Genomic DNA, 57,671 nt, shown 5'->3' on the forward strand with positions numbered 1-57,671 from the left:
GATTTAAGTTGTTTCTGCGCTATTCAATGCTTACGTGATGTTTCTATATAAAACTAAATATTAATTTAAGCATGGATTGGGTGGCAGAGTTTTCTGCCACCCAATCCATGCTTAAAAGCTATTATTATGTATTTTTCATAAAATTGGGAACTTGTCTAGAACATAGAACCTGTCCTTTTCATTAACTGAAAGTAGAAACAGATAAAGGAGTGAAAAACATGTTCTCTTCTGATTGCGAATTTACTAAAATCGATTGCGAGGCGAAACCAGCTAGTACACTACCTGCCTTCGGTTTTGCTTTCAACGCGTCTGCACCTCAGTTCGCTTCACTATTCACACCATTACTATTACCTAGCGTAAGTCCAAACCCAAATATTACTGTTCCTGTAATAAATGATACAGTAAGTGTTGGAGATGGCATTCGAATTCTACGAGCTGGTATTTATCAAATCAGTTATACATTAACAATTAGTCTTGATAACTCACCTGTTGCACCAGAAGCTGGTCGTTTCTTCTTATCATTGGGTACGCCAGCTAACATTATTCCTGGATCAGGTACAGCAGTTCGTTCTAACGTTATTGGTACTGGTGAAGTAGACGTATCCAGTGGTGTTATTCTTATTAACTTAAATCCTGGTGATTTAATTCAAATTGTACCAGTTGAGTTAATTGGAACTGTAGATATTCGTGCTGCAGCATTAACAGTTGCACAAATTAGCTAGTAAAAAGCGGTATTTCTTCATTAGAAATACCGCTTTTTATATTTATAATAAAAAACACTCACAGTAATATGAGTGTTTCATTCTTCATAATGTTTTATTGTGTTCTTCTTTTTCCCGCAATTACATCCCTTTTTCTTCACAAACCCTTGTTGTTGTAATTGTTCTTGGTATGCCTGTTGTTGTGCTTGGTGTTGTTGCTGTATATGATACCATTGCTGCAGGTCATATGAATTTTGCCTTGGACTATTACTCACAGCAAACATCTCCTCTACTGTCAATTCTGTCTATTCACTATATGAACAACTCTTTATTTCCGTTCCCTCATTCTTTTAAACTCCGCTTTTTCTCGTATTATGAAAATATATTATTCTCCCATAAAATATCCTGTAATCGTTTCAATGATTGCTGCTGCTCCTGCAATAGCTAATAATGCAAGTAACGGCTCTGCAACGATAGGGATCCAATTATATAAAACTAATAAAAAAGCACTAACCCATACACCTGTACACCAATAGCAGCTTAATAATTCGCCAATCCACTTTCTTAATCCTTTACCTTTTACTTTTGTAAAAGTTGATACACTTCCATCCGGCTCTGTAATCTCTACTTCGTCAATAAACGGTCTTCGCAAAAAAGCTGTAATTTTATCATAAACAATTAAACGGGTTAGCCTAAAGGCAGCTAACGCAAAAATAAAAAATAAAAGCCAGCTTGTAAACAGCATGATTCCACCTTCCCTTATCTTCTTTCGCCTATTTAAAAAAAAAGGTCTTGAGATTGTGACCAAATCTCCTCGACTCCAATATCTTATTAATGTAAATACAAACAAGAAGATAAGGAGTGACATTAATGAGTTGTAACGAAAATAAACACCATAGCTCTTCTCATTGTGTAGTTGACGTTGTAAAATTCATCAATGAATTACAAGATTGTTCTACAACAACGTGTGGATCTGGTTGTGAAATTCCATTTTTAGGTGCACACAACACTGCATCAGTAGCAAATACACGCCCTTTTATTTTATACACAAAAGCTGGAGCACCATTTGAAGCATTTGCACCATCTGCAAGCCTTACTAGCTGCCGATCTCCAATTTTCCGTGTGGAAAGCGTAGATGACGATAGCTGTGCTGTACTACGTGTGTTAACTGTAGTATTAGGTGATACTTCCCCTGTACCACCTAATGATGACCCAATTTGTACGTTTTTAGCTGTACCAAATGCAAGACTAGTATCGACATCTACTTGCATTACTGTAGATTTAAGCTGTTTCTGTGCGATTCAGTGCTTACGCGACGTTTCTATCTAATAAATGAAGTAAACTAAAAAACTATTGGGGTGGTAGAAGCTTTCTACCACCTTTACATATTTAAAAACCTGCCATACTAATCGATTGGATATCATCTATAGACAACTTAATATCTCGCATACTATTTGGCGGCATAATAGCTACAATTCCATTACGATACGATATGATTGATCCAACATATGAGACTGTAGCTGTTTTTATTCTGCACCTTATTTTCGGAATATAATGAGGGCGGTTTAATAAAAAATGAATCTTCTCTTCATTATTCATATCCTTAAATGATTTATTATACGGGACAGTTCTCACTGGCTCATGCTGTTCTTTCTGTTCTTGCTGCTCTTGTACTTGTTCCTCTTCTTCTATTTTTTCTTCTACTTGTTGCTCTTCTTGTTGCTCTATTACCTCTTCCACAGCACTACTTACAATATTTTCGTTTCTATTACTTTCCTCTTTTCGATCTTCATTTTCAAAGTTTGTTAAGATAATTCTTTTTATTTTCGGTGCAGCAAGTTCCAAATTTACTTGCGCAATATATAACAACGGTTTTCCAACTGTTGAACTTTTATTTTTATTCTTCACACTCGTCCCTCCCACTTCCATACGTAGCTGAATAAATTGTGTACTATTATAGTTATATTCATAACGTGGTAAGAACTTTCGTTAAAAATTGTTCTTTCTAAGAACAATTAAAAAGGACAATCTCAACATTTAGAGATTGTCCTTTAAAAATTAATATTATATTTATCCTAGGATATGATACCCTGAATCAACGTGAATGTTTTCTCCTGTTACGCCTCGTGCTAAATCACTGAATAAGAATACTGCCGTATCCCCAACTTCTTCTGGAGTTGTTGTACGACGAAGTGGTGCGCGCTCCTCAATTTCTCTTAAAATTGAGTTAAAGTCGCCTACGCCTTTTGCAGATAACGTACGAATTGGTCCTGCAGAAATAGCGTTAACGCGAATGCCGTGTTGGCCTAAATCGTTAGCTAAATATTTTACGCTCGCTTCTAATGAAGCTTTCGCAACACCCATAACGTTATAGTTTTTCACAACGCGCTCGCCGCCAAGGTATGTTAACGTTAAAATATTTCCGCCTTCTGTCATTACTTTCTTCGCTTCTCTTGCTACAGCTGTTAAAGAGAATGCACTAATATTTTGTGCAAGTAAAAATCCATCGCGAGAAGTATCTACAAATTCACCTTTTAAATCATCACGATTTGCAAAAGCAATACAGTGTGCAACACCGTGAATTGTACCAACCTCTTGCTTGATTGTTTCAAAGCAAGCTGTAAGTTCTTCATCATTTGTTACATCACAAGGTAATACAAGTGATTCTTGCCCTTCTAATGTTTCCGCTAATTCACGAACGTTTCTTTCTAAACGTTCTCCTGCATATGTGAATATTAATTTTGCACCTGCATTATGCAAAGAGCGAGCAATTCCCCACGCAATACTTCTTTGGTTCGCAACGCCCATAACAACAAATGTTTTCCCTTGTAATAGTTCCATGATATATCCTCCCAGAATTGCTTATACTTGTTATTAGTACCTGATACTATAATTATAGTACCATAAAACCTCTTAAAGGCAAACAAAAAAGTCATTAACTTAAATTTTGTTAATGACTTTTTGTTTCTATAAAAAACCGCTCTAATCCTTCTTCCCAAGAAGGCATTTGTGAAAAACCATTTAATCGTAGCATGTTATGTTGGAAAACAGAATATTTCGGTCTCGCTGCCGCCGATCCAAATTCTTCGGTTGAAACAGGTAATACATTCACTTTCATATTTGCATCCGAGAATATTTTTTTGGCAAATCCAAACCAAGAACATGAACCTCTATTTGATACATGATACGTACCGTATAAAGAAGTTTGAATGAGCTTATTAATCATCACATTTAAATCCGCCACATAAGTAGGAGAACCAATTTGATCCGCTACAACAGATAATTCTGCTCTTTCTTTTCCTAACCGCATCATCGTTTTCACAAAATTGTTTCCATACTTACCATATAACCACGATGTTCGAACGATAAAATATTTATTATGTAACTCTTTGACAAACTGCTCTCCCGCATACTTAGAAGCCCCGTATACATTTATCGGTGATGGATTATGAAACTCATGATAGCCATCTGGTCTGTCACCTTGAAATACATAATCGGTACTAATATAAACTAATTTCGCCCCTACTAATTGTGAAGCAACCGCTACATTTCGAGCCCCTATTGCATTTATTACATAAGCAAGATCTTGTTCTTTCTCGGCATGATCAACCTTCGTATACGCTGCACAATGAATAATTATGTGTGGCCTTATTTCTTGTACCACTTGCTGCATTCGGGATATATTTGTTATATCTAGTAACTTTTTATCAAATGGATATATGTCATATTCTTCAGGATTTAACTCTTCTTGTAGTTGCTTTCCCAATTGACCATTTGCTCCCGTTATGATAATCCGTTCTTTCATTTATATGCCCCTTATTTTTCTTTTAATGGTTTCCACCATTCTATATGATGTTCATACCATTCCACCGTTTCTTTTAGCCCCTGTTCAAACGTATACTGCGGTTCCCACCCGAGCTCATTCTTCATCTTTTGTGCATCAATCGCATAACGACGATCATGCCCTAAACGGTCTGTAACATACGCAATATCTTCTTTCATTTTTCCTAAGAGAGAAATAATTTGTTCCACAACATCTACATTGGTTTTTTCATTATTTCCACCTATATTATATACTTCTCCTATACGTCCCTTATGCAGAACAACATCAATCGCACTACAATGATCCGTTACATGTAACCAATCTCTTACATTTAATCCATCGCCATATAACGGTAATTTTTTCCCTTCCAGCGCATTCGTAACCATTAATGGAATTAGTTTTTCAGGATATTGATACGGCCCATAGTTATTGGAGCAACGCGTTACTAAAACTGGTAATTGATATGTTTTATAATAAGATAAAGCTATCATGTCGGCGCTCGCTTTACTTGAAGAATATGGACTATTTGGAGCTAATGGAGTTTCCTCGGTAAATCGACCTGTTTTCCCTAAAGAGCCGTACACCTCATCTGTTGATATTTGCAAGAGTTTAATATGTGGATATTTTTTTACTAATTCTAATAATGTGACTGTCCCAATTACATTTGTATCATAAAAAGGGATCGGATTTTCAATACTACGGTCCACATGTGATTCAGCTGCGAAATTTACAATCACATGGACGTCTCGCTCTTTTATGACATGCTCTAGCAGCTCTCCATTTTGAATTTCCCCTTTTACAAAAGAGTAATTCGGATGATCTTGAAGAGACTGTACATTATTTAAGTTTCCACTATATGTTAATGCATCGTAATTAATAATTTTATATGTTTCATAGCTTTGTAACATGTAATGAACAAAGTTACTTCCAATAAATCCAGCCCCACCTGTTACTAATATATTCATAAACAACTCTCCTACTCAAAAGCTATCTTCACATTCCTGAAGCAACGGTAATATTCGATCTTTGTCAGACAAAATAGGACTTGTTACCGGCCATGGAATTGCTAAATCTTTATCTTCCCAAAGTACCCCTGAGTCATGATCGGCACTATAATACTCATCTACTTTATACATAACAATAGTATGCGGCACAAGTGTACAAAAACCATGTGCAAATCCTTTCGGCACTAACAATTGCCGATGATTATCCGCGCTTAAAATATATCCTCTCCACTGTTTAAACGTTGGTGAATCTTTTCGCAAATCAACGATAACGTCATAGATTGCTCCTTGCATAGCTTGAATAAGTTTCGTTTGTGCTTTTGGATTTTTTTGAAAGTGTAATCCCCGAATCGTTCCCGCTTCTGCTGAATAAGAAACATTATCCTGCACAAACGAATACGTAACCCCTAATGCTTCTAGCACCTTCTTATTATAACTTTCAGTAAAAAAGCCACGCTCATCTCCAAATAACCTCGGTTCTAACAATTTTGCGTCGGTAAAGTTTGTTTCTACAACTTTCATATTCTCACCTATTCTCCGTTAAACTGTTTACCAAAGTTTATATCCCGCGCTAACGTATTCGCCCTTTGAAGAGAAACATGAGTTCCCGCATCAGTCCACCAACCACTCATTTCATTATAAGTAAGTAACCCTCGCTTTAAATACCAATTATTGATATCTGTAATTTCAAGTTCTCCCCTTGCGGAAGGTTTTAATTCTTTTATATAAGAAAAGACTTTCGGGTCATACAAATAAATTCCTGTAACTGCATAGGAACTTTTCGGCTCTTTCGGCTTTTCTTCAATTTCAATTATTTTTCGGTTTTGAATATGCGCCACGCCAAATCTCTCCGGATCATCTACAGATTGCAGCAGTACTTTCGCACCTTCTTTTTGAGTTGCAAACTCTTCCACGTACGGACGAATGTCATCTGAAAAGATATTATCCCCTAATATAACTACCATACGATCTTTCCCAACGAAATCTTCACAAAGCCCTAATGCTTGTGCAATTCCGCCAGCCTTATCTTGCACACGATACGTAAAGGACACCCCAAACTCTTGACCGCTTCCTAAAAAACTAACAACATCTCCCATATGCTCTTTACCTGTAATAATCATAATATCTGTAATTTCGCATTGTTTTAGCTTATATACCGCATGATAAATCATTGGATAACGTCCAACAGGAAGCAAATGTTTATTCGTTACTTTCGTTATTGGATATAGCCTCGATCCAGTACCGCCTGCTAAAATAATCCCTTTCACTCTGCATCTCTCCCTTATGATGGAGATAGTATATCTTTATACTGTTCTACAAACACTTTTCGATCTTTCTCATATGTATCCGCATCAAATTCATCTCCGTTATAATGAATACACCATAAATTTGATTGATTTGGGATACCAATTAAATAACCAGCCCTTTGAAACTCTAAAGACTGTGATACATCATAAAAGTGGAACCCTTGAAACAAATCTTCTCGCCACGGAATATCATACTGCGTTGCCATGAATAGGCCATCAATTGCCTGCACCGACATAAAAGATTGGCTTCCATAAAAACCCTGATCTAAATTTAATAATTGATAATTCCGTCTTCTATACTCAATCACTTTCCCTACTAAATTTTTCCCTTCCCACCATATCCCGTTACTCGGTAAAAATTGGGCTCCAGCTACTCCAATTAAGCCAAGCTTTTCATTATCTTTAAAAAGGGAAATAAGTGTATAAAACATCTCTCGATTAATAAGATAAGTATCTTGATGTATATAAACCTTATACTTCGCGGGATATGAAAGTGCTCGGTTATATGCACTTGCCATACTTTTTGCATCTCGTATCGGAAAGATTTGTACGACATAATCAGGGGGAACAAAAAGGTTTCTTATTTGTCTCTCGCATTGTTCAAATAGCTCTTCATTATTTACACAAACAACAACTAATATTGTACGATCCTTCATTTTGTAGCCCCTCTATTCGTCTTGATTTACATCTGACATATAGTTCTCCACAAATATCTTTCTATACTTGTCATAGTTGGTCATATTCACATCAATATGATAGTGAATGCACCACGCATCACGCTGTACAGGAACCCCAACTGTATAGCCAGCTTTTCTAAATTCAAATGACTGAGATACATCATAATAGTCAAACCCATCAAACAAGTCTTCTCGCCACGGAATATCGTATTGCGTTGCCATCAATAAACCGTCGATACATTCCACAGGCATAAATGTTTTTGACTCATGGTACGGCTGTTCTTGAGTTGCCATATAAAATAAATCGTTCATATAACCAATTACTTTCCCAACAACTCCTCTGCCTTCATTCCATATCCCGTTTGGAGGAACATATTGGGCTCCAATCATTCCAATCATTCCAAGATGTTCATGTTCGTTAAATAATTGAAGTAATCCATATAAAAATGCCACATTCATAATGAAAACATCTTGGTGTATATATACTTTATATTTCGCTGGATGCGAAAGCGCTTGATTATATCCGCTCGTCATACTTTTCGCATTCCGAATTGGCATAAATTGTACAATATATCCTGGAGGCACTCCCAATCTCAATATATGCCGCACGCACTGTGCATACATTTTCCGATCATTTATACACGTAACAAATAATATTGTTTTTTCAGCAGCACTCATAACTGCGATTTTTCTGCTTCAATAATATACTGAAATACGACCGTCTCAGCCATGAAGCCACTTCCAAGACGATATTTCTTACAAATTCCATATAACTCCTCAATTAACGGTTCATACATTTTATGATCAATATATACACGATCTACTTTACTAATCGAATATCCTGCTTTTAAAAACATTCGGAGCATTTCATTAAATGTAAAGAAACGAATATGTGTTTTATCTAATAAACCATATTCTGTATACGTCCAATTTCCAGCAAGTAAAGGCGCTAATACTGAAATGTGAGCAACGTTTGGTATACTTGCTAAAATCACACCATTTTCTTTTATATACGGCTTTACTTTTTCTATTGCAGCCCACGGATCAAATAAATGCTCTAATACATCCCCAAATATGACGCAATCAAATTGCTCCTTCTCATATGGCATATCCATTGTTTCTATATCGCCTAAAACAACATGATCTAGTTTTTCTTTTGCTTTTTCTGCTGCCTCTGGGAATGCCTCGATTCCTGATACACGTGTTCCATTTTCTTTAATAGCCGCTCCCAATGCACCACTCGAGCAACCAATATCAAGAACTTCTTTCCATTCCTTTTTTATATGCTTTAATAAATTCGGATTCACTGCATTATAATAATGCCCGGACTTTTCTTCATATAAAGAATTTTTTTGGGGATTCATTTCACACACTCCTTATGCAAATTGAATTTGAAATATAAACTTCATATGAAGTCTATAAATGTAACCATTACACCGATACTTTACTATATAGCCAATCTATTAGAGTTAGAATCGTGATAAGTCATTTCTAAAAAAAACAACCTATAACGATTTATATTGTTTATCAAAAACACCCCGAAAATATTTGCGGTTATATTCAATTGCAGCATTATTTGGAACATAAGCAGCTGCTAATTCGTTGTAATAATAAGCTTTGTCTTGCTCTCCTAACTTGCTATAACAAATACACATTTGTAAATAGGGAAGCCATGTGTAGCTCGCTGGACTATGAAACGGACTCTCCGTCGCCATTGGTACTTCCGTTGCAAGTTTAAACCAAAATATCGCTTCGTTATATTTTTGTTGTTCCATATATATATATCCTATTCTTGTACAATTCTCTCCTCTAGGAACATCATATCGAAACGACTTCACGCAAGATTCAACTGCCTTTTCCCATAATCCAAGCTTTGCATAGCAATCTCCTAACTTGCCACATGCATAAATTTTCTCTTCATACCATCCTTCGTCTTGATTAAGGAATGTTTCATATAGAGTAACTGCATCATCATATTTTTGGTTATCCATAGATTCATTCGCGTAATAAAATAAATCTCTCGGACTCAATTCTTCTCCAGCTGCTACAGCATTTTGAAAAATTTTCAAATTACGATTTGTTACCTTTTTTTCTTTTTTATGTGTAATAGCAACATTACTACTAAAAGTTTCACCAGAAATAGCTAAATACTCATGAACCTTTCCAAACCATTGAAATTGTTTTTCACGCTTTACAAGTCGATTTCTTTTTGTACAATATAAAGGTTTCCCGTTAGAATCCATTGCAAGATGATAAGGCATCGAAACAGCATCAATTTTAGGATCCAATTCTCTTTTTAAGAGTTTCAATGCTTCTTGAGCATCTTCTAATAATACGTCATCTGCATCTAGCCACAATATATATTCTTGCGTTGCTTTTGAAAAAGAAAAATTTCTTGCTGCCGCAAAATCATTAATCCATGGAAAGTCATATATGTTAGAGGTATATTGAGCTACAATTTCTTTCGTTCGATCAATGGAACCTGTATCAACTATAATAATTTCATCAGCAATTTTTTCGACTGCATCTAAACATCGACCTATTGTATCTTCCTCATCTCGAACAATCATACATAAACTAATTGTGATTCCTTGCTTGTTCAACATAATCACCCTCTTCCAAATCAATCATATGTTATACATACAATAAACTTTCCACTTTTTTAACTTACACAAGCAGTTTAAGATTTCTTTTCAATAATTCAAATGTCCGTGTCATTTTCTTCCGGTTTTGCATCTACTATATAATGAACGCTTTATGGAGGTGAATTTATGTCAAATAATAATTATTCAGATGGATTGAATCCCGATGAATCTTTATCAGCTAGTGCATTTGACCCTAATCTTGTAGGACCAACATTACCACCAATACCACCGTTTACCCTTCCTACCGGACCAACTGGGCCGACTGGACCGACTGGACCCCGACTGGGCCAACTGTACCAACTGGACCGACTGGACCGACTGGGCCGACTGGACCAACTGGACCAACTGGACCGACTGGACCGACTGGACCCACCGGACCGACGGGACCGACTGGACCAACTGGACAAACGGGACCACCTGGACCGACTGGACCGACGGGACCGCCTGGACCGACTGGACCGACTGGACCAACTGGAGACACTGGTACGACTGGACCAACTGGGCCAACTGGAGACACTGGTGCGACTGGACCAACTGGGCCAACTGGAGACACTGGTACGACTGGACCGACTGGGCCAACTGGAGACACTGGCGCGACTGGACCAACTGGTGCTACCGGACCGACTGGACCAACTGGGCCAACTGGACCGACTGGACCATCAGGGCTAGGACTTCCAGCAGGATTATATGCATTTAACTCCGGTGGAATTTCTTTGGATCTTGGACTTAATGCTCCAGTACCATTTAATACTGTTGGATCTCAGTTCGGCACAGCAATTTCTCAATTAGATGCCGATACTTTCGTAATTAGTGAAACTGGATTCTATAAAATCACTGTTATCGTATATACTGCAGCCGTAAGTCTATTAGGAGGACTTACAATCCAAGTAAATGGGGTACCTGTACCTGGTACTGGAACGACTTTAATCTCAGTTGGAGCACCTATCGTTGTTCAAGCAATTACGCAAATTACGACAACTCCATCATTAGTTGAAGTAATTGTTACAGGACTTGGATTATCATTAGCTCTTGGTACGAGTGCATCCATTATTATTGAAAAAATCGCTTAATTTTTTCCTTAGCAGTAAAACTGATATCAGTTTTACTGCTTTTTCATTGGTAAATTCAATCATTAAATCCTTCTTTTCTACATAGTCATAATGTTGTATGACATTCTTCAGGAGGCAATTATATGGAAAATAAATCGGCTGTCCAGCTTTATCTTGAGCTATTAAAGAAAACAATTTTATTTGAAATATGGCTAGAATACGAACCATACTTACCTGCTTCTTTACATATATCTAAAGAACTATCATATGAACCAGTTACGGTTCCACTTCCTTTATTTCTTAAGCAGTATATAGAAAATCACAATTTAAAAATCGTTAATCCTAATGTTTCAAACGATGAGCGTCAAGGTGGCAAGGATTGGCCAAGAGCTGCACACAGTATGGTTGGTCGAAAACGTATGAATCAATTACAAGAGGCGATGGAAACTGTAGTCAGGGAAAATATAGAAGGCGATTTTATTGAAACTGGTGTATGGCGCGGAGGATCATGCATTTTTATGAATGGGTTTTTACAAGCAAACAACATTAAGGATCGTACTGTATGGGTTGCCGATTCGTTTGAAGGTCTGCCCGCACCTAACTTAGAACAATATCCGAAAGATTACGGTGATTATTTGCACACATTCGATTACTTACGAGTTTCTTTAGAAACAGTGCAAGAAAACTTTAGAAAATATGATTTATTAAATGATCAGGTGAAATTTTTAAAGGGTTGGTTTAAAGATACATTGCCTTCAGCACCGGTAGAAAAAATTGCAATTGCTCGCCTTGATGGTGATATGTATGAATCAACGATGGATAGTCTTGTAAATTTATACGATAAAGTTTCAACAGGTGGCTTTATTATTATTGATGATTACGGATTAGTAACATGTGCAGAAGCTGTAACAGATTTCAGAAATGAAAGAAATTTAAAAGCTCCTATTACTAAAATTGATGATTTCGGTATTTATTGGCGAAAAGAATAGAATATGATTTTATTTTTTGAGGGGTTCTATTACACTACTTATTCATAAGAACTAATTGTGTAAAGTTCCCCTCACTATAAATGATTAACTTATATATACAATAGAAATCCCCTACTTTACTACAAGGACGGAGTGAATGTATGAACGAAAACGAGAAAAAAATCACATTAATTCCACCCCCAGAACTCGTTCAATATGTAGGTGGTGATTTTGAAGAAGTTGGAAAAGAGTTTATGCAGTATTTTATTGAAATTGGCAATTTAAAATCAAATGAAACAGTGTTAGATGTAGGCTGTGGCATTGGCCGAATGGCGGTTCCATTAATGAATTATTTAAGAGATGAAGGTACTTATTATGGATTTGACTTATTCAATGCGGGAATTACATGGTGCAAAAATAACATTTCTACACGCCGTAACAATTTCCATTTTGAACATGTCGATATATATAATCAATTCTACAATCCCGATGGAAAAGAAGATGCTTCCCAATACAAGTTTCCATATGAAGATGAATCATTTGATTTTATTTTTTTAACGTCAGTATTTACCCATCTCCTTCCGAAAGAATTAGAACATTACGTATGCGAGATTGCACGAGTTCTGAAAAAAGATGGGAGATGTTTTATTACTTTCTTTTTAATTAACCCTGAATCATCCTATTACTTAAATGCAGGACTAAGTACGTTAGGTTTTTATCATCAAATTGACAATTGTTATGTTCTAAATAAAGATATCCCTAATTTCGCAGTTGCCTATCCTGAGGAAGATATTCGTACCCTATTAAATAAGTATGGGCTAGAAGTACAGACTCCCCCCCATTATGGTTCATGGTGTAGTAGAACTGAACACACAAGTTATCAAGATATTATTCTTACACAAAAAATTTCTGAAAGGTAGTTGTATATGAATAATATAAAAAATCCACCTCTTGTTTCCATCCTTATTCCCACCTATAATCGACCACATTATTTTAAAATTGCTTTAGAAAGTGCACTAGCGCAAACGTATTCAAATATTGAAATTATTGTAGGAGACGATAGCACAAATAATGAAACAGAAAAATTAATCTACAGACATTATTTACATAAGCATAAACATATAACGTACATTCGAAATGCCTCTACTCTAGGACAATTTCATAACGCCCTTATGCTCTTAGAAAAATCAAATGGAGAGTACATAAATTTCTTAATGGACGATGATATATTTTATAATAATAAAATCGAAAAAATGATGTTTTATTTCCAACAAGACTTAAATAAAAATCTTGCACTTATCACATCCTATCGCACTTGGATTGATGATAATGGAGATATAATTGAACAACATCCCTCCATGAAAAAATTATATGATGAAGATACTCTACTAAATGGGAAAGATTTTGGAAACCGTATGCTTATGGCAGGACAAAATATTATCGGTGAGCCTACAATCGTACTCTTTAGAAAAAGCCTATTAACGGAACCTTTCGGCACTTTAAATGGCAGAAAATATGGTTGTAGTGTTGATATGGCCTCTTGGATAAGTTTACTTTCAAAAGGTGATGCGATGTATATAACTGAGCCCTTAAGTTCATTCCGTCTTCATACTGGACAGCAAGTACGTCACAAATTCCTTGAGGGCTGTGAAGATTTTTCTCACCTCGTTTTAACCTCGAAAAAGTATGGTTTCTTACAAGACGCCAAATATTATAAAAAAGGTTTGATAAGAGCTTACGGATGGTATAAAAATGCGACCAAATTTTACGATTTATTTCCAAACCTCATTCCAGATAAAAATACACATGCACGACTTTCTTATTGTTTAAATATCATTACAAAAGAGCTCCGTGCAATATAGTCCATCACAAGGGAGGAGCTATTCCTTCCTCGTGATGTATGACTTCCCACAAATAGTGGAATAAATGTATGCATAGTCTGCTTGTATATTATTTTTATCATGACATGATCCATATACTTACTAGGCGATAGAAAGGAATACATACATTGAAAGATCGAAATTCTCAATATCAAATAGACTACGTATTACTATTCATCTTATTTGCCATTGGGACTGTTAGTTGCTTTGCAATTGCAAGTGCACAAGCCTCTTTACCACCATTTTTGCAAAATGTAAATTTTGTATTAAAGCAAATCCAATGGTACTTCATTGGATTTATAGCCATCGGTTTTATTATGATTATCGATTTCGATCGTTATCAAAAAATTGCTTGGTATTTATATAGCTTTGCACTGGTACTACTAATTGGACTAGAACTTCAAGTACCAGGTGCCGTTACAATAAAAGGTGCGACCGCTTGGTACAGGCTTCCAGGCATCGGAAATTTCCAGCCTTCTGAAATTATGAAATTGTTTTTAATTATCGTCACCGGACGAATTATAGCAAATCACAATGAGAAATATTTTTTCCGAACAATACACTGCGATTTTTTATTACTCGGAAAAATATGTGCAACAAGTTTGCCACCCCTACTACTTATTGCAAAGGAACCTGATTTAGGAAACACAATGGTAATTTCAGCTATGCTCGCAGCAATGATACTAGTTTCTGGTATACGTTGGCGTTTTATTTTCGGATTAGTTTCTGGTATTTTTGTAGCTGGCGTTACATTAACGTATATTTTTTTTACTCATACAAAATTCTTTAAAGCATACATTTTACAAGAATATCAACTAAATCGCTTCTACGGCTGGTTAGCGCCATACAAATATGATGCACAAGGCTATCAATTAAGACAAGCTTTCTTAGCTACTGGATCAGGGGAAATGCAAGGAAAAGGTTGGGAAAATGGACAAGTATACTTTCCAGAACCACATACAGATTTTATTTTCACCAATGTCGCTGAGCAATTCGGCTTTTTAGGCGCAAGTGTCATTATTTCACTTTTTTTCCTACTTATTTTCCGCATGATTCATATCGCTTTAGAAAGTAATGACCCTTTCGGTAGTTACATCTGTGCTGGGACAATCGGAATGTTTACTTTTCAAGTATTTCAAAATATCGGGATGACCATCGGATTACTACCTATTACAGGAATTACATTACCCCTTATGAGCTACGGAGGAAGTTCCTTACTCACATACATGATAGCGATTGGATTCGTTTTAAACGTTCGCTCAAGAACGAAAATCTTTATGTTTAAATGACGAGCAAAAACAGTATATTTTTATCTCTATCCTTTTTTAGATATACTAATGAAAAATATGGTGGAGGTTTAAATATGAAATTTGACATTATAGGGGATATTCATGGATGCTTTCAAGAGTTTCAAGATTTAACGACGAAACTCGGATACAACTGGAATAGTAACCTGCCGTTTCACCCTGACCAACGTAGGCTTGCTTTTGTTGGTGATATTACAGATCGCGGCCCTCATTCATTACGTATGATTGAAATTGTATGGGAACTTGTCATAAATAAAAAAGTAGCTTATTACGCTCCGGGAAATCACTGTAATAAACTATACCGTTTTTTCCTTGGGCGTAATGTGACAATCGCTCATGGACTCGAAACAACTGTTGCCGAATATGAAGCACTGCCTTCTCATAAACAAAACATTATAAAAGAAAAATTCATCACACTTTATGAGCAATCCCCTTTATATCACGTACTCGATGAGAAAAGGTTAATTGTATGTCACGCTGGAATTCGACAAGATTACATAGGAAGACAAGATAAAAAAGTACAAACCTTTGTATTATATGGCGATATTACAGGGGAAAAACATGCTGACGGCTCTCCTGTCCGTCGCGACTGGGCACAAGAATATAAAGGAAAAGCTTGGATTGTATATGGACATACACCCGTTAAAGAACCTCGCTTCGTAAATCATACAGTCAATATTGACACTGGCGCTGTATTTGGTGGCAAACTAACCGGACTACGTTATCCTGAGATGGAGACCGTTTCCGTCCCTTCCTCCCTGTCTTTTGTCCCTGAGAAATTTCGCCCAATTTCATAACGACCCTTATTTAGATATCATTCACAAATTACGAGGATTATCGTATCATTTAGGCGGCTCTCCTATAAAAACTAGGTAAAGTAATTAAAAAAAGATGCAATAAAGTGCATCTTTTTTTAATTACACGGCATATACTGTCGCAGGAGGTGACAGAATGAAGAAAAAATCTTCTAAACAAAAAAGAAAATGCCCGCCTTTTTATCTACCCATGTACGGAATTAACAACTGGTGCAGCATTCGAGCTGCAGCTTTAGAAGAACCGGACGGACAAGGGGCTTCCCCAAAAAACAAAGCTAAACCAAAATATGTCTCTTTAGAAAATGCTGTAATGAGCCGCATAATCGATAATAGAAAAACAAAGATGCAGCAAAAAAATAAATCTCTCTCTACTCACACTGAACAGGTTGTGCCTTCTGAGCAAACAGAGAAAAATACAGAAGAAGACATCCCTGTAGCAATAAATAAAAAAGCAGAATCAGAAATTCCAACTGCTATTATAAATCAAGTGAAAAAAATAAGAGAAGCATTAGCACCATCCAATGATATACAAACAGAAAAAACGATCATAATTCAAACTCCTACACCTGAAAATACAAAAGTAAAAAAAGGGGGACGATATGCACATGCAGAGGGGCTTCACTCTAATGCAGAGGGTACAGCTTCACATGCAGAAGGACTTCTTACACACGCAAAAGCTTCTTTCTCTCATGCGGAAGGATCAAAAACGAAAGCAACTGGACATAGTTCCCATAGTGAAGGAAGTGAAACGACAGCAGGTGGCTCTTATTCTCATGCGGAAGGTAAACATACAATCGCTTTAGGCGAAGCAGCACATGCAGAAGGAACCGCGACTATCGCTAACGGATTCTCTTCTCATGCGGAAGGTAATCATACATCAACAGCTCATTTTGCAGGTAGCCATATTATGGGGCGCTTCGGCACAGCAGAAGAATCTTATTCTTGGTTTATTGCAAACGGCACAAATGAAACCGATCATAATATCGGTGCAAAGTGGCTTGCTCATAATGGGGAAATGTATATTGATGGCGCTTCTTACAATGCAAGTGGAACTGATTTTGCACAAATGTTTGAAACAACAGACAATAATTTTATTGATGTAGGTTATTTCGTTACATTTAGTAGCGAAGAAAAAATTCGGATCGCTACTTCCAACGATTCATTCATTTTAGGAATATCTAGTGCAACCCCCGCCCTTATAGGAAATAGCGGTGCTTTAAGTTGGCAAAAACGCTATAAAACAGATAACTTTGGAAAACGCCAATATGTACGTACGGAATCGCAAGACATACAACCTCTTTTAAATACAGAATGGGATCCAACTTGCAAATATATAGCAAGAAAAGATCGTACCGAGTGGCTTCCTGTCGGATTAATTGGACAAATGTTAGTACGCGATGACGGCACTTGCGAAACGCATGGATATTGTCGTCCAAATAACGATGGCATTGCTACAAAATCCGAAAGTGGCTTTTTCGTTATAAAGCGCACGGGTGAAAATCAAATTTTAATATTATTCCGCTAAGAAAAAAGGGAACAAAATTCTTCGTTACATAAGAATTTTGTTCCCTTTTTAAGTATGCCTTAATACCTCTTCCATATCGCTTGGAATCGTTGTAGCGAAAGACATTTCCTTCTCTAAAATAGGATGATAAAACGTCAAAGATGTACTATGAAGTGCTTGACGTTTTATCACATCTCTTCGTCCTCCATATAAATCATCACCAAGTAACGGGTGGCCTATATGAGCCATATGTACACGAATTTGATGCGTTCTTCCGGTCTCAAGCTCAAGTGATACATGCGTCTTATGATTGGCGCTATCCATCACTCTAAAATGAGTAACTGCTCTTTGCCCATTTTCACAAACGGTTCGCTCAATAATGCTATCCGATTTTCGTCCAATCGGTGCATCAATCGTTCCTTCTCGTTCTATCATCTCACCGTGAACAATTGCTTCATATGTTCTTTTCACAGCTTTTTGTTGATGCTGTTTCGATAAAAGATGATGCACGAAACGATTTTTTGCAATAAGCATAAGCCCTGAAGTATCACGATCTAATCTTGTTACGATATGCACCGTACTTGCAAGATGCTGCTTATCATAATGAGATAAGAGCGCATTCGCAACACTACCTGCCGGATGTTCTCTAGACGGAATCGTTGACATGTTCGCCTCTTTGTTTATGACAAGAACCGCATCATCTTCATATACAATACATAAAGGGATATCTTCTTTAATCATCCCTTCACTTCTTTCTTCCACTGGAAAAAAGACACGTAATTCTTCACCAGCTTGCAACTGATGACGAACACTGGCATGTTGATTATTTACTTCAATAGCTCCGCCGCGAAATTTTATATCCGTTAAGGCGGCTTTAGAAATCCCTTTTGTTTTTAAAAATTCTCTAACTAAAGTTCCCTCTTCAACCGATTCTATATCCCATTTCAATGTAAATCTGTTCAAATATATAAACCCTTTCTATTTATCTGCAACAAACGAGTCACGAACTCGTTTCCAGAACGGGAACGGACGGAAACGAACAAATCGTACTTTCTCGTTTGCAACGCGATACTGGATTGATTTCACATCTTGATGAACCATCGTTAAATGGTCCACCGTAATTTGTAAGTTCATTCCTGCAGCCGGCTTCAACACACATGTATGATGCTTCGGCAATACGAGTGGCGAGCCTACAGTACGAAACACACGGTTATTAATAGATGCCATTTCTGCAATTTGAATCGCTTCAATAGAAGGGTGAATAATCGCTCCGCCAAGCGCCTTATTATACGCAGTACTTCCCGAAGGAGTAGAAATACAAAGGCCATCCCCGCGGAACGTTTCAAAGTACTCTCCGCGTATTTCCACTTCTGTTACTAATGTACCTTCCGCACTTTTAACAGTTGCTTCATTCATCGCCAAATACTGTGACTCTTTACTCCCATTCACATAGCGAATAATCACTTCTAAAAGCGGATATTCCACCACTTGGAATGGTGTTTTAGCAATTGCAATTACTAATTTCTCTACTTCTGTCGGTAACCAATCTGCATAGAAACCTAAATGCCCTGTATGTACACCAACAAATGCTGTTTCATCCAATCGATTATAATAACGATGAAATGCATATAAAAGCGTTCCATCTCCCCCAACAGAAATTACAATATCGGGTTCCTTTTCATCCATTATAAATCCAAAGTCTAGCAAGTATTCTTTCATCGTGCTTGCCAGTGTATCTGATGATTGATCTCCCTTTGACATAATTGTAAATTTCATCGCCCAACACCCTTTAGTTTATGATTCAGAATCTTTCGTTTCTTGTTTTCTTGAAAAAGCTTTCTGCGCTTCTTGAATCTCAAGACGAATAGAAGACATTTCTTCATCTAATAAAAACGCCGCTTCCGCTGCGCGTTGCAAGCGTATTTTAATATCTTCAGGAAAACGTCCACTATATTTATAATTTAAAGAATGCTCAATTGTTGCCCAAAAATTCATTGCTAACGTGCGTATTTGGATTTCTACCAATACTTTTTTTTCTCCCTGAATCGTTTGAACGGGGTAACTAATGACAACGTGATAAGAGCGATAGCCGCTATCTTTCTTTTGCGTGACATAATCACGTTCTTCCACGATTTCAAAGTCATTTCGTTTTCGAAGATATTCTACAACAGGCTTAATCTCATCAACAAATTGACACATCATTCGAAGGCCCGCGATGTCTTGCATATCTTCTCTCAGCCGGTCTAACGGTACATTTCTCTTCTCCGCTTTATCAATAATACTAGCAACCGACTTTACCCTTCCTGTTACAAACTCAATTGGAGAATGCTCTGTTAACATTGCAAATTGAGTACGCATTCCTTTTAGTTTCACTTTCAGCTCTGCCACCGCTTGATGGTAAGGTGCTAAAAATTCTTCCCAATTTCGATTCATTTCAACCACCACCAAAATCAATCCATTTGCTTATAGAAATACTTTTTCTACAGCAGTTACTAGTTCTTCTCCGTAATTTGCATTACCTTCAATATTTTCAACTAAATATTCTACTTCTTCTTTTAAATTTTCTAATTCCATTTCAACGTCGTTCACACGAACGAACATTGCTATATCGTTATTCATCGCTTCATGCATTGCTTCCCAGCACGTGTGCGGAATACTTACATAAATGAAAGATGATTCGTTTTCTAAAATATATAAAAATGATAAATTGTCTGAGTCTACAAGTACGTGATTACGCGCACTTAACTCCTTTACCTCTATTTCATTATTTTCCGCACAAAAAATAAGCGCATTCTCTCTCTTTTCTACGCTCTTAACTTGAATTTTATTTTGCATGCTCTTACTCCTCCATCTCAACTTCCTGTCTTACTTAACAGTATTATTGTATCATAACATGGACGCAAACAAATAAAACATTGAACCAAATTTATGAAAAAGCGATAATGTGTAAAGAATTATTTTTTAAAAGGAGCGCGCATACAATGACACAAGAAATTGAAATTGAATTTAAAAATATTGTTACAGAAGAAGAATTCGATACATTATGTAAATCATTCTCTATTGAGGTATTTACGAAACAGGTGAATCACTACTTTGAAACACCGGGCTTCTCGTTAAAAGAAGCTGGCTCTGCACTTCGTATTCGTCATAAAGGAGAAACTTATACATTAACATTGAAACAACCTGCAGAAGTCGGCTTGTTAGAAACGCATCAAATCGTAACAGAAGACGAAGCAAGAATGATGATGAAAACAAACGTAATCATTCCAGGGGCTGTAATGGATCAACTACACAAATTACAAATTCCTGTTTCCACTTTAACTTATATGGGTAGTTTAACAACTGAAAGAGCCGAAACACTATTTGAAGGCGGAACGCTTGTCTTTGATCATAGTTTCTATTACAATCACGATGATTATGAAATTGAATTTGAAGTGCAAGATGAAGAAACAGGAAAAGCTACATTTATTCATTTATTAAAACAGCACGACATACCAATCCGTCATACAAATAATAAAGTAAAACGCTTTTTCCTTGCCAAACAAAACAAAGCACGCTAAAGTGAAAATTCCACTAGTGAATACGTTCTACTAGTGGATATATCTCACTTTTTAAAAGGAAAAGATTCTTTTACATTTGAAAAATAAGCAAAGAACGTTATGAAGGCTGTTTATTTGCCCTCTAGAACATTCCATTGCTACAATAGATATACATTTCATGGAAAAAGGAGTTTATAAAGGATGAGCAAGCAACCGATGACACCATTTGAAGCAATTGGCGGTGAACAATGCATTGCAATATTAGTAGACACGTTTTATTCCTATGTCAGTAAACACCCTGACCTATCTCCCATCTTCCCGGATGATTTAACAGAAACCGCTAGGAAGCAGAAACAATTTTTAACGCAATATTTAGGTGGTCCTAATTTGTACACTGAAGAACATGGTCATCCTATGTTAAGAGCACGCCATCTTCCGTTTGAGATTACTCCAAAACGAGCAGAGGCTTGGCTATCATGTATGGAGCAAGCAATGGATGACACAGGAGTTCACGGTCATATAAGAGAGTTCGTTTTTGAACGTTTAGCGTTAACTGCTCAGCATATGGTTAATACTCCAAACGAAACAGGTGAAGTGTAATGGATAAGCAGGAAGCAACGCATATAAATATGCCATCTCCTTCCGCATGTGAGCATAAGTCTGTAGAAGCATATTTATTTATTGATCCACTTTGTAAAGATTGCTGGGAAATTGAGCCCTTTATTATTAAACTATGGCTTGAATACGGGAAATACTTCTCTATTCGTCATATCGTAACAGGAAAAGTGGACGGAACGAACGCTTCCTCACACAAATGGAATAAACCTGCTAATATTCGATTTGTGTGGGAAAAGACAACAAGTTTACAAGGTTTTTCATGTGATGGAAAGGTACATATGCAAGAAGCATCGTCAACACCATATTTAGTTTCGATGGCAATTAAGGCAGCGGAGTTACAGGGCCGAAAAGCAGGTTCGAAGTTTTTGCGAAAACTCCAAGAATACATTTTCCTTGAAAATGTATCAAACCCTGACTGTGAATTATTACTTGCATGTGCAAGAGATAGCGATATCGATGTAGAAGAATTTAAAAAAGACCTACATTCCGCTAGCGCAAAAAAAGCTTTCCAATGTGACTTGAAATTTACAAATGAGATGCATATTACAGAAATACCTTCTCTCGTATTCTTTCATGCGAATTCAGATGAAGAAGGTATTAAAATCGCTGGAACTTATTCCTACGACGTATACGTACAATTATTGAAAGAACTTGTAAAATGTGAAATCGAGCCAGAACCATTACCACCTTTAGAAGTGTTACTAGAAGCAACGCAATTTATATCTTCAAAAGAAGTAGCATTTATATATGACTGCTCGCAGCAAGAGATCGAGCGTGAACTGAAAAAATTACAACTGAAACGAAAAGTACAAATGATTGACGTAAAATGTGAACGTTATTGGAAATGGATAGCAAAAGAAAAAGACCTGGTGTAAAACACCAGGTCTTTTTCTTTACGGCTTATAAAAATATTAAAGGGGATGGGAGAAATTTTCACGTTCAAACAAAGGGGTATATGTTTGTATGTGAATTCGTTCACGCTTATTATATTACAAGATTCGACGTCAGATGACAACCCTTTTTGTCGAATTTCACACTTTTGTCACATTCTAAACGTTTTCATTTCTGAATAAGCTATAAAAAAGCTATTTTGGAGGTGTTCCGTATGAAAAAAACGTATATTTTACTTATCTTACTAGCTGTCATCGTTTCTTTTTTCTTGTACATCCTCTCTCTACTACAAGCTTTTCCTAAAATTATTGCCTTCCCTCTTTTATTTGGAGTCATTGTCATCGCTCTCTCTTATTTCAACCATAAAAAACGATTTAAAGGTTTTTAACTACAAAAATCACCTGTAAAACTGCCTTCTAATTTAGAAAAAAGAAAGAAATTCACCTTATTTTTTCGACAAATATCGACAAAAATATTTAAAACAAAAAAAGACGAGGTAAATTCCTCGTCTTTACAATTACTTCTCTTCAAATAATAATGCTTCTAATTCATTTAATTTCTCTTCAAATACTTGTAACGCTTCTTTTACCGGTTCTGGAGATGCCATATCTACTCCAGCTTTTTTCAGCACTTCAATTGGATAATCTGAGCTCCCTGCTTTTAAGAACTCATTAATGTAACGTTCTACTGCTGGTTGCCCCTCTTCTAAAATTTGTTTAGACAAAGCCGTTGCTGCACTAAATCCTGTTGCGTATTGGTATACGTAATAGTTGTAGTAGAAGTGCGGAATACGAGACCACTCTAAACCAATTTCTTCATCGATTACTAAAGCATCACCGAAATATTTCTTATTTAAATCATAGTAGATCTCCGTTAACATGTCTGGCGTAACCGCATGTCCTTCTTGTACTTTCTTATGAATAATATGCTCAAACTCTGCGAACATCGTTTGACGGAATACAGTACCACGGAATCCTTCTAAATAATGATTTAATAAGTATAGACGCTCTTTCTTATCTTCTGTCGTTTTTAATAAATAATCGTTTAGAAGTGCTTCATTACAAGTTGATGCTACTTCCGCAACGAAGATTGAATAATCACCGTATACGTGCGGCTGCGTCTTTCTTGTATAGTAGCTATGCACGGAATGACCGAACTCATGAGCAAGTGTAAATAAATTATTTACATTATCATGCCAGTTCATTAAAATATACGGATTTGTTCCATATGCACCAGATGAATATGCTCCGCTTCGCTTTCCTTTATTCTCATACACATCTACCCAGCGATTTTCATATGCTTCTTTTAAAATGTCAACATACTCATCACCAAGTACGTTTAAAGACTTTAATAACATGTCTTGTGCTTCTTCATACTTCACGTTCATTTTCACTTCTGGTACAAGTGGTGTATATAAATCATACATATGAAGCTCATCAAGTCCTAGTGCACGCTTACGAATATCAATGTAACGATGTAGCAAGTGTAAATTATCATTTACAGATTCAACAAGTTGATCATACACCGCTTCAGGAATATTATTATTACTTAATGCCGCTTGACGTGCAGAATCGTATTTACGAACACGCGCATTGAAATTATTACGTTTCACAGCTCCGCTTAACGTGCTTGCAAATGTGTTCTTATATTTCCCGTACGTTTCATATACAGCTTTGAATGCATCTTCGCGCACACGACGATCATCACTTTCTAAAAACTGAATGTAACGACCATGTGTAATTTCCACTTCTTCTCCATCCTCACCTTTAATAGATGGGAATTTCAAATCCGCATTATTCAACATACCAAATGTATTACTTGACGCACTCATTACTTCAGATGCTTCTGCTAATAGAGCCTCTTCCGCTTCAGATAATACGTGCGGGCGTTGACGCGTAATTTCTTCTAATGCATGTTCATATACACTTAAGTCTCTATTTTCTGTCAAGAATGTTTGCAGTGTATCTTCTGCAATCGATAAAATTTCAGGCACAATATATGCTGTGCTACTAGATACTTGTGAATATAAATTTGTTGCGCGGTCATTTAACGCTTGATACACAGAGTTTGTTGTATCTTGATCGTAACGCATATGTGCATATGTATATAGCTTACCTAATCGCATTGAAATTTCGTCTTCATATTGCAATGCCTCAAGCAAATTGTCCGCAGAGTCACCAAGTTTCCCTTTAAATTCAGTTAACTTCGGTAATAGCCCTTTAATAGCTTGGAATTCTTTTTCCCATTCTGCATCTGTTTGGAAAATATCTTCTAATCGCCATGTGTTTGATTCTTCAATCTCACTGCGATTTGGTAATGTTTTTGTTGTGTTTTGTTCAGACATCCTTTAAGCCCTCCTTTAAATATCTCTACTTACATACAATTCGATTTTTCTTATGTAATTCCTTCACGATCAGTCTTTATTATATCCCCTTTTCCTTCTCTCATGTTGTACTTTGCCTCAAATAAAGATAAGGCATACGTTAAGCAAATTTCATCATATTTTATAACTTCCTCCTCTGTTTTTAACATAACTACTTCTCTTTTTTTCCGGTACTTATAAGTCCCTACTTTCTGCAATACACCTGCATAACATAAAAATGTCATATATTCAGCAACTGCTACTTTCCATATATGCCGTGAAAAGTACGGGAGCATGCGCCTTTTCGTATACGTTTTCACATAACTACATACATATTGAAGAGAAATACAATCCCCTACCGTAAGCTCACCTATACACTTTATATATAGAAAAGCTTGCCATATAAATGGATTTGTTTGAAAAGCAAATGAGGACGGGAGTGGCACACCGATTTCAGAAGGAAAATTTGCTGGGGTACATTTACATTGATATAAAAGGCGTAATAGTGACTTATGATTATAATTCCAAATCGGCAGAGCATTTTGCCGAAAATAGCTCTTTCGCTTTTTCCATTCCTCACCTAATGTTTCTTTTCGGAAAGAGACGGGAGAAAAGAGCATTTCAAAAGTAGTCGTTTCAGTTGGTAAATAGATAATATGTGAGAAAGAGACGCTTGTAGAAAATGAAGTGAGAAACGCGCATTTCATAAATGATTTTTGTTTCGAACAGAAGAAAATAAGAAATGGCTGAGGATAAGATTGTAAGGAGAAAGCCATAAGTGAGGAGAATTTCATCCAATATGCTGATTGCCTTTTCAATTGATTTCCACCAATGATCCAAATGACCTGTATACCAGCTCGCCAATACGAATAGGTTCGTTTGTACAGCTGCTCTATAGAGAGATTGGCGCATTGGTATTCAATCGCAATTGTTCTCCCTGCTCTCTCTATGAAAATATCTGGTCGTTGCTGAATTTCTGGAAGATAGTGCTCTATATACACAGGAAAGTTTTGACGTTTGAACCACCTATATAACAATTCTTTACCGTGCATATGATACATAGATTCTGCTTCATAAAAGGCAAGACACGCGTCCATTTTCTTATGAGCAAAATGCCAACTTTTTTGTTTCCCTAATTTCATTTGCACTTCCTTCCCGCAAGCTATGCAAAAGAAGCTTTCCATTTTACGCATACGATGTAAAAGCTCTTCATCATAATGATAGAGTAGATGAATTTTTTCTCCATTTTCTCTTTTGGCGATAAACATCGGAATCACACCCTTTCAGCTCCTTATATTCTACAATTTATTACAAATTCCTTTTAAAAAAGAGATGTCCAAATTTCGGACATCTCTTTTTATAATAAAGGTGATAATAATCGATACGTCGATTCAACAATTCGTCTATGAAGACGCCTTTTATGAAAACGATCGACATGAATTTCACTTGATTCTTCTATATCCTCTTTATAATCTTGAACAAGTTTTCGAATGCTGTCTGTATCATATAAAAAGGCATTTACTTCAAAGTTCAAATGAAAACTTCTCATATCCATATTAGCAGTCCCAATTGAAGCTAAATCAGAATCGACAATGACAACTTTACTATGGAGAAAACCTTTTTCGTATTCATATATCTTTACCCCTGCATCTAAAAGCTCTGGGAAGTACGATCTCGATGCGTAAAAGACGGTGCGTTTATCAGGCTTACTCGGCATTAACAAACGGACATCAATACCAGCAAGTGCCGCTACCTTTAATGCGGATAAAATATCATCATCCGGAATGAAATACGGCGTCGCAATCCAAATGGATTTCCGTGCAGAAGAAATCATAGCAAAATATAAATGTTTAATTGTTTCCCATTTATTATCCGGTCCACCTGCAACGAGCTGTACGCCTCCCCAATGATCACCCTCAACTGCTTTCGCTTGTAAATATTCAGGGGCTAGCACAGCCTCACCAGTCATATAAAACCAATCTTGAAGGAAAATAAGTTGCAAGCTTTGAACAGCTTCACCACGCAAATATAAATGCGTGTCTCGCCAAAAACCGAAGTACTTATCCTTCCCTAAATATTCATCACCAATATTTAATCCACCGACAAACCCTTCATTTCCATCAATAATAACGATTTTTCGGTGGTTTCGATAATTAATCTTATCGTTTAAAATCGGAAAGCGCACAGGGAAAAACGGAATCATTTCGACACCTGCGTCGTTTAATTCTTCAATATATGAATTCGATAATCTAAAACTTCCAACCGCATCATATAAAAAACGAACGACTACGCCTTCTTTTGATTTTTGTATTAAAATATCTTTAATTTCTGTTCCAAGCTTATCATCACGCACAATGTAATATTCCATATGAATGTGATGTTTCGCTCGTTTTAATCCATCTAAAATGGCCTGAAACGTTTCATCTCCATTTGTTAATGTTCTCGTTTCAGTTTGAAATGAAATATTTAAAGCGCCTAAGCGGTCCGCTAAGCGAAATAACAGCTCTTGATGCTTATGATTGCGCAAAATCCGTTCTTCGTAATCTTCATGCCCCTTGTATTGTAAAAATGCTTGTTCATCGAGCAACGCCTTTTTTTGGAACATTCTCTTCCTTCGAAAGTTCTGTCCGAATAATAAATAAGCGAAAAATCCAAATACCGGAAAAATCCCTAACACAATGAGCCATGTAAGTGTTTTAGACGGATGACGGTTCTCTAAGAAAATAACGCAGCCAATTAAAAATGCAGATACCGTAAATAAAATACTAATAATACCTAAAATCGAAACATCTTTTATCCCAATCACATCCGAATAAAATGCTACATCAATAAACATACGTAACGAAACAAATAACGCGAACAATAGTAAAACAAAGAAAATCAACTTTAGCGTATTTTTCATCTCTTACCTCCTTACTAAGAAAGCTTTCCTATTCTTCATATAAAAAGCCGATTTCATACTACAGAAATCGGCCTACGTTTTAGCAGGAAAATTATTGCGAATTGTTTCAAGCGCATGCTCTTTCACAATTTGTTTCCCATACTCACTTACACGATGAATTGTTAAAGTTGACTCTTCTCCGTACTCTAAAACAATACTTAAAATACGATCAATTTCTTCTTCATCATGTAGCACTTCATCGAATTCCACATATACATAATAGCGGTTCTCAAATGAATACAGCTCATCTTTTATATCTTCAAAGATAAGACGGTGGCTTAATGAAATGACATCTTCAAAATCATTAAACTTAATTAAAAAGCCAAACGTACCATCTTCGTTAAAGTTTGTTCCTGCTTGTTCTTCTACCTCTTCCACTGATTCTTGCTGGAATAATGATTCAATGCCTTCATCTAGAGGAATGTCTATAATTTTATCTACACCTATTGGTAGTTCTAGCTTTTGTCCATCCTTTGAAAGCTCTGCTTTCGTTACAAGTACTTCAATCCCTTTATCGACTGCTTGCACTTGAATCCATAACGGTCCATCAATAAAGAAATCATCATGATCACGAGCTTCGTCCATCATCTCCCAAAAGAGCTCTTCACTTCGTTCGCGGTCATACCAAATTTCTTCACGATTAAACCCTCTATCCTCTATATCAATGTACGTAATAAAAAATTTCATCGTATGGTCATTAATTCTTTCAATATCCAAAATACAACTCTCCCTTCCTGCTTAGAATTGTTATGAAGGGATTCCCCACTCATATGACAAATCAATAGATTCTTGTACTCTCATTTTATGATAAGATTCTCCAGAATGGAAATAAAATCGATTTATTTTACAAAAATAGTTATATGCCTATCTTTATTCGACCATCTACACAAATATATCATTATAGCGATTTCTCACTCATAAAAAATTTGGACATACATTTCCACCCTCCCCCGTACACTGTAATAAAGTGAAACTTTTATTAGAGAAGGTGATTTAGTCTCTCTCTTCACCACATACATACAGTTCGCTTATTAAAACATCATAAATGGAGGCAGACGAATGGACTTAGAGTTTTTAACATCTGTACTAATGATTGTCGGTATCGATGTTGTATTAGGTGGTGACAACGCAATCGTCATCGCACTAGCTAGCCGAAATTTACCTGAATCGAAACGAAATAAAGCCATTTTGATTGGTACTCTTTTAGCAATCGTACTAAGAATTGTCCTTACTATACTAGCTGTCTATTTACTCGACATTCCATTTCTGCAACTTATTGGAGGCGTTTTACTTACACTAATTGCAGTAAATTTACTAACTGATAATAGCAACGATCTTTCTGCTATTCAGGGGAAAACAACTTTATTTCAAGCTGTGCGTACAATTGTATTCGCGGATCTCGTTATGGGGTTTGACAACGTTATTGCCATTGCAGGTGCAGCTCACGGAAGATTTTTACTCGTAATAATCGGCTTACTCATTTCTATCCCGATTATTATTTGGGGCAGCAAACTTATTTTAATACTTATGGAACGCTTTCCATTCCTCATTTATTGCGGAGCAGCGATTCTCGCCTATACAGCAGGAAAAATGGTTACACATGAAGACAGGCTTGCAACGTTCTTTCATAATAATCCAAATTTCACCACAAGCATGCCTTTCTTATTCATTCTCACTGTTCTATGCATCGGTATTATCGTGCAACAAGTTCGATTACGAAATGTGAAACATTAAAAAAAACCTTCTACTATATAATAGGTAGAAGGTTTTCATATTATTATAATTAATTTACAAGACGCTGTGCTTCACGTAATTGAAACGTTCTTACTGTACGTGGTAAGAAACGGCGGATTTCGTCTTCATTGTAACCTACTTGAAGGCGCTTCTCGTCAATCATAATCGGACGACGTAAAATCCCTGGATAGTCACGAATCATCTTATATAAATCTTGAAGTGGTAAAGACTCTAAGTTTACATTTAATTCTTGGAAAACTTTCGAACGAGTAGAAATAATCTCATCCGTTCCGCTTTCTGTCATACGTAAAATCTCTTTAATTTCCTCAATCGTTAATGGATCTGAGAAAATATTACGTTCTGTATAAGGAATATGATTTTCCTCTAGCCATAATTTCGCCTTTCTACAAGACGTACAGCTTGGAGAACTATATAATGTTACCATACAAAGCTCACTCTCCTTAAAGAGTACAAATTCTGTACTAATTACAGTTTAAATTTCTAAATTCAGCAATTTTTTACGATACCTTGTCTTATAACAAAGTGCAAAAAATCTCATTTCATGTAAGCAACAACTTTGAGCAAACAACAATTACTTTTAATAAGTAACTTCTATAATCATTATACAATAGATTTTGCAAGAAATATACAGTAAATTTCCTTCTAATTGAGAAAACTCTTCCGTGTATTCCACTGCTATGTAACATGATCACACTCACTTCAGCTGTAATTTAACAATAACCTTCAACCCTCTTAATACTGGCTTGTCATAGATTTTTCATGTGATATACAGTTATTTCCCCATAATCTTCTCTATGAAAAAGAGAACGTTTTCTTACCTTTTCTTCATAAATCAATTAAGAAATGTAAGACTATACAAGTGAGAATTAAAAGGAACATTTGTTCTTATTTTAACAAACATCCTCATCCATGTCTATACGATTTCTAAAATAAATCAATTATTTTTCTGACATTTCTTTCTTTTTTATCTTTTATCTCATACAATAAACATACAGACAGGCAAAGGGGGAATTTGCAAATGATTGCTTTTTTTATTGATTTTGTCACTGTTGCTGCCCTCATCATCGGAATCACAGCATTGATTGGTGTCATTACAAATAGCATTGGTGAAAAACTCTTTGGCGGAAAAGAAAAAATGAAGTTTGTTAATAAAAGCTTGGATGTCCAATCCGGCTGGAACCAAGTTGGCGGGAAAGGTATTTATAAGAAACGTACGTATTAAAAAAAGCAGGCGGTTAGCCTGCTTTTTTTATTTTTCTACAGATGCCCACTTAAAGCTTAATTCGCCGCCATATTTGTGGATATATACATCTTTAATTGTTTCTCTTTCTAATATAGATCTACCGCGTTGGAATACTGGTGCAATTGCTGCATCCTCAAATAAGATTTTTTCCGCTTTTAACAGGTCATTCCAACGTCCTTTTACATCTGACCCTTCTTGCTTTGCCTTTTTAATAAGACCATCATACTGGGCATTAGAATAACTCATTTTATTTTGTGAACCATCTGTTATAAACATATCAAGGAATGTGATTGCATCAGGGAAATCAGGTCCCCATCCAGTAAACGACATATCAAACTGTCCACTATCTTCAAGTTTTAATTTTTGTGCAAATGGTTGCATCTTAATCGTTACTGTTAGACCTGGTAAATTCTTTTCTAACTCTCCCTTTACATACTCACCAATTTTCTTAGATTCTTCATTATCAAAGTTTAAAAATTCTAGTTCTATTTTATCCTTACCTAATTCTTTCTTTCCTGCTTCCCAGAATTTTTTAGCTTCCTTCACATCTACTTTTGAAAGTTTTCCATTTTCTTTTCTGAAATCCTGCTTATCTGGTCCCTTAACAAAATCAGATGGTACTAAACCATAAGCTCCCTTAGAACCATTATTTAAAATAACCTCACCAATACCATCTCGATCGTATGCACTAGAAATAGCCTTACGAATATTTTTGTTAGCTAACGCTGGATTTTTTTGATTAAAACGCAAGAAGAACACAGTTGGATCATTAATTGTTTTAAAATCTTTTTGCCCTTTATACTTATCAACTAATTCTGCTGATAAACCAACTCTGTCAATCGCATTCGTATTATACAAATTAACAGCTGCTCCTGTATCTTTTACAACATTAAAATTAACTTCTTCTAATTTCACTTCTTTTTGATCCCAATAACTTGGATTTTTCTTTAATTGGAAACTTTGTTCATGTTTCCATTCATTTAATACAAATGGACCGTTATACAAAGTTGTATTTGCTTCCAAACCAAATTTTTCTCCCTGTTCTTTCATATACTTCTCATTTAATGGGAAAAATAGTGGATACACCGTTAAATCAAGAAAATATGGAACTGGATTATCCAATTCAACTTCTAATGTATAATCATCTATCGCTTTTACACCTAATTGATCTGGTGATAGCTCTCTTTTATTAATTTTCTCTGCATTTTTCACATCTAGCATGATATATCCTGATTTCGCTGCCGTATCAGGGTTAACAGCTCTTTGCCATGCATATACAAAATCTTTTGCTGTTACAGGATCACCATTCGACCATTTAGCGTCTTCACGCAATTTAAATGTATATTTTTTACCATCTTCAGATTTCGTATGGGATTTCGCTACACCTGGAACTAACTTATCGCCTTTCCCAAGTCGATATAGCCCCTCCATCGTATTATTCATAACTTTTGAAGAAGCAGCATCCGAGGCAAGTGTTGTATCCATTGTCGGAATTTCAGACACTTCTGTTAGATTAATAACTTGCTTCGCACCGCTTTTCCCGCTATCCCCTTTTGCGTTCGCTTGCGGTTCATCTTTTTGGTAGCTACATGCCCCTAACATCATGCTCATCGCTACTGTTGATACTACAAAAACTGGCATCTTTTTTTTCATACTTCCACCCTCCACAAAAATGTTAGCCCTTTCATTTTCAAACAAAAAGAAATGTATATATGTTCTAACAATTCATATTATACACACAAATATATTTTTTGTATATTTATATTTCTATTTTATTAAAATTTTCTGTTAAAAAATAAACCTTTGTAAACGTTTCATATTGCTGATTATCCTTACTAAAGTGTTGAAAATGAATGTTTTTGTATTTTTCTAAATTATCAAAGAAAAATAAATTTTATATCCCATAATACTTTGCGCATAATTATCCTTCTCTTTTTATCATAAAATAGCGCTACCTTCATAATAAAGATATGTAGGTTAAAATGAGTGCAAAGGATAGGAAAGTATGTTACGATACACCTTGCTAAAAATAGATATCGGTAAAGAGGGGACGGACATGGCAGCAATTCAGGCAAAAAACGGGCCGACAGAGAAATTAAGTTTATTCTTATTAACATGGCCTATTTTTCTAGAAGTTTTTCTATTTATGTTAATGGGGATCGCTGATACTTTCATGTTAAGTGCATTATCAGACGATGCTGTATCTGGGGTTGGTGCAGCGAATCAATATCTCCATATCGCTATTTTGGTACTAGAAGTCATCGGGAACGGCGCAGCTATCGTCGTATCTCAATACCTCGGTTCCAAACGTTTTATGGAAGCATCTAAAATATCAGCTTTAGCCGTCACGTTAAATTTAGTGGTCGGACTCATTATAAGCGCTGGTTTTCTTTTATTTTCAAAACATATGATGATGGCAATGAACTTACAAGGCGATGTACTCATGTATGCGCAAAACTATTTATCCATCGTCGGAGGCGCTATTTTCCTTCAAGCTATTATTAATTCATTAGCCGCAATTATCCGCGTACACGGCTTCACAAAGCAAGCGATGTTTATTTCACTTGGAATGAATATTATTCATATCGCTGGAAACTACGTACTCATTTTCGGGAAATTTGGTTTCCCAGAACTCGGTGTACAAGGGGCTGCCATTTCTTCTGCTGTCAGCCGACTTATCGCACTTATCGTTTTCTTCTGGTTACTGTACCGCGTTATGGAATACCGTGTGAAATTACAATATTACTTCACCTTATCAAAAGAATACATCGGGAAAATTTTAAAAATCGGGATTCCATCTGCATTTGAGCAGGTTATGTATCAAGCTTGCCAAATTGTCTTCTTATACTATGCAACACACTTAGGAACGGAATCATTAGCGGCTAGACAATACGCTACGAACATTTCTATGTTCACTTATTTATTCGCGATTGCGATCGGTATGGGAACAGCCATTATTATCGGACGCCTCGTTGGCGGTGGCGAAAAAGATGAAGCGTATGAACGCGTATGGAAAAGTGTAAAATGGGCAATTGGCGTCACTTTATGTATGGTCGCTCTTGTCGTTACATTCCGTACACAATTAATGGGACTATTTACAGATAATCCGCACATTATTACGTTAGGTGCATCAGTTCTTTTACTAAGTGTACTACTTGAAACGGGACGTACGATGAACATCGTCATTATCAATTCACTTCGCGCAGCTGGTGATGCAAAGTACCCCGTTTTAATCGGTGCATTCTCTATGGTGTTAATGAGTTTACCACTCGGCTACTTTTTCGCCTTCCATTTAGATATGGGGCTCGCTGGTATTTGGCTAGCGATTGCTATTGATGAATGGACACGTGCCATCATTATGTTCTTCCGCTGGAAAAGTAGAGCGTGGGAACGTTATGCACTCGTTAAACCTGAAGAACAAGAGGAGTGTGTTTCTGTTCAGGCACAGTAATACTCGTTTAATTAAAATGCATTCATCGGAAAATAACATTTATATTCACTTACCGACAAATGTTAACAATACAACTGTTTATAGAATAGAAAAAGAGCCATCCTTCTGTAACGGAAGAATGGCTCTTTTTCTTATTGATAAATCTCTTTATATTTCTTATACTCTGCTTCAGAACATAATACGAAATGTCCTGGGCGAATTTCACGCATTGTTGGTGCTTCACTAGCATAATCATGCTGAGATGGATCGTATACGATACGTTTACGATTGCGCTCATAATCTGGATCTGGAAGCGGAATTGCTGATAATAGTGATTTAGTATATGGATGAATTGGATTCGCATATAATTCTTCACTTGTTGTTAGCTCAACGATTTGACCACGGTACATTACGCCGATGCGGTCACTAATGTATTTTACCATTGATAAATCATGGGCAATGAATAAGTATGTTAAACCTTTTTCCTTTTGTAACTTTTTCAGTAAGTTTACAACTTGCGCCTGGATTGATACGTCAAGTGCTGAGATTGGCTCATCGGCAATGATAAATTCAGGCTCTACAGCAAGTGCGCGAGCGATACCGATACGTTGACGTTGTCCACCTGAGAATTCATGCGGGAAACGGTTTGCGTGCTCTTTATTTAAACCAACTGTGATTAATAATTCATGAACACGGTCCATACGCTCTTTTTTGCCTTTTGCTAGTCCGTGAATATCAATACCTTCTGCAATAATATCTCCTACTGTCATACGAGGGTTTAATGATGCATATGGATCTTGGAAAATCATTTGCATTTTACGGTTGAATTTCTTCAGCTCTGCACGTGATTTTTTACCATGTACATTTTCACCATCGAACAACACTTCACCAGCAGTTGCATCATATAAACGAATAATCGTTCTTCCAGTTGTCGATTTACCACAACCTGATTCTCCTACAAGACCAAATGTTTCTCCGCGGTAAATATCAAATGAAATATCATTAACCGCTTTGACAACACCACCACTCACGTCGAAGTGCTGTTTTACATTTTTTACTTCAATTAATTTCTCACGTTGTTTAGTCATGTTGTTCACCTGCTTTCATTTGAAGAATGCGTTTTTCAACGACTGCCGGTGGTTTTACTTCTGGAGCTTGCTCGTGAAGTAACCAAGTTGCCGCATAGTGTGTATCACTTACTTTAAATAAAGGTGGGTCCATTTCAAAATCAATTTTCAATGCCTGCGGATTACGTGGTGCAAAAGCATCTCCCTTTGGCGGCTTTAATAAATCTGGAGGCGTTCCAGGGATTGCGTATAACTCTTCTTCTGAACCATCTAAACTTGGCATAGATGCGATTAAGCCCCAAGTGTATGGATGTTTTGGATTGTAGAAAATTTCATCAACCGTTCCAATTTCAACAACTTTACCTGCGTACATAACTGCTACGCGGTCCGCAACGTTTGCCACTACACCTAAGTCATGTGTAATGAAAATGATTGCCGCTTCTGTTTTTTGCTGAATGTCCTTCATAAGCTCTAAAATTTGCGCCTGAATTGTAACGTCTAGCGCTGTTGTCGGCTCATCGGCAATTAATAATTTCGGGTTACAAGCTAACGCCATCGCAATAACTACACGCTGTCTCATACCACCTGAGAATTGGTGAGGATATTGTTTTAAACGCGCTTCTGGATTCGGAATACCTACAAGGTCGATTAATTCTAACGCAACTTTACGTGCGTCTGCTTTACTCATCCCTTGGTGTTTAATAAGACCTTCCATAATTTGATTCCCAATTGTCATCGTTGGATTTAATGATGTCATTGGATCTTGGAAAATCATCGCGATATCTTTCCCGCGCACTTGCTGCATTTCTTTTTCTGTCAGTTTCGTTAAGTCACGACCTTCAAATACGATTTCACCGTTTTTAATGCGCCCTGGAGGATTCGGAATTAATCCCATTAACGCTTTAGAAGTAACTGATTTACCAGAACCAGATTCTCCTACAATCGCTAATGTTTCTCCTTTTTTTAAATCAAAAGTAACACCGCGTACAGCTTGTACTTCACCTGCATGTGTATCAAAGGAGACTTGCAAATCTTTTACCTCTAGCAATGTTTTCATTTTTACTTCTCCCCTCTTTTACTTACGCATTTTTGGATCTAACGCGTCGCGTAATCCGTCTGCCATTAAGTTGAATGCTAAGATTAACATACTGATGACAACCGCTGGGATGAACATCATATGTGGATACGTTTGAATTGATTTATAACCATCGTTTACAAGAGAACCAAGTGATGCGAATGGTGGCTGAATACCTAAACCGATGAAGCTTAAGAACGCCTCACCAAACACTGCTGTTGGAATTGTAAACATTGTCATTACGATAATTGGTCCCATTACGTTCGGGATTAAGTGTTTTACAATTAACTGTGTATTTGTTGCACCTAATGTACGAGATGCTAATACATATTCTTGATTTTTTAATTTCAGGATTTGTCCACGAACGATACGTGACATCCCTATCCAACCTGTAATCGCCATTGCTAGTGTAATTGACCATATACCAGATCCCATAATGATTACCATTAAAATAACGATGATTAAGTATGGAATACCGTTAATAATCTCCATAACACGTTGCATAATATTATCTACTCTACCGCCATAGAACGCTGAAATACCTCCATAAGCAACCCCAATTACTAAGTCAATCGCCGCCGCTAAAAGAGCGATATATAATGATACACGCGTACCTTCCCATGTTCTTGTCCATAAATCGCGGCCAAGATCATCTGTACCGAACCAGAAATACTCTTTAATATCACGTTTTTCATATTGGTCAACACCATATTGATCCGTACCGTCAAATGGTAGCCAATGAACATTTTCAATAACAGGAATTTTCGGTGGTAATTTCGCACGACCTAAGTCTTGCTCTTTATAAGAATGCTTACTTACCATCGGTCCTAAAATTGCTAGTAATATAATAAGCGCTAATAAAACGAAACCGAACATTGCTCCTTTATGTTGGAACAAACGTCTTCTTACATCTTGCCAAAACGTTAAGCTTGGACGGGCAATGACTTCATTATCAACATTATTTTGATTGGCTTGTTGAAATAAATCTGGAGATAATTTTTGTACATCTTTCATCATTTTTTCCCTCCCGCTAAACGAATACGAGGATCAATAATTCCGTATAAAATATCGACAATGAAAATAACTAAGATGAAAATCGCACTATAGAAAATTGTAGTTCCCATAATAACTGTATAGTCATTCACTGTAATAGATTTAACGAACTGTTCCCCTAGTCCTGGTACAGCATAAATTTGCTCAATAACTAATGTCCCTGTAATTAAACCTGCAACCATTGGTCCTAAAATTGTTACTACTGGAATTAACGCGTTACGAAGTGCGTGTTTAATAATGATAACGCCTTGGCTAATTCCTTTCGCTTTCGCTGTTAAAATGTAATCAGCTTGCATAACTTCAATTAACTCTGCACGAGCAAAACGTGCGATTGTTGCGATAACTGCCATCGATAAAGCGATTGTAGGCATTACGGTAAACTCTGGTCCTTTCCAGAATGCTACTGGGAACCACCCAAGTTTTACCCCTACGAAATATTGTAGTAATGCGGCGAATACGAACGATGGTACCGACATCCCGAGTACGGAAATAATTGTCGCCCCATAATCGACCCACGTATTGTTACGAAGTGCCGCAACGATTCCTAAAATTAAACCGATAAATGTTCCTAATATAATCGCTTGTAAACCAAGTTGTGCTGATGGTCCAATACGATCCACAATCATATCTGTTACTGGACGGTTATCATATTGGAATGATACCCCTAAATCACCTTTTGCTAAGTTACCTAAGTAACGTGCATATTGAACTGGTACTGGATCATTTAAGCCATATTTTTCAAGAATGATTTCTTTTTGTGCCGGTGATAGTTTCTCCTGGTTTTTAAGCGGAGAACCCGGAAGTAATTTCATCAAAAAGAAAGTCAGTGTAGTAATTAAAAATAATGTCAAAGCCATGTACACGAAACGTTTTAATACATAACGTCCCATAGTCAAGCACCTCCCCGTTTTTCTCAAAAGCAATAAGATAGTTTAAAATATTCTTACTTTTATTTTTTTAAAATAAGAGCATATGCCCATCATAGGCATATACCCTTATTCATGATGGAAACCATTTTTAGTTTTTTAGTTCAACCCACTTATAGCTAAATTCTCCGCCATATTTATGTTCTAATAGGCCAGTAATTGAGCCACGTTGTAAATAAGCTTTTCCTGGTTGATATACTGGAGCAATCGCTGCATCTTCAAGCAGTTGTTTTTCTGCTTGTAATAATGCATCCCAGCGAGCTTGTACATCAACTTCTGTTTTCGCTTTTTTAATTAAATCATCATACGTTGCATTTGCGTAATTTACTTTGTTTTGCGCATTACCTGTCGTATACATTTCAAGGAATGACATTGGATCCATATAATCTGGACTCCATCCCGCGTATGACATTGCGTAATCTCCACTTGCTTCAAGTTTTAATTTTTGTGCAAATGGCTGCATTTTTGTTGAAACTGTTAAACCTGGTAAGTTCTTTTCAAATTGGCCTTTTAAATACTCTCCGATTTTTTTAGCATCATCAGTATCAAAGTTTAATAGCTCTAACTCTACTTTGTCTACACCAAGTTCTTTTTTACCAGCTTCCCAGTATTTTTGAGCTTCTTTAATATCCTCTTTTATAAGCTTTCCGTTTTCTTCACGGAAGTCTTTTCCATTCGGACCTTTTGCTAAGCCTTTCGGAACAAAACCATATATCCCCTCTGAACCATCGTTTAAGATAACTTTCCCGATATTTTCACGCTCAAAGGACATTGCAATTGCTTTTCGGATATTTTTATTTGCTAAAAATTTATTCTTTTCATTTAAGCGAATAAATTGTGTAGATGGTCTCTTAATCGTTTTAAAGTCAGCATCTGATTTGTATTTGTCTACAAACTCTGATGTTAAGACTACACGATCAATTGCTTTCGTTTCATATAAATTTATAGCAGTTGAACGATCCTTAACAATATTGAAGTTTATTTCCTCAAGTTTTACTTCTTTATTTTCCCAATACGTTGGATTCTTCGTAAGTTTGAAGCTTTGTTCATGCTTCCATTCATTTAATACGAATGGACCATTATAAAGTGTCGTATTGGATTCTAATCCAAATTTTGCTCCTTGTTCTGTTACAAACTTCTCATTCAAAGGATACAATGTTGGATAGACTGTTAAACTTACAAAATAAGGAACAGGGTTATCTAATTCCACTTCAAGTGTATGATCATCAATTGCCTTTACACCAAGTTCTTCAACTGGTAATTCTTTTTTGTTAACTTTCTCCGCATTTTTAACATCAAATAGTATGTAAGCAAATTTGGCACCCGTGTTTGAATCTACAGCTCTTCGCCAAGAATAAACGAAGTCTTTCGCTGTTACAGGTTCACCATTAGACCATTTCGCATCTTCACGTAACTTAAACACATACTTTTTGCCATCTTCTGATTTCTCATAAGATTTAGCGACACCTGGAACAAGCTTATCGTCTTTCCCCAGACGATATAATCCTTCCATTGTGTTATTCATGATGTTAGAAGATGCTGCATCTGTTGATAACGTCGTATCCATAGTTGGGATTTCAGCTGTCTCGGTTAAATTTAACACTTGCTTGTTTGAGGATTTTTCTTTTGCGCCTGCTTTATTATCCTCTTTTTGGTAACTACAAGCTCCTAACATACTGACAGTCAACGTCGATGCAAGTAATAACGGTATCTTTTTCTTCATGTTGTGTTGCCTCCCCTAATTGCACTTCCTGTACCCTCACTTGTAAAAAAGTAGAATTGAAAGAATAATCTCCAAGTTTCTACAATTTTCATTATACATATAATATAACAATTGTGAATATAGTTTTTTGTTTTTTTGTTAAAATTTTTAATAAAATGTTTATTTTTTTATTTTTTTGTAAAGGGATACGTTAACATTGCTACCATCATCTTGAAATCAGACCTTTAATTGCGTATAATTTTCAAAAAATTAATTCTAGTACATATTATAGCTTTTATAGTATAATAATTCTAGTAATATTTTGACGGAGGGGAACATTTTGAATAAAGTTTTTTTTCATACTTGTATACTAATTTTCATAGCGATAATCGCTTCTAGTATTGGCGCATTCCTCGTTTCATCGCATTTTTTGTTGAATTTTGTCAATATATCGTTTTATGTCGCACTATTTTTTATTCTTGTTGGCGGTTTTTTATTCATATTTCAAAATGGATTTTTTAACGTAACAATTTACGCCTTCCAAAGAGTATTTGGTACGAACAAAAAAATTGAGTCTTTAATTGAAGAAGTAGAGGAACCTGTCGATAAGAAAGAACGTATTTATAAAACATATTCATTCAAATGGACGTATCCAATTTGCATTACCGGTATCGTTCTTGGGTTGTTCTCGACCCTCATTAGCTTTACTATTTTGATGTAGTTTGCAAACACTATCCCATATGATATAATAATCAGCAAAACATTTTGTTATAAAACTTTAGTTCTTTCATATTAAAAGAGCTCAGGTAACAATAAATAAATTTATATGTATGCGATGATAAAGAAGAGTACATATTGAGGCAATTTCAGAGAGCTTGTGGCTGGTGTGAACAAGTAATTGCGCAGTGTGGAATGGGCTTTTGAGCACCAAACCGAACCGAAAGTAGTAGGCTTTGGCGTTATATCCAAACGTTATTATGGATTAGAGAGATTTCACAGTAGTGAAATAATTAGGGTGGTACCGCGGTCCATTCGTCCCTATAGTTTTTTGGGATGAATGGGCTTTTTTTGTTTGCCTTCTCTTCCCTATCACGCATTCAAATTTAGGAGGAATTACTTATGTCAGTTATCTTTTCTGGTATTCAGCCGAGTGGAACGATTACACTTGGAAACTATTTAGGAGCTATGAAGCAATTTACAGAGCTTCAAAATGAACACGACTGTTATTTCTGTATTGTAAACCAACATGCGATTACAGTACCTCAAGATCCCGTACAACTTCGTAAAAACATTCGCAGTCTTGCTGCACTTTATGTAGCATGCGGCATCGATCCTGAAAAAGCTACTTTATTTGTACAATCAGAAGTACCAGCACACGCTCAACTAGGTTGGATTATGCAATCAGTTGCTTACGTTGGAGAATTAGAGCGTATGACGCAATATAAAGATAAATCTTCTGGTAGAGATTCAGTTCCAGCTGGATTACTAACGTATCCACCATTAATGGCAGCTGATATTTTACTTTACAACACTGAAATCGTACCTGTTGGTGATGATCAAAAACAACATATGGAATTAACACGCGACCTAGCAGAGCGTTTCAACAAACGCTTCCGTGAAGTGTTCACTGTTCCTGAAATTCGTATTCCAAAAGTAGGAGCTCGCGTTATGTCATTAACAGAACCTACGAAAAAAATGAGTAAATCTGATCCGAATCCAAAAGCAATGATCAGTATGCTTGATGAACCAAAAACAATTGAAAAGAAAATTAAAAGTGCTGTAACTGATTCTGAAGGTATCGTGAAATTTGATAAAGAAAACAAACCTGGAATCTCTAACTTATTAACAATCTACTCTTCATTCTCTGGAAAAACAGTTGAAGAAATAGAAGCAATGTACGAAGGAAAAGGATACGGAGACTTCAAAGGCGACCTAGCAGCAGTAGTCGTAGAAGCAATTCGTCCAATCCAAGACAAATATAACGAACTAATCAACTCACCAGAACTAGACGAAATTCTAGACAAAGGTGCAGAAAAAGCAAACCGCGTTGCATTCAAACAACTACGCAAAGTAGAAAACGCAATGGGACTAAGCAGAAAACGTAGGTAACTTATAAAGCGGAAGCGGCTCGCTTAGAATGTGAGGGGGATGGAGCTCCTGACGTAGAGGCGCTTTTTGCCTCGCAGGAAGGCGCGAAGCCACCGAACATTCTTGCCGCCGGAGCTAAGTTACAACAAATTAAAAAAACCGCCAATTGGCGGTTTTTTTAATTTACCTTTTGCTCGTTTTCCATTTCCCATAACTTTTCAAAAAATGGCTGTCCTTTTACGAGACGCTCGCATAATTGTTCGTGCTTCTCAGACCAGCCTGTTTTCGCTTCATCATACAGTTTAGCCCAAATATCTTCAAATTCCATATGTTGAACCATTCCGTATGCTGATGGATCCCACTCTGTGAACCAATAGCGAATTTCTGCTGTGTTTTTCGTTGTATGTAATTGATCTAACGCCATAAATAATAATTGTTTAAGCTGTCTTTCTTTACGAGTTAAGCCATTCATAATGAAAGGTGATGGTGATAAAATATGATGTTCTTTTTCCATTTCTTCTACTTGGAACTCATACTTTTCTGCTTGTACGTTTTCTACCATCTCATATACCATCTGCTCTTGGCGCGGTATAAGTCTGCTTTTTCGAATTGGTACATTGTAACCAATTGTGTCAATCGCAATAATTCCTTTTCCATCTGTAACAACAAAGCAATACTCTTGCTGCAAACGTTCATGATTTTTACGAATATATGCCTTATGATGTACGTCTTCCAACAATTTTTGCGGAAGCTCTAACAATTCGTCCTCGATGTAATGATATAATGTGGCATCTACTTTTAATAATGGCACTTGATCTAATAGCTCAATCGTATCATCTTTCCGCCATTCGTAAAAATGACAAACGTTATACCCATTCTCTTCACCTTCAAACCAATTTACCCATACATCATGTAGATATAACATTCACTACCCCTCACTTCACTACTGTTTGTATCAATCATTATGTTCAATTTTTCTTAACTTTATTCCACCTAAGGAAATATATTCTAATTATTATTTTTTCTTCTATTAATACTAAAAAAAACAGGAAATAGAGCTCCTGTTTTTTATATATGAAATGTATTTGCTTTATTCAATATTTCTTTTGCATCTATAGATAATAAAGAAAGTGTATCTTCTCCTTCCAATGTTACACAATCTTTGACAATATGAAATCCAAGCGCATAGCCAAGCATCTTTGGATAAGAGTGAAATCCATTTAATAAGATGTCGTGCTCCCTTGTTCCTCGTTTTATACTTATTCTTTCATGTACAACATTTTTCCAATAATAAATAGCCTCTTCTTTTGAAAGATACATCGTCCACGGTGCATTGTTTTTTTCTGAATATCTTTCCGTTACCGCTTGCTCAGCTAGCCCTTCCATAATCATCGTATCAAGTAATGTATATTCTGTTTCTTTCGTCTCAATTTGATGTAACCTGCATATGTGATGATATTCATGCGCCAATAACACCTTTAATTCTTCCACCGAATTCCGTCCACATACGAATAAGAAAATAACGTGACGCATAGATAATCCCGCCCTACCGTTATACTCTTCTTGTATAGTTCGATTATAGGAATCTGATAATAAAATAAAGACAGGGACATCTGGACCTTTTAACCAGGTTTTCAGTTTCTCATACTCCGTACGTAACTCTTTCCAAACTTCCTTTTCCTCTAACTCTTTTACTTCTTGTTCTCCTCGTATAACTGGGCGGTACATACCTTTAGAAATTAAAAAGCGATACAACCTTTCTTTTGGCAGCGGGATATACTTCGTAAACTTTTCGCACAGCTTTTCTGGCCGTCCATAATATAGATGTAACCACTCAGCAGTTTCAACAATCCCCATCTTTATCCCTCCTTTTTCTTATGTATATGCAAAAGGAGAAAAAGGCGTAAAAATAAATAAGAAGTTTTTTCGCAATATAGTGCGAAAAAACTCCTTATCTCATCTATTATTTATACGATTTAAATACTAATACTGCGTTATGACCACCGAATCCTAGTGAGTTACTTAATACTGCATTTACTTCTTGTTGTCTCGCTTTATTCGGTACGTAATCTAAGTCACATTCTGGATCTGGTGTTTCATAGTTAATTGTTGGAGGGATTACTCCGTCTGTAATTGATTTAATTGAGAAGATCGCTTCAACAGCACCAGCTGCTCCTAATAAGTGACCTGTCATTGATTTCGTTGAGCTAATTGCTACTTTGTACGCATGCTCACCGAACGTTTCTTTAATTGCCATCGTTTCATACTTTTCATTCGCATCCGTACTTGTACCGTGCGCATTAATGTAATCAATATCTTCTGGCTGTAGACCTGCATCTGCTAAAGCTTGACGCATTGCACGCACGCCGCCTTCACCGCCAGGAGCCGGCATTGTAATATGGAATGCATCACCAGTTGCACCGTAACCAGCGATTTCCGCATAAATGTGAGCACCACGAGCTAATGCGTGCTCTAATTCTTCAAGAATTAAAATACCTGAACCTTCACCCATTACGAAACCACTACGGTTTTTATCAAACGGACGGCAAGCTGTTGCTGGATCTTCATTAAATGTTAATGCTTTCGCTGAACTAAATCCTGCAAATGCCATACTTGTTAACGGCGCTTCAGCTCCGCCTGTTATCATCGCATCAGCATCACCACGCTGAATTGCTTTAAATGCATCACCAATTGAGTTTGCACCAGATGCACAAGCCGTTACAGAACAAGTGTTAATTCCTTTTGCTCCTGTTGCGATCGATACTTGACCTGCTGCCATATCTGGGATCATCATTGGTACGAAGAATGGGCTCACGCGGCGCGGACCTTTCTCAGTAAAAATCTTAAATTGTTCTTCGTATGTTTCCATACCGCCAATACCAGAACCAATCCATACACCAATTCGAGGTCCGTTTTCTTCTGTAATTTCAAGCTTTGCATCTGCAACTGCCATTTTCGCTGCTGCTACTGCATATTGTGTAAAGCGATCCATACGGCGCGCTTCTTTTTTATCAATATATTTCTCGACTTCAAAGTCGTTAATTTCTGCTGCTACTTTTGCTGGAAACAGTTCCGGATCAATTCTTGTAAGTCGTCCGATTCCAGATACACCCTTTTTAATGTTTTCCCACGCTGTTTCAACATCTGTTCCGATCGGTGTAACAGCTCCTAGTCCTGTAATTACGACCCTCTTTTTCTCCATACAAAATACACTCCTTTTTTTCTCTCAGTCCTTATTTACCCCAACGAAGAGCAACTGCTCCCCATGTTAATCCGCCGCCGAAACCAACAAGTATAATTAAATCACCATCTTGAATACGTCCATTTTGCAATTCCTCTACCATTGCAATTGGAATTGAAGAAGCTGATGTATTACCAAACTTTTCAATTGTCATACTCATTTTTTCTTGTGGTAAATTTAATCTCTCTCTTGCAGATTCCATAATACGAATATTCGCTTGATGTGGTACTAAAAAATCCACATCCTCTTTCGTAAGTCCCGCTTTTTCTAACACGCGAAGACAGGAATCACCAAGTTGGCGAACAGCAAATTTAAAGACTTCTCTGCCGTTCATCATAACATACTCGTCTTGATAAAGATGCTTACCGCCACTTCCGTCTGCTCCTAATTCGAAAGATAGAACGCCTCTTCCTTCTGAAACCGCCCCCATTACGATAGCACCGGCTCCGTCTCCAAATAGTACTGCTGTATTTCGATCATTCCAGTCTACAATTTTAGATAGTTTATCACTACCAACTACTAATACATTTTTATAAGTTCCCGTTTGAATAAATTGCTGCGCTGTAATCATTCCGTACATAAAACCAGCACACGCGGCACTTAAATCCATTGCGGCTGCGTGTTTTGCGCCAATGGCTTCTTGAATGACACAAGCTACTGCTGGGAATGCGCGATCTGGTGTTACTGTTGCCACTAAAATCAGGTCGATATCCTCTCCGCTAATCCCGGCATCTTCAAGTGCTTTTTTAGAAGCCTCTACCGCCATATATGAAGTATCTATTGTATCATCGGCAATGCGTCTTTCTGCAATTCCCGTTCTCGTACGAATCCATTCATCAGATGTATCTACGATTTTCTCTAAATCGTGATTTGTGACTACTTTTTCTGGCACATATCTTCCGATCCCTAAAATGCCCACGTTCACATCGCAGCCCTCCGTTTTATATCAATTATTATGACTTGGTACTAATTTTAAAACATAAATGTATTTTTGTCTAGAATATATTTCAGCTAAACCATAAATCCAGCATTATTCACTTTATTGTTTATTAAAAGAAACAGAAACATACCTTTCCTGTTTCTTATGAAATATAAAAAGGCCCGAACCGCTTCTATCCACGGTTCGAGCCTCTCTTCCATTCCAAAAAAGAAAGTTTTATTCTTTATCTGCTTTCCCAAGCTCATATGCTTCGTTCATAACTTTCATCAATAACTCTAATACTGGTTGTGCTTTCTCCATATCAAGCGCAATTCCATTCGAATCTAAGATGGCCTTTGCTTCTGGTAAATGCTTCATTGCGATTTGTAAAAATTGCATGCTTTTCTCATTCATATTATGTTCTTCCTCTCCATTAAAACTTTCACATACATAGTGTAACACGCTCGCTATCCTTCGTATAACTCTTTATATTTTTTCATATGTGCCAATTGTTTATTTAAACCATATTCTAACGGGGTATTTCTTTTTATCGAAATAACCTCGACAGCATCATTTCGTTCTTCCTCATTCTTTTTATTCACTTTATCCGTTGCACGTAAAAGGTTCATACCTTTTTTCCATAATGACTTTTTACCACTAAGTAAATTGTATATGCCGAGATGCTCCTCGTTCATTCCCTTTTCCCATAAGTATTCACATACATCTTCCACGTACAATAGATCACTTCCATTTTCCTCACTCGCATAATGGCACTCTTTCTCATCCAGTTCTGATAAAATGAGCTGATGATACATCATAAAAGATGGTTGCCATGGCCCATATAATGTAGGAACTCGAAATACACTATATGGTGCCTCTCCTTTTTTCAATCCTTCTTCCACTTTCAAAAATAAATGTTTATTTTCAGATTCATCTGCGTTTCCTACTTCAATAGAAGAAATTAGATTTAACTTCACTTTCTGTTCTGCACACAGTCTTATAATCCGCTTTAAATACTGTAATATAACTCTTTCATTCCGAAAACCACTTTGTTGATTTGGCTCATACAAGCAAAAGTAAACCGTATCGAACTTCTCTCCTTCTACTGATTTCCATCCATCTTCATCTCTTATCGAATAATACGTAAATAACGCATTTCGTCCAATCAACAATAACTTCTCTTCATTAATTTTTGTCATATTCTCGAATTCGTCAAAATCAAGACCGTACACTTCTACTTCTTCTGCAATCATTTTATTCACAAGGTGATAACCTACAAACGTAAGTCCACCTATAATTAGCACACGCTCCATACCACCAACCCTTTCTCCTTGAAACAAATAGCTCCTCATTTATGTATATGGGAGCTTCACAATTCTTCTTCATATTTTTTAAAGAAATCAGTCGTTTGCCTAACCATTTTATATTTCACATCTTGCAGATGGAATAAGACAGAAGTATCGCATTGATTGAATTGCCTCATTTTCTCATATTTACGTAACAACTGTTTTCTTCCTCTTTTTTCTTGTGTTGATACGAAAACTTTAACAGGTACACAAGACGGAAGAAGCGTAAATGATTTCTTATTTATTTTGGATTCTAATTCTTCTTCTTTGGAATCATACGCCAAACTTAATTCCTTCACTAATCTTTTGTAAAAAAACTTATGCTCTTTTTCAAACTCCACATATTCTGGTAAATCTAAACACGGATTTAACATAACGACAGAGCGTATACATTCAGGGTATTTGTTCATCATTTCAAGTGCTACAAGTGCACCCATACCATCTGCCATAATGTGCATTTTCGCATTTAATGTCTCTTTTCTCAAAACAACATCATATAAACGTTTTGCTAGACGAACAGATTGGTCGTTTCCCCAATGTCTTCCGTATAAATTAGAGGAAAAGACCGTGTAGCCTTCCTCAATAAGGCCATGTAAAAAATAAGATCTACCTGCATGCTGTGTCCATAAACTTGTACCATTCTCAATAAAGTAGTTATAATCACCGAGAAGCATAACAGAAAATCCATTTGGCTTCTCCGGTAAATAAATGACACATGGTTCTTTTTCTAAATAAAAAAAACGTTCCGTAATACTCATTTTTCCCCCGCCTTATTTTCTAAACGTATAAAAGTACTCTTCTATAATGTATGAACGGAATGCAAATTTGCGTTGAAAAATCTACAAATATTTTTCTATATTCTTTTTTCAATTGTGTTACAATAAGGACAGATTGAACGAATAGAGGTGTAAAATATGCGTTTCATTTGGGCATTAATTTGGTCGTTCGCGCTTGTACATATGATGAGCTACGTAATCGGCTCTATGACTGGCGGTACATACGATTTTAACCAAGCGTCTATTTTCTCAGTTGTTCTTGCGGTATTAGTACTAGCAATTTCAGCTACAATTCCAAACGAGCCAGTAGAACAACACTAAAAAAAGAGTCCGGATTTTATCCGAACTCTTTTTTATTTTACTTTACATGAACGACTAATTCGTTATTTTCTACATCAACAACTACGTGACTGTTATCAGTAATTGTTCCTGCAATTAATTCTCTCGCTAATTTCGTCTCAACTTGACGCTGTACATATCGTTTTAATGGACGAGCTCCGTACATCGGATCAAAGCCAGCTTCTACAACAAATTCTCTCGCTGCGTCTGTTAATTCTACTGTAATATGACGGTCAGCTAAACGACCTTGTAATTCTTTTACAATTTTATCAACAATACCTTTAATTTCATTCGTTGTAAGAGGTTTGAATAAAATAATTTCATCGACACGGTTTAAAAACTCTGGTCGGAAATGTCCTCTTAATTGCCCCATTACAAGTTCTCTTGATTCCTCTTTAATTGAGCCATCTGCTTCTAATCCATCTAACAAATGAGCAGATCCAATATTTGAAGTCATAATAATAACCGTGTTTTTAAAGTCTACTGTACGGCCTTGAGAATCTGTAATGCGTCCATCATCTAACATTTGTAATAAAATGTTGAATACTTCTGGATGCGCTTTTTCGATTTCGTCTAACAAAATAACTGAATACGGTTTACGTCTTACCGCTTCTGTTAATTGACCGCCCTCTTCATATCCAACATATCCAGGAGGCGCACCAATTAAGCGTGACACAGCGTGTTTCTCCATATACTCAGACATGTCGATACGAATCATTTGCTCTTCACTATCGAATAAAGACTGTGCTAACGTTTTTGCAAGTTCTGTTTTACCAACACCTGTCGGTCCTAAAAAGATGAAGGAACCAATTGGACGGTTCGGGTCTTTAATACCAGCGCGTGCACGAAGAACTGCGTCTGATACTAAGCTTACCGCTTCCTCTTGTCCGATGACACGCTCTGATAAAATTTGCTCTAAGCGTAGTAATTTCTCGCGTTCACCTTCAACGAGTTTTGCGACAGGAATACCAGTCCAGCGTGAAACAATATCAGCAATCTCTTCTTCACTTACTTCCTCACGTAATAAGCGGTTCTCTTGTTTATTATGTGCACCCATTTCTTCCGCTTCTTTTAACTCTTTTTCGATAGCTGGAATTTTCCCGTGGCGAAGTTCAGCTGCTTTATTTAAATCGTAATTTCCTTCTGCTTCTTCTAACTCACGGCGCAAGCGCTCTAGATGTTCACGTAAGTCACGCACTTTATGAATGTCTTCTTTTTCTTTCTCCCATTTCGCTCTCATACCACTTGCAACTTCTTTTAAATCCGATAATTCACGTTGCAACGTTTTCAGGCGTTCTTGGCTACCAAAGTCCTTCTCTTTTCCAAGAGCCGCTTCTTCAATTTCCAGCTGCATAATACGACGCGTTACTTCATCTAATTCTGTTGGCATAGAATCAATCTCTGTTCGAATCGTTGCGCACGCTTCGTCAACAAGATCAATCGCTTTATCTGGTAAGAAACGATCCGAAATATATCGATCTGATAAAACGGATGCTGCTACAATCGCGCGGTCATGAATATTTACACCATGATAAATTTCAAAGCGCTCTTTTAAACCACGTAAAATGGAAATTGTATCTTCAACAGTTGGTTCTTCTGCTAATACTTGTTGGAAACGTCTTTCTAGCGCTGGATCTTTCTCAATATATTTACGATACTCATCTAACGTTGTCGCCCCGATACAATGCAGTTCACCACGCGCAAGCATCGGTTTTAACATATTTCCTGCGTCCATCGCACCTTCTGTTTTACCAGCGCCGACGATTGTGTGAAGTTCATCAATGAATAATAAAATGCGACCTTCACTCTTTTTAATTTCATTTAATACAGCTTGCAGACGCTCTTCAAACTCACCACGGAATTTCGCTCCAGCTACAAGCGCACTCATATCTAATGCGAAGATTGTTCTATCTTTTAATCCTTCTGGTACGTCCTTCTTCACAATACGCTGTGCTAATCCTTCAACGATTGCTGTTTTACCAACACCGGGTTCACCAATTAAAACCGGGTTGTTTTTCGTTTTACGTGAAAGAATGCGGATTACGCGGCGGATTTCACTATCGCGACCGATAACAGGATCAATTTTCCCTGCTCTCACTTCCGCCACTAAATCACGACCATATTTTTCTAACGCTTCATAAGTTGCTTCTGGATTTTGACTAGTCACTCTTTGATTCCCCCGAACTGTCATTAAAGACTGTAATAAGTTATCTTTCGTAATGTGAAATCTTGTAAGTAATTGATTTATATCGCCTTTTTCTTCTGAAAAAGCAAGCAATACATGTTCAACTGAAATGTAGTCATCTTGCAATTTCTCTGCTTCTTTTCCTGCTCTTACAAGTAGTTGTTGCAGAGCACCTGTTATATATAATTTTCCTACTTCTGCACCGCTTCCCGTTACAGAAGGTTTTTTCTTAATTAAACTTTCGACGCCTTGCTTTAACGCTTCTATATCGACATTCATTTTTTGAAAAATACGCACTGCTAACCCATCTTGCTCTTCTAATAATGTAAACAAGAGATGAACAGTATCTATTTCTTGATGATGATGAGATACCGCTAAAGATTGGGCACTCATAATCGCCTCTTGTGTTTTTGTTGTCATTTGATTTAAGTCCATCTTTACAGTCCTCCAAATGTTTGACTTTCTTTGACCTTTGATTTGATTATACGCCAACTGACTTTTTTATACAATAATTTTGCTTATGTATTTTCAAACTTATTATTGGAAAAAGAAAAAGGGAACATTCATTATACAACTGAAAAATATACGCAATGCATAACGACAAAAAAGCCGCAATAATGATTGCGGCTCCTGTTACGGTTTTCTTTTATATGTCCACTGACGGTTATGATTCGCGTTATCTGGAAACTTTTCACCCGCAGTTAATTTCACCATTTGCGGATCTTTTACCATACTTCCTGTTTCACCAATTTCTACGTAAATGCCATCGTTTGGCGCTTTTTGTCCAGAACGAAACCTGCGATTTTGTCCCATTTCCATTCTCCTTCCATGACGTCTTTGCCTCATTAGTATATCCATTTTAAAAGAAAGCTTTTCTGTCATGTTTAGGAAACAAGTACTACATTTCGTTCTTGTACATATACATGAATGACACAAGCTTAGGAAGGGATTTCTTTCCTATTTGTAGAAAAAAAAGAAACCAACCTACTATAGGTCAGCTTCAAAGGAGAGTCAAACATATACGAGAAGATTACATGTTCATTATAAGCCTCCTCATACGAGCAATGTAACCCTTTTCACAATTTGTACATAATGAAAGAAACATTGTTTGAACTTTCTAAAAAGATGTTGACTTTTCTTAATTTCCAGCGAGAAATAGTAGACACCGCAGCACTTTGAGACGTAAGATGGATATATAGTGAACTTTCCATCTTTGGTGTTCTCACCCAGTTTAACCTCTTATTTCTGCATATTAAAAACGGAAATATAGATAGAAACAAAAAAATTATTATAAGAGGTGAAATTATGAATAAACAGCATTTAATCGCATTAGACTTAGACGGCACTTTATTAACAGACAACAAAATAATTTCCACTCGAACAAAACATACAATTGCAAAAGCAAAGGAACAAGGACATATTGTCGTTATTTCAACAGGACGTCCATTCCGTGCTAGTTTTGATTACTATAAAGAACTTGGTCTTAACACACCAATCGTAAACTTTAATGGCGCTTACGTACATCATCCTCTTGATTCAAAGTGGGGAACACATCACTCTCCTCTTGAGCTAGCAACAGCCCAAGAAATTGTCCGAGCTTGCTTTGATTTTGGTGTGAAAAATATATACGCTGAAGTAATGGACGATGTGTATGTTCGTGAAATTGATGAAGATAAAAAACATATTTTCGAATTCGGTTCTCCAAATATTTTTACAGGAGACTTATTAAATATTTTAAACGATCATCCAACCTGCTTATTAATTGACGCACATGACGAGCATTCCAGTGCAATTCGTCAACATTTAACTGATATGCACGCTGAAGTAATCGACCATAGAAAATGGGGCGCACCTTGGCCGATTATTGAAATCGTAAAAAGCGGGTTAAATAAAGCTGTCGGATTACAAAAAATTTCTAGTCATTACAACATTCCACAAGAGCGAATTATCGCTTTCGGTGATGAAGATAACGACTTTGAAATGATTGAATTTGCTGGTCATGGCATCGCAATGGGTAATGCAATTCCTGAATTAAAATCACTCGCAAATCATACGACATTAACGAATGAAGAAGATGGTATTGCGCTATATTTAGAAGAGGTTCTTGGATTATAATCTAAAAATTCCCTGCTTATAGTTTCTCGCCAAACGCTCATACTATTATTAGACGCCGGATTATCGCGTCGATTGTTTTCAGCTAAATAAAGGGGGTTTTTCGAATGGGTAAAAAGAACAAATCAAAACGTTTTATCCAACAAGGAGCCGATGCTGTTATGAAGCATGATGCAAGATTCCCGTACAGAGGTACATTAGCTGAGGCAGAAAAAGCGAGAAGTAACTCTTCTTTTGGAGGGGTTTAAATGGGGAACTTACTATTCCAACAAGCTAGAGATGCCGTTGCAAATGCCGTATCTTGTTCAAGCGGTACTGAGCAACAAGATCTCGTATATAGGGCAAAAAATGCTTTGCACTCCGCTTATGCAAACTCTTCAACAGCTGAAAAAGTTCAGCTACGCGAAATGCAAGAGCAGTTACAAAACATTACGAATTTACATTAAAAAAGAGGACCAGCTTTGGTCCTCTTTAATCTTTTCGAAACAAGCCAAACACCCCAACCGTCTGTAATACGTTTGTAAATGCACCTGGGTCCACTTGCCTAATAACCCTTTCTAATTCATATAACTCATAACGCGTAATAACAATCATTAACATTTCCTTATTTTCATTTGTATAAGCACCTGTTGCCGGTATAGTTGTAATCCCCCTCACTAAGCGTGAATGAATCGCCTTTCGTACATCTGCCCCATTCTTCGTAACAATTAATGCTGTAATTTTCACATGACGCGTATGAATCGCATCGATAATTCGCGTTGACACATACAAAGTCACCAAAGTATATAATGCTTTTTCCCATCCATACACATAGCCAGCCGCAATAATGATAAGTGCATTAAAGAAGAAAAAATACGTACCGACAGGCTTATCTTTAATCTTTGATAAAATCATGGCGATTATATCTAAACCACCTGTAGAAGCCCCCCACTTCAACGCAATCCCTACCCCAATTGCTGAAATAATCCCACCAAAAATCGCATTTAATATAATATCGTTCGAAACTGCTCTAACCGGGATAATTTCTAGAAACAAAGTCATAAATATGACGCAAAGAAAACTAAAGAAAGTAAAGGCCTTTCCAACCTTTTTCCATGCTAAAATAACGACGGGAATATTAAACAAACTAAACAATACCCCCGTTGATATGTGAATAGATAAAAAGTCACCTAATATTTGCGATAACAATTGGGACAATCCAGCAAAGCCACTCGCGTACACTTTCGCTGGCGTTAAAAATAAATTCATTCCAATCGCGTTTAACAAACCTGCGACGATTACAACGATTAACTTCTTTATAAGTTCGGTATAATTCAACTTCAAATCCATTTCGAATCCACCTTTATTATTCATGAATGCACTGCTATACATAGTCTTTACGAAAAAGGAAATGATAAACGTACAACGTTTAGAAATGGAGTTGATACATATGCCACATACGAGTGATAACGACAAAAAAGCACGCGATAATAATGCAAAGCGTACACAAAAAAATGAGCAAGAACAAAAAAATATTCAGCAAGGTAAGCGTTCCTATTCTAAAAAGACCGATCACCTTTGATTCCATCGTACATCAACAATATTGTTGATGTACTTTTTTTACATTTTACAGGGAAAAAACATTAAAAATTCACTTCATGTTCACTTCTATATTCTACAATAGCGATAACATATTCGGATGAGGTGTTGGCATGAGAGGGAAACACATTTTCATTATTACTGCACTAATAAGTATATTAATGCTAGCTGCTTGTGGACAAAAAAACAGCTCAGCTACAGTCGCTACAGCAACAGACTCAACCATTAAGAAGAGCGACTTCGAAAAACAGTTGAAAGATCGTTACGGAAAAGACATGCTATACGAAATGATGGCACAAGACGTTATCACGAAAAAATATAAAGTATCTGACGATGATGTAGATAAAGAAGTACAAAAAGCGAAAAAGCAATACGGCGATCAATTCACAGCTGTACTAGAAAACAATCGTTTAAAAGATGAAGCTGATTTCAAAAATCAAATTAAGTTCAAACTTGCTATGAATGAAGCAATTAAGAAAAGTGTTACAGAAAAAGACGTGAAAGACCACTATAAACCAGAAATTAAAGCGAGTCATATTTTAGTAAGTGACGAAAATGAAGCGAAAGAAATAAAGAAAAAATTAGATGCTGGCGCTTCATTTGAAGAATTAGCAAAACAAGAATCACAAGATCTACTATCAAAAGATAAAGGTGGAGACCTTGGATACTTCAATTCAGGCAGAATGGCGCCTGAATTTGAAACAGCTGCCTATAAACTAAAAGTCGGACAAATTAGCAATCCCGTTAAATCACCAAACGGTTATCATATTATTAAATTAACTGATAAAAAAGATTTACAACCTTACGATGAAGTGAAAGACTCCATCCGTAAAAACTTAGAAGCAGAACGTATTGCCGACCCTACATTCAGTCATAAGTTAATACAAAAGGAATTAAAAAAGGCAAATATTAAAATAAATGATAGTGACTTGGAAGATACGTTTACTCTTGCGCATGAGCAAGGGAATTAAAAAAGCACCGCCTTATTTTTACAGCAAAATAAGGCAGTGCTTTTTATTTAATTTACTTCTTAAAATACGTCCAACCTTCTTCTTGATAAATCTTTTCTTCTTTCATCAACTTACCAAGCGCACGCTTAAACGCAGCTTTACTCATGTTGAAACGTTCTTTAATGTCTTCTGGGTGGCTCTTATCCCAAAACGGCATTGCTCCGCCTCGTTCTTCCATATATGCATAAAGTACTGTAGCATCATCTTCCATTCCTTCTTCTTTACGAGGAAGAAGTGAAATATTAATTGTACCGTCATCTTTCACGTCAATAATACGACCTGTTACACGTTCACCGATGCGGACTTGTTCTTTTCTTTCAGTATGGTGTAAGAAAGCACGGAAATGCTCATCAGTTAGTATGAATGAACCAACTTGAAGTGAACGATACACACGTCCATTGACGTTTTTATTACGCATAGATGGCGTCGCATCTACGATAATTTCTTGCATATCACTGTCTCTTGCCGGAAGAGCGATAAGGCGATCACGATTCGTTAATTTTAACGTACAATATAATTCGTCTCCAACCTCTGGCCATACTGGCATATAAATCGGGAACTCATCAGCTGGGATTAGTATATCTTTTGATACACCAATATTAACAAACACACCTAAACTAGGAATAACTTCTACAACCTTTACCCAGTTCCAATCAAAAGTTGTAATAAGCGGCTCCTTCATTGTTGCTGAAATACGATTTTGGTGATCAAGGTATAAGAATACATCAATCGTATCGCCTTCTGCAATTTCTCCAACTAATTCGTTTTTATGTAAGAAGATTTCTTCTTCTTCATTCCCAACCATATAGCCGATTTCCGTTTCGCGTAAAACAGTTACCTGTTCAATCGATCCTAATTGTAAATACATATTTTTTAATTCCCTTCTATATATATAAAATTAACTTTTTTATATTTTTTATCATTCCAAACAAAAGTTAATTATAACACGATTTTTCCTTTATTTGTCCAACTGCCCAAAATTCACTATAATAAAATGAGGTTACATAAATATAAGTATGAAAACACTTAAGTCTAGGCTCGTTTTCAGCTATACTTTAGTATGTACAGTACATAAAAAGATTAGAAATTTATTTGGAGGTGCTAACTATGGCAAAAGATAGTTCTTTTGACATCGTTTCGAAAGTAGAATTACCTGAAGTAACAAACGCAATTAACATCGCATTAAAGGAAATCCAAAACCGATATGACTTTAAAGGAAGTAAAAGTGATATTAAATTAGAAAAAGAAGTACTAGTTTTAACTTCTGACGATGAGTTCAAATTAGACCAAGTAAAAGACGTTCTAATTTCTAAACTTGTAAAACGTAACGTTCCAATTAAAAACTTGGATTACGGAAAAGTTGAAGCTGCGACTGGTAACACTGTTCGCCAACGCGCAACACTTCAACAAGGTATCGATAAAGATAACGCGAAAAAAATTAACAACATCATTAAAGAAATGAAATTAAAAGTAAAAACACAAGTACAAGATGACCAAGTACGTGTTACAGCGAAAAGCCGTGATGACTTACAAGCAGTTATCGCAGCAGTTCGCAGTGCTGACTTACCGATTGACGTACAATTTATTAACTACCGCTAAAAAGAAAAACATCCTCTGTGTAGAGGGTGTTTTTCTTTTTAGCGTGTAGAGAAAATATTACAAAGTCTAAGATTACGAGCAATCGGATAGTTAGAATGAGTATTTAATTATTATGCATAAATGAAGAAGGTCCTTTTAATAATCGGCGCAAAAACCTCCCTCCCCACTCAAATGTAACAAATTATGAGTATAAGAA

At 36.5% G+C, this 57,671-nt stretch carries 62 protein-coding genes, 1 pseudogene and 1 other annotated feature; of the genes and pseudogenes, 25 read left to right on the forward strand and 38 right to left on the reverse strand.

Annotation, left to right across the window (positions count from 1 at the left end):
• The first annotated feature begins 218 nt into the window (after nt 1–218).
• Complete coding sequence (exsF, locus tag DN389_RS09675; RefSeq protein ID WP_000492937.1) at nt 219–722, forward strand: exosporium protein ExsF; 504 nt, start codon at nt 219–221, stop codon at nt 720–722.
• Nucleotides 723–799: 77 nt separating this feature from the next.
• On the opposite strand, the gene DN389_RS09680 is transcribed toward exsF, so the two are convergent.
• The gene (locus DN389_RS09680; protein WP_033657682.1) at nt 800–985 is read right to left on the reverse strand and encodes a hypothetical protein; all 186 of its coding nucleotides are present in this window, start codon (nt 983–985) and stop codon (nt 800–802) included.
• A 101-nt stretch (nt 986–1,086) separates the two neighbouring features.
• Nucleotides 1,087–1,446, reverse strand: a complete 360-nt coding sequence (locus tag DN389_RS09685) for a DUF1360 domain-containing protein (RefSeq protein WP_000899666.1) — start codon at nt 1,444–1,446, stop codon at nt 1,087–1,089.
• A 125-nt stretch (nt 1,447–1,571) separates the two neighbouring features.
• Between DN389_RS09685 and exsY the strand changes: the two genes are divergently transcribed.
• Nucleotides 1,572–2,030 carry an exosporium assembly protein ExsY gene (gene exsY / locus DN389_RS09690; protein ID WP_001277746.1) on the forward strand — a complete coding sequence of 153 codons (459 nt, stop codon included), beginning with the start codon at nt 1,572–1,574 and terminating at the stop codon, nt 2,028–2,030.
• A 60-nt stretch (nt 2,031–2,090) separates the two neighbouring features.
• Here exsY and DN389_RS09695 read toward each other — a convergent pair whose 3' ends face one another.
• From DN389_RS09695 to DN389_RS09740, 10 genes are all read right to left on the reverse strand, one after another.
• Entirely contained in the window at nt 2,091–2,630 is a 540-nt protein-coding gene (locus tag DN389_RS09695; protein WP_074651412.1) for a spore coat CotO family protein, read from the reverse strand.
• A 141-nt stretch (nt 2,631–2,771) separates the two neighbouring features.
• The gene (gene fabI, locus DN389_RS09700) at nt 2,772–3,542 is read right to left on the reverse strand and encodes an enoyl-ACP reductase FabI (protein ID WP_000421887.1); all 771 of its coding nucleotides are present in this window, start codon (nt 3,540–3,542) and stop codon (nt 2,772–2,774) included.
• A 109-nt stretch (nt 3,543–3,651) separates the two neighbouring features.
• The gene (gene rfbD, locus DN389_RS09705) at nt 3,652–4,506 is read right to left on the reverse strand and encodes a dTDP-4-dehydrorhamnose reductase (protein WP_149237047.1); all 855 of its coding nucleotides are present in this window, start codon (nt 4,504–4,506) and stop codon (nt 3,652–3,654) included.
• 11 nt (nt 4,507–4,517) lie between these two features.
• Nucleotides 4,518–5,489, reverse strand: coding sequence for a dTDP-glucose 4,6-dehydratase (gene rfbB / locus DN389_RS09710; RefSeq protein ID WP_149237048.1), 972 nt, complete (start codon nt 5,487–5,489; stop codon nt 4,518–4,520).
• Between the two features lie 15 nt (nt 5,490–5,504).
• Nucleotides 5,505–6,050: a dTDP-4-dehydrorhamnose 3,5-epimerase gene (rfbC, locus tag DN389_RS09715; protein ID WP_000869422.1), complete on the reverse strand. Its 546-nt coding sequence runs from the start codon at nt 6,048–6,050 to the stop codon at nt 5,505–5,507.
• Nucleotides 6,051–6,058: 8 nt separating this feature from the next.
• On the reverse strand, nt 6,059–6,796 hold the full coding sequence (locus tag DN389_RS09720) for a sugar phosphate nucleotidyltransferase (RefSeq protein WP_149237049.1): 738 nt from the start codon (nt 6,794–6,796) through the stop codon (nt 6,059–6,061).
• Nucleotides 6,797–6,810: 14 nt separating this feature from the next.
• The gene (locus DN389_RS09725) at nt 6,811–7,491 is read right to left on the reverse strand and encodes a glycosyltransferase family protein (protein WP_000654997.1); all 681 of its coding nucleotides are present in this window, start codon (nt 7,489–7,491) and stop codon (nt 6,811–6,813) included.
• A 12-nt stretch (nt 7,492–7,503) separates the two neighbouring features.
• Complete coding sequence (locus DN389_RS09730) at nt 7,504–8,190, reverse strand: glycosyltransferase family protein (protein WP_001271201.1); 687 nt, start codon at nt 8,188–8,190, stop codon at nt 7,504–7,506.
• Entirely contained in the window at nt 8,187–8,876 is a 690-nt protein-coding gene (locus DN389_RS09735; RefSeq protein WP_060489354.1) for a class I SAM-dependent methyltransferase, read from the reverse strand. Before DN389_RS09735 ends, DN389_RS09730 begins: the two co-directional genes overlap by 4 nt.
• A gap of 141 nt (nt 8,877–9,017) precedes the next feature.
• Nucleotides 9,018–10,118, reverse strand: coding sequence for a glycosyltransferase (locus tag DN389_RS09740; RefSeq protein WP_149237050.1), 1,101 nt, complete (start codon nt 10,116–10,118; stop codon nt 9,018–9,020).
• Between the two features lie 165 nt (nt 10,119–10,283).
• On the opposite strand from DN389_RS09740, the pseudogene DN389_RS09745 reads away from it, so the two are divergent.
• The 7 genes and pseudogenes from DN389_RS09745 (at nt 10,284) to DN389_RS09775 (ending at nt 17,701) form a co-directional block, all read left to right on the forward strand.
• Nucleotides 10,284–11,227, forward strand: a pseudogene (locus DN389_RS09745) (BclA C-terminal domain-containing protein).
• A 122-nt stretch (nt 11,228–11,349) separates the two neighbouring features.
• Complete coding sequence (locus DN389_RS09750; protein WP_060489348.1) at nt 11,350–12,195, forward strand: TylF/MycF family methyltransferase; 846 nt, start codon at nt 11,350–11,352, stop codon at nt 12,193–12,195.
• 140 nt (nt 12,196–12,335) lie between these two features.
• On the forward strand, nt 12,336–13,094 hold the full coding sequence (locus tag DN389_RS09755) for a class I SAM-dependent methyltransferase (RefSeq protein ID WP_098189654.1): 759 nt from the start codon (nt 12,336–12,338) through the stop codon (nt 13,092–13,094).
• A 6-nt stretch (nt 13,095–13,100) separates the two neighbouring features.
• Nucleotides 13,101–14,036, forward strand: a complete 936-nt coding sequence (locus tag DN389_RS09760; RefSeq protein WP_098189653.1) for a glycosyltransferase family 2 protein — start codon at nt 13,101–13,103, stop codon at nt 14,034–14,036.
• A 146-nt stretch (nt 14,037–14,182) separates the two neighbouring features.
• Entirely contained in the window at nt 14,183–15,343 is a 1,161-nt protein-coding gene (locus DN389_RS09765; RefSeq protein ID WP_098189652.1) for an FtsW/RodA/SpoVE family cell cycle protein, read from the forward strand.
• A 74-nt stretch (nt 15,344–15,417) separates the two neighbouring features.
• Nucleotides 15,418–16,158 carry a bis(5'-nucleosyl)-tetraphosphatase PrpE gene (gene prpE, locus DN389_RS09770; RefSeq protein WP_098189651.1) on the forward strand — a complete coding sequence of 247 codons (741 nt, stop codon included), beginning with the start codon at nt 15,418–15,420 and terminating at the stop codon, nt 16,156–16,158.
• A gap of 154 nt (nt 16,159–16,312) precedes the next feature.
• Complete coding sequence (locus DN389_RS09775) at nt 16,313–17,701, forward strand: peptidase G2 autoproteolytic cleavage domain-containing protein (RefSeq protein WP_098189650.1); 1,389 nt, start codon at nt 16,313–16,315, stop codon at nt 17,699–17,701.
• A gap of 48 nt (nt 17,702–17,749) precedes the next feature.
• Here DN389_RS09775 and DN389_RS09780 read toward each other — a convergent pair whose 3' ends face one another.
• The 4 genes from DN389_RS09780 to DN389_RS09795 are packed head-to-tail and all read right to left on the reverse strand — an operon-like array spanning nt 17,750 to nt 20,515.
• Complete coding sequence (locus DN389_RS09780) at nt 17,750–18,643, reverse strand: RluA family pseudouridine synthase (protein ID WP_098802247.1); 894 nt, start codon at nt 18,641–18,643, stop codon at nt 17,750–17,752.
• 15 nt (nt 18,644–18,658) lie between these two features.
• Nucleotides 18,659–19,456, reverse strand: coding sequence for an NAD kinase (locus tag DN389_RS09785; RefSeq protein WP_000673190.1), 798 nt, complete (start codon nt 19,454–19,456; stop codon nt 18,659–18,661).
• A gap of 18 nt (nt 19,457–19,474) precedes the next feature.
• Nucleotides 19,475–20,113, reverse strand: a complete 639-nt coding sequence (gene yjbM / locus DN389_RS09790; protein WP_001081480.1) for a GTP diphosphokinase — start codon at nt 20,111–20,113, stop codon at nt 19,475–19,477.
• A 30-nt stretch (nt 20,114–20,143) separates the two neighbouring features.
• Nucleotides 20,144–20,515 carry a UPF0738 family protein gene (locus DN389_RS09795; RefSeq protein ID WP_060489335.1) on the reverse strand — a complete coding sequence of 124 codons (372 nt, stop codon included), beginning with the start codon at nt 20,513–20,515 and terminating at the stop codon, nt 20,144–20,146.
• Between the two features lie 146 nt (nt 20,516–20,661).
• Between DN389_RS09795 and DN389_RS09800 the strand changes: the two genes are divergently transcribed.
• The 4 genes from DN389_RS09800 (at nt 20,662) to DN389_RS28390 (ending at nt 23,116) form a co-directional block, all read left to right on the forward strand.
• Entirely contained in the window at nt 20,662–21,240 is a 579-nt protein-coding gene (locus DN389_RS09800; RefSeq protein WP_149237051.1) for a CYTH domain-containing protein, read from the forward strand.
• Nucleotides 21,241–21,420: 180 nt separating this feature from the next.
• Nucleotides 21,421–21,819: a globin domain-containing protein gene (locus DN389_RS09805; protein WP_000043382.1), complete on the forward strand. Its 399-nt coding sequence runs from the start codon at nt 21,421–21,423 to the stop codon at nt 21,817–21,819.
• Entirely contained in the window at nt 21,819–22,712 is an 894-nt protein-coding gene (locus DN389_RS09810; RefSeq protein WP_000360672.1) for a ClpXP adapter SpxH family protein, read from the forward strand. The genes DN389_RS09805 and DN389_RS09810 overlap by 1 nt, the downstream gene beginning before the upstream one ends.
• Nucleotides 22,713–22,942: 230 nt before the next feature.
• Nucleotides 22,943–23,116, forward strand: coding sequence for a hypothetical protein (locus DN389_RS28390; RefSeq protein WP_046957017.1), 174 nt, complete (start codon nt 22,943–22,945; stop codon nt 23,114–23,116).
• Between the two features lie 129 nt (nt 23,117–23,245).
• Here DN389_RS28390 and pepF read toward each other — a convergent pair whose 3' ends face one another.
• The 4 genes from pepF to mecA form a co-directional block, all read right to left on the reverse strand.
• Entirely contained in the window at nt 23,246–25,072 is a 1,827-nt protein-coding gene (gene pepF / locus DN389_RS09815; protein ID WP_000003403.1) for an oligoendopeptidase F, read from the reverse strand.
• A 50-nt stretch (nt 25,073–25,122) separates the two neighbouring features.
• Nucleotides 25,123–26,367 carry a competence protein CoiA gene (locus DN389_RS09820; RefSeq protein ID WP_149237052.1) on the reverse strand — a complete coding sequence of 415 codons (1,245 nt, stop codon included), beginning with the start codon at nt 26,365–26,367 and terminating at the stop codon, nt 25,123–25,125.
• 80 nt (nt 26,368–26,447) lie between these two features.
• Nucleotides 26,448–27,992 (reverse strand): cardiolipin synthase, encoded by a 1,545-nt coding sequence (locus DN389_RS09825; RefSeq protein ID WP_000799209.1) that lies wholly within the window; start codon nt 27,990–27,992, stop codon nt 26,448–26,450.
• Nucleotides 27,993–28,064: 72 nt separating this feature from the next.
• On the reverse strand, nt 28,065–28,748 hold the full coding sequence (gene mecA, locus DN389_RS09830) for an adaptor protein MecA (protein ID WP_149237053.1): 684 nt from the start codon (nt 28,746–28,748) through the stop codon (nt 28,065–28,067).
• A gap of 342 nt (nt 28,749–29,090) precedes the next feature.
• Here mecA and DN389_RS09835 point away from each other — a divergent pair, with 342 nt between their 5' ends.
• A complete protein-coding gene (locus DN389_RS09835; RefSeq protein WP_149237054.1) occupies nt 29,091–29,765 on the forward strand; it encodes a TerC family protein in 675 nt (224 codons plus the stop codon).
• Between the two features lie 49 nt (nt 29,766–29,814).
• Here DN389_RS09835 and spx read toward each other — a convergent pair whose 3' ends face one another.
• Nucleotides 29,815–30,210, reverse strand: a complete 396-nt coding sequence (gene spx, locus DN389_RS09840; protein WP_000258267.1) for a transcriptional regulator Spx — start codon at nt 30,208–30,210, stop codon at nt 29,815–29,817.
• Nucleotides 30,211–30,804: 594 nt separating this feature from the next.
• On the opposite strand from spx, the gene DN389_RS09845 reads away from it, so the two are divergent.
• On the forward strand, nt 30,805–31,008 hold the full coding sequence (locus DN389_RS09845) for a hypothetical protein (protein ID WP_000559978.1): 204 nt from the start codon (nt 30,805–30,807) through the stop codon (nt 31,006–31,008).
• Nucleotides 31,009–31,035: 27 nt separating this feature from the next.
• On the opposite strand, the gene DN389_RS09850 is transcribed toward DN389_RS09845, so the two are convergent.
• Nucleotides 31,036–32,682, reverse strand: a complete 1,647-nt coding sequence (locus DN389_RS09850) for a peptide ABC transporter substrate-binding protein (RefSeq protein WP_046957013.1) — start codon at nt 32,680–32,682, stop codon at nt 31,036–31,038.
• Between the two features lie 352 nt (nt 32,683–33,034).
• Here DN389_RS09850 and DN389_RS09855 point away from each other — a divergent pair, with 352 nt between their 5' ends.
• Nucleotides 33,035–34,480, forward strand: coding sequence for an MATE family efflux transporter (locus DN389_RS09855; RefSeq protein WP_149237055.1), 1,446 nt, complete (start codon nt 33,035–33,037; stop codon nt 34,478–34,480).
• 131 nt (nt 34,481–34,611) lie between these two features.
• Here DN389_RS09855 and DN389_RS09860 read toward each other — a convergent pair whose 3' ends face one another.
• From DN389_RS09860 to DN389_RS09880, 5 genes are all read right to left on the reverse strand, one after another.
• The gene (locus tag DN389_RS09860) at nt 34,612–35,547 is read right to left on the reverse strand and encodes an ABC transporter ATP-binding protein (protein WP_000166340.1); all 936 of its coding nucleotides are present in this window, start codon (nt 35,545–35,547) and stop codon (nt 34,612–34,614) included.
• Nucleotides 35,540–36,583, reverse strand: a complete 1,044-nt coding sequence (locus tag DN389_RS09865) for an ABC transporter ATP-binding protein (RefSeq protein ID WP_000854346.1) — start codon at nt 36,581–36,583, stop codon at nt 35,540–35,542. Before DN389_RS09865 ends, DN389_RS09860 begins: the two co-directional genes overlap by 8 nt.
• A gap of 18 nt (nt 36,584–36,601) precedes the next feature.
• Nucleotides 36,602–37,618: an oligopeptide ABC transporter permease gene (gene opp3C / locus DN389_RS09870; RefSeq protein WP_000974096.1), complete on the reverse strand. Its 1,017-nt coding sequence runs from the start codon at nt 37,616–37,618 to the stop codon at nt 36,602–36,604.
• Nucleotides 37,615–38,544 carry an oligopeptide ABC transporter permease gene (opp3b, locus tag DN389_RS09875; protein WP_000534165.1) on the reverse strand — a complete coding sequence of 310 codons (930 nt, stop codon included), beginning with the start codon at nt 38,542–38,544 and terminating at the stop codon, nt 37,615–37,617. The genes opp3C and opp3b overlap by 4 nt, the downstream gene beginning before the upstream one ends.
• 127 nt (nt 38,545–38,671) lie before the next feature.
• The gene (locus DN389_RS09880; RefSeq protein ID WP_149237056.1) at nt 38,672–40,303 is read right to left on the reverse strand and encodes a peptide ABC transporter substrate-binding protein; all 1,632 of its coding nucleotides are present in this window, start codon (nt 40,301–40,303) and stop codon (nt 38,672–38,674) included.
• A 319-nt stretch (nt 40,304–40,622) separates the two neighbouring features.
• Between DN389_RS09880 and DN389_RS09890 the strand changes: the two genes are divergently transcribed.
• Entirely contained in the window at nt 40,623–41,003 is a 381-nt protein-coding gene (locus tag DN389_RS09890; protein WP_048559568.1) for a DUF3899 domain-containing protein, read from the forward strand.
• Nucleotides 41,004–41,108: 105 nt separating this feature from the next.
• Nucleotides 41,109–41,325: a binding site (T-box leader), on the forward strand.
• A 76-nt stretch (nt 41,326–41,401) separates the two neighbouring features.
• A complete protein-coding gene (gene trpS / locus DN389_RS09895; protein ID WP_000110998.1) occupies nt 41,402–42,391 on the forward strand; it encodes a tryptophan--tRNA ligase in 990 nt (329 codons plus the stop codon).
• A gap of 157 nt (nt 42,392–42,548) precedes the next feature.
• Here the strand turns inward: trpS and DN389_RS09900 are convergent, their stop codons facing one another.
• The 7 genes from DN389_RS09900 to DN389_RS09930 form a co-directional block, all read right to left on the reverse strand.
• Nucleotides 42,549–43,295 carry a YjbA family protein gene (locus DN389_RS09900; RefSeq protein ID WP_000966116.1) on the reverse strand — a complete coding sequence of 249 codons (747 nt, stop codon included), beginning with the start codon at nt 43,293–43,295 and terminating at the stop codon, nt 42,549–42,551.
• Between the two features lie 143 nt (nt 43,296–43,438).
• On the reverse strand, nt 43,439–44,227 hold the full coding sequence (locus tag DN389_RS09905) for a DUF2268 domain-containing putative Zn-dependent protease (RefSeq protein ID WP_046957009.1): 789 nt from the start codon (nt 44,225–44,227) through the stop codon (nt 43,439–43,441).
• Nucleotides 44,228–44,333: 106 nt separating this feature from the next.
• Nucleotides 44,334–45,572 (reverse strand): beta-ketoacyl-ACP synthase II, encoded by a 1,239-nt coding sequence (fabF, locus tag DN389_RS09910; RefSeq protein WP_000412643.1) that lies wholly within the window; start codon nt 45,570–45,572, stop codon nt 44,334–44,336.
• Between the two features lie 31 nt (nt 45,573–45,603).
• Nucleotides 45,604–46,536 carry a beta-ketoacyl-ACP synthase III gene (fabH, locus tag DN389_RS09915; protein ID WP_001100551.1) on the reverse strand — a complete coding sequence of 311 codons (933 nt, stop codon included), beginning with the start codon at nt 46,534–46,536 and terminating at the stop codon, nt 45,604–45,606.
• Between the two features lie 231 nt (nt 46,537–46,767).
• Entirely contained in the window at nt 46,768–46,944 is a 177-nt protein-coding gene (locus DN389_RS09920; RefSeq protein WP_001003337.1) for a ComZ family protein, read from the reverse strand.
• A 53-nt stretch (nt 46,945–46,997) separates the two neighbouring features.
• The gene (locus tag DN389_RS09925; RefSeq protein WP_149237057.1) at nt 46,998–47,870 is read right to left on the reverse strand and encodes an NAD-dependent epimerase/dehydratase family protein; all 873 of its coding nucleotides are present in this window, start codon (nt 47,868–47,870) and stop codon (nt 46,998–47,000) included.
• A 29-nt stretch (nt 47,871–47,899) separates the two neighbouring features.
• Nucleotides 47,900–48,634, reverse strand: coding sequence for a lipase family protein (locus tag DN389_RS09930; protein ID WP_000028707.1), 735 nt, complete (start codon nt 48,632–48,634; stop codon nt 47,900–47,902).
• A gap of 156 nt (nt 48,635–48,790) precedes the next feature.
• On the opposite strand from DN389_RS09930, the gene DN389_RS09935 reads away from it, so the two are divergent.
• A complete protein-coding gene (locus DN389_RS09935) occupies nt 48,791–48,973 on the forward strand; it encodes a YjzD family protein (protein WP_001211113.1) in 183 nt (60 codons plus the stop codon).
• 37 nt (nt 48,974–49,010) lie between these two features.
• Here the strand turns inward: DN389_RS09935 and clpB are convergent, their stop codons facing one another.
• Nucleotides 49,011–51,611, reverse strand: a complete 2,601-nt coding sequence (gene clpB / locus DN389_RS09940; protein ID WP_149237058.1) for an ATP-dependent chaperone ClpB — start codon at nt 51,609–51,611, stop codon at nt 49,011–49,013.
• A gap of 198 nt (nt 51,612–51,809) precedes the next feature.
• A complete protein-coding gene (locus DN389_RS09945) occupies nt 51,810–51,989 on the reverse strand; it encodes a YjzC family protein (protein WP_000531420.1) in 180 nt (59 codons plus the stop codon).
• A gap of 492 nt (nt 51,990–52,481) precedes the next feature.
• Between DN389_RS09945 and DN389_RS09950 the strand changes: the two genes are divergently transcribed.
• The 3 genes from DN389_RS09950 (at nt 52,482) to DN389_RS09960 (ending at nt 53,734) form a co-directional block, all read left to right on the forward strand.
• Nucleotides 52,482–53,291 (forward strand): Cof-type HAD-IIB family hydrolase, encoded by an 810-nt coding sequence (locus tag DN389_RS09950; RefSeq protein ID WP_001041225.1) that lies wholly within the window; start codon nt 52,482–52,484, stop codon nt 53,289–53,291.
• A gap of 104 nt (nt 53,292–53,395) precedes the next feature.
• Nucleotides 53,396–53,536 (forward strand): hypothetical protein, encoded by a 141-nt coding sequence (locus tag DN389_RS09955; protein WP_000516816.1) that lies wholly within the window; start codon nt 53,396–53,398, stop codon nt 53,534–53,536.
• Entirely contained in the window at nt 53,537–53,734 is a 198-nt protein-coding gene (locus DN389_RS09960) for a DUF3813 domain-containing protein (protein ID WP_000527398.1), read from the forward strand.
• Between the two features lie 25 nt (nt 53,735–53,759).
• Here DN389_RS09960 and DN389_RS09965 read toward each other — a convergent pair whose 3' ends face one another.
• Complete coding sequence (locus DN389_RS09965) at nt 53,760–54,617, reverse strand: YitT family protein (protein ID WP_000364451.1); 858 nt, start codon at nt 54,615–54,617, stop codon at nt 53,760–53,762.
• A gap of 100 nt (nt 54,618–54,717) precedes the next feature.
• On the opposite strand from DN389_RS09965, the gene DN389_RS09970 reads away from it, so the two are divergent.
• The gene (locus DN389_RS09970) at nt 54,718–54,849 is read left to right on the forward strand and encodes a DUF3941 domain-containing protein (RefSeq protein ID WP_001120852.1); all 132 of its coding nucleotides are present in this window, start codon (nt 54,718–54,720) and stop codon (nt 54,847–54,849) included.
• Between the two features lie 130 nt (nt 54,850–54,979).
• The gene (prsA, locus tag DN389_RS09975; protein ID WP_088121621.1) at nt 54,980–55,837 is read left to right on the forward strand and encodes a peptidylprolyl isomerase PrsA; all 858 of its coding nucleotides are present in this window, start codon (nt 54,980–54,982) and stop codon (nt 55,835–55,837) included.
• 52 nt (nt 55,838–55,889) lie between these two features.
• Here the strand turns inward: prsA and DN389_RS09980 are convergent, their stop codons facing one another.
• The gene (locus tag DN389_RS09980; protein ID WP_060489313.1) at nt 55,890–56,744 is read right to left on the reverse strand and encodes a CvfB family protein; all 855 of its coding nucleotides are present in this window, start codon (nt 56,742–56,744) and stop codon (nt 55,890–55,892) included.
• 239 nt (nt 56,745–56,983) lie between these two features.
• On the opposite strand from DN389_RS09980, the gene DN389_RS09985 reads away from it, so the two are divergent.
• Nucleotides 56,984–57,475 carry a YajQ family cyclic di-GMP-binding protein gene (locus DN389_RS09985; RefSeq protein WP_001040146.1) on the forward strand — a complete coding sequence of 164 codons (492 nt, stop codon included), beginning with the start codon at nt 56,984–56,986 and terminating at the stop codon, nt 57,473–57,475.
• The last annotated feature ends 196 nt before the right edge of the window (nt 57,476–57,671 follow it).

Origin of the sequence: Bacillus sp. AY3-1 (genome assembly GCF_008368785.1) — a bacterium.
Taxonomy (GTDB): Bacteria; Bacillota; Bacilli; order Bacillales; family Bacillaceae_G; genus Bacillus_A; species Bacillus_A wiedmannii.

Excerpts from the sequence above, each read along its gene's own strand:
- exsF (WP_000492937.1), top strand. The coding sequence starts at position 219 with ATGTTCTCTTCTGATTGCGAATTTACTAAAATCGATTGCGAGGCGAAA.
- DN389_RS09680 (WP_033657682.1), bottom strand. The coding sequence starts at position 985 with ATGTTTGCTGTGAGTAATAGTCCAAGGCAAAATTCATATGACCTGCAG.
- DN389_RS09685 (WP_000899666.1), bottom strand. The coding sequence starts at position 1,446 with ATGCTGTTTACAAGCTGGCTTTTATTTTTTATTTTTGCGTTAGCTGCC.
- exsY (WP_001277746.1), top strand. The coding sequence starts at position 1,572 with ATGAGTTGTAACGAAAATAAACACCATAGCTCTTCTCATTGTGTAGTT.
- DN389_RS09695 (WP_074651412.1), bottom strand. The coding sequence starts at position 2,630 with ATGGAAGTGGGAGGGACGAGTGTGAAGAATAAAAATAAAAGTTCAACA.
- fabI (WP_000421887.1), bottom strand. The coding sequence starts at position 3,542 with ATGGAACTATTACAAGGGAAAACATTTGTTGTTATGGGCGTTGCGAAC.
- rfbD (WP_149237047.1), bottom strand. The coding sequence starts at position 4,506 with ATGAAAGAACGGATTATCATAACGGGAGCAAATGGTCAATTGGGAAAG.
- rfbB (WP_149237048.1), bottom strand. The coding sequence starts at position 5,489 with ATGAATATATTAGTAACAGGTGGGGCTGGATTTATTGGAAGTAACTTT.
- rfbC (WP_000869422.1), bottom strand. The coding sequence starts at position 6,050 with ATGAAAGTTGTAGAAACAAACTTTACCGACGCAAAATTGTTAGAACCG.
- DN389_RS09725 (WP_000654997.1), bottom strand. The coding sequence starts at position 7,491 with ATGAAGGATCGTACAATATTAGTTGTTGTTTGTGTAAATAATGAAGAG.
- DN389_RS09730 (WP_001271201.1), bottom strand. The coding sequence starts at position 8,190 with ATGAGTGCTGCTGAAAAAACAATATTATTTGTTACGTGTATAAATGAT.
- DN389_RS09735 (WP_060489354.1), bottom strand. The coding sequence starts at position 8,876 with ATGAATCCCCAAAAAAATTCTTTATATGAAGAAAAGTCCGGGCATTAT.
- DN389_RS09740 (WP_149237050.1), bottom strand. The coding sequence starts at position 10,118 with ATGTTGAACAAGCAAGGAATCACAATTAGTTTATGTATGATTGTTCGA.
- DN389_RS09750 (WP_060489348.1), top strand. The coding sequence starts at position 11,350 with ATGGAAAATAAATCGGCTGTCCAGCTTTATCTTGAGCTATTAAAGAAA.
- DN389_RS09755 (WP_098189654.1), top strand. The coding sequence starts at position 12,336 with ATGAACGAAAACGAGAAAAAAATCACATTAATTCCACCCCCAGAACTC.
- DN389_RS09760 (WP_098189653.1), top strand. The coding sequence starts at position 13,101 with ATGAATAATATAAAAAATCCACCTCTTGTTTCCATCCTTATTCCCACC.
- prpE (WP_098189651.1), top strand. The coding sequence starts at position 15,418 with ATGAAATTTGACATTATAGGGGATATTCATGGATGCTTTCAAGAGTTT.
- DN389_RS09775 (WP_098189650.1), top strand. The coding sequence starts at position 16,313 with ATGAAGAAAAAATCTTCTAAACAAAAAAGAAAATGCCCGCCTTTTTAT.
- DN389_RS09785 (WP_000673190.1), bottom strand. The coding sequence starts at position 19,456 with ATGAAATTTACAATTATGTCAAAGGGAGATCAATCATCAGATACACTG.
- yjbM (WP_001081480.1), bottom strand. The coding sequence starts at position 20,113 with ATGAATCGAAATTGGGAAGAATTTTTAGCACCTTACCATCAAGCGGTG.
- DN389_RS09795 (WP_060489335.1), bottom strand. The coding sequence starts at position 20,515 with ATGCAAAATAAAATTCAAGTTAAGAGCGTAGAAAAGAGAGAGAATGCG.
- DN389_RS09800 (WP_149237051.1), top strand. The coding sequence starts at position 20,662 with ATGACACAAGAAATTGAAATTGAATTTAAAAATATTGTTACAGAAGAA.
- DN389_RS09805 (WP_000043382.1), top strand. The coding sequence starts at position 21,421 with ATGAGCAAGCAACCGATGACACCATTTGAAGCAATTGGCGGTGAACAA.
- DN389_RS09810 (WP_000360672.1), top strand. The coding sequence starts at position 21,819 with ATGGATAAGCAGGAAGCAACGCATATAAATATGCCATCTCCTTCCGCA.
- DN389_RS28390 (WP_046957017.1), top strand. The coding sequence starts at position 22,943 with ATGAAAAAAACGTATATTTTACTTATCTTACTAGCTGTCATCGTTTCT.
- pepF (WP_000003403.1), bottom strand. The coding sequence starts at position 25,072 with ATGTCTGAACAAAACACAACAAAAACATTACCAAATCGCAGTGAGATT.
- DN389_RS09825 (WP_000799209.1), bottom strand. The coding sequence starts at position 27,992 with ATGAAAAATACGCTAAAGTTGATTTTCTTTGTTTTACTATTGTTCGCG.
- DN389_RS09835 (WP_149237054.1), top strand. The coding sequence starts at position 29,091 with ATGGACTTAGAGTTTTTAACATCTGTACTAATGATTGTCGGTATCGAT.
- spx (WP_000258267.1), bottom strand. The coding sequence starts at position 30,210 with ATGGTAACATTATATAGTTCTCCAAGCTGTACGTCTTGTAGAAAGGCG.
- DN389_RS09845 (WP_000559978.1), top strand. The coding sequence starts at position 30,805 with ATGATTGCTTTTTTTATTGATTTTGTCACTGTTGCTGCCCTCATCATC.
- DN389_RS09850 (WP_046957013.1), bottom strand. The coding sequence starts at position 32,682 with ATGAAAAAAAAGATGCCAGTTTTTGTAGTATCAACAGTAGCGATGAGC.
- DN389_RS09855 (WP_149237055.1), top strand. The coding sequence starts at position 33,035 with ATGTTACGATACACCTTGCTAAAAATAGATATCGGTAAAGAGGGGACG.
- DN389_RS09860 (WP_000166340.1), bottom strand. The coding sequence starts at position 35,547 with ATGACTAAACAACGTGAGAAATTAATTGAAGTAAAAAATGTAAAACAG.
- DN389_RS09865 (WP_000854346.1), bottom strand. The coding sequence starts at position 36,583 with ATGAAAACATTGCTAGAGGTAAAAGATTTGCAAGTCTCCTTTGATACA.
- opp3C (WP_000974096.1), bottom strand. The coding sequence starts at position 37,618 with ATGATGAAAGATGTACAAAAATTATCTCCAGATTTATTTCAACAAGCC.
- opp3b (WP_000534165.1), bottom strand. The coding sequence starts at position 38,544 with ATGGGACGTTATGTATTAAAACGTTTCGTGTACATGGCTTTGACATTA.
- DN389_RS09880 (WP_149237056.1), bottom strand. The coding sequence starts at position 40,303 with ATGAAGAAAAAGATACCGTTATTACTTGCATCGACGTTGACTGTCAGT.
- trpS (WP_000110998.1), top strand. The coding sequence starts at position 41,402 with ATGTCAGTTATCTTTTCTGGTATTCAGCCGAGTGGAACGATTACACTT.
- DN389_RS09900 (WP_000966116.1), bottom strand. The coding sequence starts at position 43,295 with ATGTTATATCTACATGATGTATGGGTAAATTGGTTTGAAGGTGAAGAG.
- DN389_RS09905 (WP_046957009.1), bottom strand. The coding sequence starts at position 44,227 with ATGGGGATTGTTGAAACTGCTGAGTGGTTACATCTATATTATGGACGG.
- fabF (WP_000412643.1), bottom strand. The coding sequence starts at position 45,572 with ATGGAGAAAAAGAGGGTCGTAATTACAGGACTAGGAGCTGTTACACCG.
- DN389_RS09920 (WP_001003337.1), bottom strand. The coding sequence starts at position 46,944 with ATGAATGAGAAAAGCATGCAATTTTTACAAATCGCAATGAAGCATTTA.
- DN389_RS09930 (WP_000028707.1), bottom strand. The coding sequence starts at position 48,634 with ATGAGTATTACGGAACGTTTTTTTTATTTAGAAAAAGAACCATGTGTC.
- DN389_RS09935 (WP_001211113.1), top strand. The coding sequence starts at position 48,791 with ATGCGTTTCATTTGGGCATTAATTTGGTCGTTCGCGCTTGTACATATG.
- clpB (WP_149237058.1), bottom strand. The coding sequence starts at position 51,611 with ATGGACTTAAATCAAATGACAACAAAAACACAAGAGGCGATTATGAGT.
- DN389_RS09945 (WP_000531420.1), bottom strand. The coding sequence starts at position 51,989 with ATGGGACAAAATCGCAGGTTTCGTTCTGGACAAAAAGCGCCAAACGAT.
- DN389_RS09950 (WP_001041225.1), top strand. The coding sequence starts at position 52,482 with ATGAATAAACAGCATTTAATCGCATTAGACTTAGACGGCACTTTATTA.
- DN389_RS09955 (WP_000516816.1), top strand. The coding sequence starts at position 53,396 with ATGGGTAAAAAGAACAAATCAAAACGTTTTATCCAACAAGGAGCCGAT.
- DN389_RS09960 (WP_000527398.1), top strand. The coding sequence starts at position 53,537 with ATGGGGAACTTACTATTCCAACAAGCTAGAGATGCCGTTGCAAATGCC.
- DN389_RS09965 (WP_000364451.1), bottom strand. The coding sequence starts at position 54,617 with ATGGATTTGAAGTTGAATTATACCGAACTTATAAAGAAGTTAATCGTT.
- DN389_RS09970 (WP_001120852.1), top strand. The coding sequence starts at position 54,718 with ATGCCACATACGAGTGATAACGACAAAAAAGCACGCGATAATAATGCA.
- prsA (WP_088121621.1), top strand. The coding sequence starts at position 54,980 with ATGAGAGGGAAACACATTTTCATTATTACTGCACTAATAAGTATATTA.
- DN389_RS09980 (WP_060489313.1), bottom strand. The coding sequence starts at position 56,744 with ATGTATTTACAATTAGGATCGATTGAACAGGTAACTGTTTTACGCGAA.
- DN389_RS09985 (WP_001040146.1), top strand. The coding sequence starts at position 56,984 with ATGGCAAAAGATAGTTCTTTTGACATCGTTTCGAAAGTAGAATTACCT.